At 66.8% G+C, this 57671-nt stretch carries 49 protein-coding genes and 1 pseudogene (1 of these 50 running past the window's edge); 17 read left to right on the top strand and 33 right to left on the bottom strand.

Going from position 1 to position 57671, the window contains the following annotated elements:
• Positions 1-799 carry the 3' portion of a DUF445 domain-containing protein gene (locus ACPCUW_RS28945; protein ID WP_423428322.1) on the top strand. It extends 434 nt beyond the left edge of the window, so the window shows 799 of its 1233 coding nt (coding positions 435-1233); its start codon lies beyond the left edge, outside the window; it ends in the stop codon at positions 797-799.
• Between the two features lie 51 nt (positions 800-850).
• Here the strand turns inward: ACPCUW_RS28945 and ACPCUW_RS28940 are convergent, their stop codons facing one another.
• The 8 genes from ACPCUW_RS28940 to ACPCUW_RS28905 form a co-directional block, all read right to left on the bottom strand.
• Positions 851-3337: a 2Fe-2S iron-sulfur cluster-binding protein gene (locus ACPCUW_RS28940; protein ID WP_423428320.1), complete on the bottom strand. Its 2487-nt coding sequence runs from the start codon at positions 3335-3337 to the stop codon at positions 851-853.
• A gap of 31 nt (positions 3338-3368) precedes the next feature.
• A complete protein-coding gene (locus ACPCUW_RS28935) occupies positions 3369-4511 on the bottom strand; it encodes an acyl-CoA dehydrogenase family protein (protein ID WP_423428318.1) in 1143 nt (380 codons plus the stop codon).
• 63 nt (positions 4512-4574) lie between these two features.
• Positions 4575-6416: an acyclic terpene utilization AtuA family protein gene (locus ACPCUW_RS28930; protein ID WP_423428317.1), complete on the bottom strand. Its 1842-nt coding sequence runs from the start codon at positions 6414-6416 to the stop codon at positions 4575-4577.
• Between the two features lie 73 nt (positions 6417-6489).
• The gene (locus tag ACPCUW_RS28925; RefSeq protein WP_423428315.1) at positions 6490-7503 is read right to left on the bottom strand and encodes an LLM class F420-dependent oxidoreductase; all 1014 of its coding nucleotides are present in this window, start codon (positions 7501-7503) and stop codon (positions 6490-6492) included.
• Between the two features lie 22 nt (positions 7504-7525).
• Positions 7526-8290 carry an enoyl-CoA hydratase family protein gene (locus ACPCUW_RS28920; protein WP_423428313.1) on the bottom strand — a complete coding sequence of 255 codons (765 nt, stop codon included), beginning with the start codon at positions 8288-8290 and terminating at the stop codon, positions 7526-7528.
• The gene (locus tag ACPCUW_RS28915) at positions 8287-10254 is read right to left on the bottom strand and encodes an acetyl/propionyl/methylcrotonyl-CoA carboxylase subunit alpha (protein ID WP_423428312.1); all 1968 of its coding nucleotides are present in this window, start codon (positions 10252-10254) and stop codon (positions 8287-8289) included. Before ACPCUW_RS28915 ends, ACPCUW_RS28920 begins: the two co-directional genes overlap by 4 nt.
• Positions 10255-10264: 10 nt before the next feature.
• Positions 10265-11866 carry an acyl-CoA carboxylase subunit beta gene (locus ACPCUW_RS28910; RefSeq protein ID WP_423428310.1) on the bottom strand — a complete coding sequence of 534 codons (1602 nt, stop codon included), beginning with the start codon at positions 11864-11866 and terminating at the stop codon, positions 10265-10267.
• Between the two features lie 85 nt (positions 11867-11951).
• On the bottom strand, positions 11952-12752 hold the full coding sequence (locus ACPCUW_RS28905; protein WP_423428308.1) for a TIGR03084 family metal-binding protein: 801 nt from the start codon (positions 12750-12752) through the stop codon (positions 11952-11954).
• Here ACPCUW_RS28905 and ACPCUW_RS28900 point away from each other — a divergent pair.
• Positions 12737-13477 (top strand): TetR/AcrR family transcriptional regulator, encoded by a 741-nt coding sequence (locus ACPCUW_RS28900; RefSeq protein ID WP_423428306.1) that lies wholly within the window; start codon positions 12737-12739, stop codon positions 13475-13477. The two genes, ACPCUW_RS28905 and ACPCUW_RS28900, sit on opposite strands and share 16 nt — an antisense overlap.
• A 64-nt stretch (positions 13478-13541) precedes the next feature.
• Here the strand turns inward: ACPCUW_RS28900 and ACPCUW_RS28895 are convergent, their stop codons facing one another.
• A complete protein-coding gene (locus tag ACPCUW_RS28895; RefSeq protein WP_195076916.1) occupies positions 13542-14192 on the bottom strand; it encodes a TetR/AcrR family transcriptional regulator in 651 nt (216 codons plus the stop codon).
• Positions 14193-14465: 273 nt separating this feature from the next.
• On the opposite strand from ACPCUW_RS28895, the gene ACPCUW_RS28890 reads away from it, so the two are divergent.
• From ACPCUW_RS28890 to ACPCUW_RS28875, 4 genes are all read left to right on the top strand, one after another.
• Positions 14466-15248: a nuclear transport factor 2 family protein gene (locus tag ACPCUW_RS28890; RefSeq protein WP_195076917.1), complete on the top strand. Its 783-nt coding sequence runs from the start codon at positions 14466-14468 to the stop codon at positions 15246-15248.
• A 131-nt stretch (positions 15249-15379) separates the two neighbouring features.
• Positions 15380-16147: a nuclear transport factor 2 family protein gene (locus ACPCUW_RS28885; protein WP_423428304.1), complete on the top strand. Its 768-nt coding sequence runs from the start codon at positions 15380-15382 to the stop codon at positions 16145-16147.
• Between the two features lie 143 nt (positions 16148-16290).
• On the top strand, positions 16291-18507 hold the full coding sequence (locus ACPCUW_RS28880) for a molybdopterin-dependent oxidoreductase (RefSeq protein ID WP_423428303.1): 2217 nt from the start codon (positions 16291-16293) through the stop codon (positions 18505-18507).
• Positions 18508-18679: 172 nt separating this feature from the next.
• Complete coding sequence (locus ACPCUW_RS28875; protein ID WP_423428301.1) at positions 18680-20077, top strand: flavin monoamine oxidase family protein; 1398 nt, start codon at positions 18680-18682, stop codon at positions 20075-20077.
• A gap of 25 nt (positions 20078-20102) precedes the next feature.
• Here ACPCUW_RS28875 and ACPCUW_RS28870 read toward each other — a convergent pair whose 3' ends face one another.
• Positions 20103-21455 carry a cytochrome P450 gene (locus ACPCUW_RS28870; RefSeq protein ID WP_423428299.1) on the bottom strand — a complete coding sequence of 451 codons (1353 nt, stop codon included), beginning with the start codon at positions 21453-21455 and terminating at the stop codon, positions 20103-20105.
• Between the two features lie 226 nt (positions 21456-21681).
• Here ACPCUW_RS28870 and ACPCUW_RS28865 point away from each other — a divergent pair, with 226 nt between their 5' ends.
• The gene (locus ACPCUW_RS28865) at positions 21682-22464 is read left to right on the top strand and encodes a nuclear transport factor 2 family protein (RefSeq protein WP_228799447.1); all 783 of its coding nucleotides are present in this window, start codon (positions 21682-21684) and stop codon (positions 22462-22464) included.
• Positions 22465-22648: 184 nt separating this feature from the next.
• Here ACPCUW_RS28865 and ACPCUW_RS28860 read toward each other — a convergent pair whose 3' ends face one another.
• Genes ACPCUW_RS28860 through ACPCUW_RS28840 form a run of 5 tightly spaced genes read right to left on the bottom strand, consistent with a single transcriptional unit; the run spans position 22649 to position 29517 of the window.
• A complete protein-coding gene (locus tag ACPCUW_RS28860) occupies positions 22649-23278 on the bottom strand; it encodes a TetR/AcrR family transcriptional regulator (RefSeq protein ID WP_423428297.1) in 630 nt (209 codons plus the stop codon).
• Positions 23271-25094 carry an acyclic terpene utilization AtuA family protein gene (locus ACPCUW_RS28855; RefSeq protein WP_423428295.1) on the bottom strand — a complete coding sequence of 608 codons (1824 nt, stop codon included), beginning with the start codon at positions 25092-25094 and terminating at the stop codon, positions 23271-23273. Before ACPCUW_RS28855 ends, ACPCUW_RS28860 begins: the two co-directional genes overlap by 8 nt.
• Positions 25095-25105: 11 nt before the next feature.
• Positions 25106-25909: a TIGR03084 family metal-binding protein gene (locus tag ACPCUW_RS28850; RefSeq protein WP_423428294.1), complete on the bottom strand. Its 804-nt coding sequence runs from the start codon at positions 25907-25909 to the stop codon at positions 25106-25108.
• A gap of 1 nt (position 25910) precedes the next feature.
• Complete coding sequence (locus ACPCUW_RS28845) at positions 25911-27890, bottom strand: biotin carboxylase N-terminal domain-containing protein (protein ID WP_423428293.1); 1980 nt, start codon at positions 27888-27890, stop codon at positions 25911-25913.
• Between the two features lie 4 nt (positions 27891-27894).
• Positions 27895-29517, bottom strand: a complete 1623-nt coding sequence (locus tag ACPCUW_RS28840; RefSeq protein WP_423428292.1) for an acyl-CoA carboxylase subunit beta — start codon at positions 29515-29517, stop codon at positions 27895-27897.
• 593 nt (positions 29518-30110) lie between these two features.
• Between ACPCUW_RS28840 and ACPCUW_RS28835 the strand changes: the two genes are divergently transcribed.
• The 3 genes from ACPCUW_RS28835 to ACPCUW_RS28825 all read left to right on the top strand — a co-directional run bounded on the left by ACPCUW_RS28835 (position 30111) and on the right by ACPCUW_RS28825 (position 34058).
• A complete protein-coding gene (locus ACPCUW_RS28835) occupies positions 30111-31265 on the top strand; it encodes an acyl-CoA dehydrogenase family protein (RefSeq protein ID WP_423428290.1) in 1155 nt (384 codons plus the stop codon).
• Positions 31266-31314: 49 nt separating this feature from the next.
• Complete coding sequence (locus tag ACPCUW_RS28830) at positions 31315-33360, top strand: FAD-dependent oxidoreductase (RefSeq protein WP_423428289.1); 2046 nt, start codon at positions 31315-31317, stop codon at positions 33358-33360.
• A 263-nt stretch (positions 33361-33623) separates the two neighbouring features.
• Positions 33624-34058 (top strand): pyridoxamine 5'-phosphate oxidase family protein, encoded by a 435-nt coding sequence (locus ACPCUW_RS28825; RefSeq protein ID WP_064909351.1) that lies wholly within the window; start codon positions 33624-33626, stop codon positions 34056-34058.
• 31 nt (positions 34059-34089) lie between these two features.
• On the opposite strand, the gene ACPCUW_RS28820 is transcribed toward ACPCUW_RS28825, so the two are convergent.
• The 13 genes from ACPCUW_RS28820 to ACPCUW_RS28760 form a co-directional block, all read right to left on the bottom strand.
• The gene (locus ACPCUW_RS28820) at positions 34090-34686 is read right to left on the bottom strand and encodes a hypothetical protein (RefSeq protein ID WP_423428287.1); all 597 of its coding nucleotides are present in this window, start codon (positions 34684-34686) and stop codon (positions 34090-34092) included.
• A 32-nt stretch (positions 34687-34718) separates the two neighbouring features.
• Positions 34719-35678 (bottom strand): MlaD family protein, encoded by a 960-nt coding sequence (locus ACPCUW_RS28815; RefSeq protein WP_423428285.1) that lies wholly within the window; start codon positions 35676-35678, stop codon positions 34719-34721.
• Positions 35675-36718 carry an MlaD family protein gene (locus ACPCUW_RS28810; protein WP_423428283.1) on the bottom strand — a complete coding sequence of 348 codons (1044 nt, stop codon included), beginning with the start codon at positions 36716-36718 and terminating at the stop codon, positions 35675-35677. Before ACPCUW_RS28810 ends, ACPCUW_RS28815 begins: the two co-directional genes overlap by 4 nt.
• Positions 36719-36735: 17 nt before the next feature.
• The gene (locus ACPCUW_RS28805; RefSeq protein ID WP_423428281.1) at positions 36736-37830 is read right to left on the bottom strand and encodes an MlaD family protein; all 1095 of its coding nucleotides are present in this window, start codon (positions 37828-37830) and stop codon (positions 36736-36738) included.
• A complete protein-coding gene (locus ACPCUW_RS28800) occupies positions 37830-38870 on the bottom strand; it encodes an MlaD family protein (RefSeq protein WP_423428279.1) in 1041 nt (346 codons plus the stop codon). The genes ACPCUW_RS28805 and ACPCUW_RS28800 overlap by 1 nt, the downstream gene beginning before the upstream one ends.
• Positions 38858-39868: an MlaD family protein gene (locus tag ACPCUW_RS28795; protein ID WP_423428278.1), complete on the bottom strand. Its 1011-nt coding sequence runs from the start codon at positions 39866-39868 to the stop codon at positions 38858-38860. Before ACPCUW_RS28795 ends, ACPCUW_RS28800 begins: the two co-directional genes overlap by 13 nt.
• Positions 39865-40884, bottom strand: coding sequence for an MlaD family protein (locus ACPCUW_RS28790; protein WP_423428276.1), 1020 nt, complete (start codon positions 40882-40884; stop codon positions 39865-39867). Before ACPCUW_RS28790 ends, ACPCUW_RS28795 begins: the two co-directional genes overlap by 4 nt.
• Before the next feature lie 29 nt (positions 40885-40913).
• Positions 40914-41777: an ABC transporter permease gene (locus ACPCUW_RS28785; RefSeq protein ID WP_423428274.1), complete on the bottom strand. Its 864-nt coding sequence runs from the start codon at positions 41775-41777 to the stop codon at positions 40914-40916.
• Positions 41777-42634 carry an MlaE family ABC transporter permease gene (locus ACPCUW_RS28780; protein WP_245922460.1) on the bottom strand — a complete coding sequence of 286 codons (858 nt, stop codon included), beginning with the start codon at positions 42632-42634 and terminating at the stop codon, positions 41777-41779. Before ACPCUW_RS28780 ends, ACPCUW_RS28785 begins: the two co-directional genes overlap by 1 nt.
• 164 nt (positions 42635-42798) lie before the next feature.
• A complete protein-coding gene (locus ACPCUW_RS28775; RefSeq protein ID WP_423428273.1) occupies positions 42799-43794 on the bottom strand; it encodes an NADPH:quinone reductase in 996 nt (331 codons plus the stop codon).
• A gap of 57 nt (positions 43795-43851) precedes the next feature.
• Positions 43852-44307 (bottom strand): pyridoxamine 5'-phosphate oxidase family protein, encoded by a 456-nt coding sequence (locus tag ACPCUW_RS28770; RefSeq protein ID WP_218402213.1) that lies wholly within the window; start codon positions 44305-44307, stop codon positions 43852-43854.
• 254 nt (positions 44308-44561) lie between these two features.
• Positions 44562-45002, bottom strand: a complete 441-nt coding sequence (locus ACPCUW_RS28765) for an IS3 family transposase (protein WP_423428378.1) — start codon at positions 45000-45002, stop codon at positions 44562-44564.
• Positions 45003-45175: 173 nt separating this feature from the next.
• Positions 45176-45595 carry a CBS domain-containing protein gene (locus ACPCUW_RS28760; RefSeq protein ID WP_064922986.1) on the bottom strand — a complete coding sequence of 140 codons (420 nt, stop codon included), beginning with the start codon at positions 45593-45595 and terminating at the stop codon, positions 45176-45178.
• Positions 45596-45804: 209 nt separating this feature from the next.
• On the opposite strand from ACPCUW_RS28760, the gene ACPCUW_RS28755 reads away from it, so the two are divergent.
• Entirely contained in the window at positions 45805-46080 is a 276-nt protein-coding gene (locus tag ACPCUW_RS28755) for a DUF1918 domain-containing protein (RefSeq protein WP_063910706.1), read from the top strand.
• 39 nt (positions 46081-46119) lie between these two features.
• A complete protein-coding gene (gene ftsH, locus ACPCUW_RS28750; RefSeq protein WP_423428272.1) occupies positions 46120-48138 on the top strand; it encodes an ATP-dependent zinc metalloprotease FtsH in 2019 nt (672 codons plus the stop codon).
• A 51-nt stretch (positions 48139-48189) separates the two neighbouring features.
• Here the strand turns inward: ftsH and polX are convergent, their stop codons facing one another.
• From polX to ACPCUW_RS28725, 5 genes are all read right to left on the bottom strand, one after another.
• A complete protein-coding gene (polX, locus tag ACPCUW_RS28745) occupies positions 48190-49944 on the bottom strand; it encodes a DNA polymerase/3'-5' exonuclease PolX (RefSeq protein ID WP_423428271.1) in 1755 nt (584 codons plus the stop codon).
• A 69-nt stretch (positions 49945-50013) separates the two neighbouring features.
• The gene (locus ACPCUW_RS28740) at positions 50014-50811 is read right to left on the bottom strand and encodes a ribosome hibernation promotion factor (RefSeq protein ID WP_423428270.1); all 798 of its coding nucleotides are present in this window, start codon (positions 50809-50811) and stop codon (positions 50014-50016) included.
• 255 nt (positions 50812-51066) lie between these two features.
• Positions 51067-51999, bottom strand: coding sequence for a ribose-phosphate diphosphokinase (locus tag ACPCUW_RS28735; RefSeq protein WP_423428268.1), 933 nt, complete (start codon positions 51997-51999; stop codon positions 51067-51069).
• A gap of 45 nt (positions 52000-52044) precedes the next feature.
• Positions 52045-53373: a phosphoribosyltransferase family protein gene (locus ACPCUW_RS28730; RefSeq protein ID WP_423428267.1), complete on the bottom strand. Its 1329-nt coding sequence runs from the start codon at positions 53371-53373 to the stop codon at positions 52045-52047.
• Between the two features lie 166 nt (positions 53374-53539).
• Positions 53540-54184, bottom strand: a complete 645-nt coding sequence (locus tag ACPCUW_RS28725; protein ID WP_423428265.1) for a DUF2267 domain-containing protein — start codon at positions 54182-54184, stop codon at positions 53540-53542.
• A gap of 223 nt (positions 54185-54407) precedes the next feature.
• Between ACPCUW_RS28725 and ACPCUW_RS28720 the strand changes: the two are divergent.
• The 5 genes and pseudogenes from ACPCUW_RS28720 to ACPCUW_RS28700 all read left to right on the top strand — a co-directional run.
• A pseudogene (locus tag ACPCUW_RS28720) lies at positions 54408-54614 on the top strand (AMP-binding enzyme); the annotation flags it as partial.
• An 871-nt stretch (positions 54615-55485) separates the two neighbouring features.
• On the top strand, positions 55486-55749 hold the full coding sequence (locus tag ACPCUW_RS28715) for a hypothetical protein (RefSeq protein WP_423428264.1): 264 nt from the start codon (positions 55486-55488) through the stop codon (positions 55747-55749).
• Positions 55750-55778: 29 nt separating this feature from the next.
• Positions 55779-56018, top strand: coding sequence for a hypothetical protein (locus tag ACPCUW_RS28710; RefSeq protein ID WP_423428262.1), 240 nt, complete (start codon positions 55779-55781; stop codon positions 56016-56018).
• Between the two features lie 685 nt (positions 56019-56703).
• A complete protein-coding gene (locus tag ACPCUW_RS28705) occupies positions 56704-56907 on the top strand; it encodes a cold-shock protein (protein WP_063019649.1) in 204 nt (67 codons plus the stop codon).
• A 297-nt stretch (positions 56908-57204) separates the two neighbouring features.
• Positions 57205-57492 (top strand): hypothetical protein, encoded by a 288-nt coding sequence (locus tag ACPCUW_RS28700; protein WP_063019648.1) that lies wholly within the window; start codon positions 57205-57207, stop codon positions 57490-57492.
• Positions 57493-57671: the final 179 nt, after the last annotated feature.

The raw sequence follows: 57671 nt of genomic DNA, 5'->3' as shown, positions 1-57671 counted from the left end.
GATGATGGACGACCTGAAGAACAATGTGGACGTCGTCTTCGATATGCGCACGATGTGTGTCGACGCGTTGTTGCGCGACAAGGCGCTCACGGTGCGATTGATCCGCGATATCGCGACTCCGGAGCTGCGGTTCATCGTCCGCTCCGGGCTGATCTTCGGATTCATCCTCGGCATCGTGCAAGCAGCCGTGTGGGCGCTCACGCACTCGACCGTCGTCATGCCGCTGTTCGGCGCGTTCGTGGGGTACTCCACCGATTGGCTTGCGCTGCAGATGATCTTCCGGCCTATCGATGAGAAGCGCTACTTCGGCGTCTTCCGTTGGCACGGGCTTTTTCACAAGCGCCGCAACGATGTGGCCGTCGACTACGGCACTCTCATGGCCACCGAAATTCTCACCCCCGCCAACATCATTCATGCCATGCTGACCGGAGCCCAGTCCGACCGTCTGTTCTCCCTCATCGAATACGACATCCAGCGTGTCATGGATCAGCGGATGGGCTTTGCCAAACCGGTCGTCGAACTCGCCCTCGGGCGCGGCACGCTCGCCGCAATGAAACACGATATCGTCGCCACGGTCCGCGAGCAGCTGCCCCGAAGCACCGCGGAGATCGAGCAGTACACGATGCGGGCCCTCGATGTCCCCGGGCTGATCATCGAGAAGATGGGGATGCTCACCAACGAGGAATACGAGAATTTGCTGCGCCCCGCCTTCAAACAGGACGAGTGGAAGATCGTGACGGTAGGCGCCGTCTTGGGCTTCCTGGTCGGTGAACTTCAGGTGCATCTGCTGCTGCATTGACCGGCGACGTCCGAGAAGGCGGGGACCACCCCTTGGAGGACTTCGAAAAGTTCAGCGCCCGAACCGCAATGCCACCTCATCCGAGACGGGCCGTGCCCTGCAGGTCAGGACATAGCCCGCGTCGATCTCGTCCGGGGTGATCGCCAAGAGGGGATCCGGGTCCATCTCCACCTTCCCGCGTTCGACCACGGCCAGGCAGGTTCTGCACGAGCCGCCCAGGCACGAGTACGGCAGATCCTCGCGCTGGTTGAGGGCGGCATCGAGAATCGGCGTGCCTTGCGGCATATCGAAGCTGAGCGCATCGCCGTGTCCGGTCAGCACGACACGGCAACGGGCCGCCGTCTCGGCGGGCAGGACGCTGATCTCGCGCGTTTCGAACAGTTCGATGAGGATGCCGGACCGCTCGACCCCGCGTTCGGTGAGCGACCGGCTCGCCTCGGCGACGAGCCCGCGTGGACCGCACAGCAACCAGAGATCGGCATCGACGCCGTGGAGGTCGTCCACCACGATCCGCCCGCGGCGATACTCGGTGCCCGCGCCACCTCGCGGCAGAGGACCGGGCGACTGCCGCGACAGATAGTGAACGATGCGCAGCCGGTCCGCGAATCGCTCTGTGAGCGAAGCGAGTTCGGTGGTGAGCATGATGTGGTCGGCGTCGCGGCTGCCGTAGTGCAGCACGAAGGTGCTTGCGGGTTCGGACTCGAGCGTGGTCGCGATGATCGATACGATCGGTGTGATGCCGCTGCCGGCGGCGACGGCGCAGTAGGCGCGTTCTGTTCGAGCGAACGGCGGGGTGAACACGCCCGCAGGTTCGGAGACGTAGAGGTACGTACCGGCGACGAGATGGTCGACGGCGTAGCCGGAGAACGCACCGCCGGGTCGGCGTCGGACACCGATCCGCACCCGTCCGGACCCGGCCGCGTCACACAGCGAGTAGCTGCGTCGAATCGGCCGGCCGTCGTGGGTCCCGTGGACCACGACATGCTGGCCCGCCGAGAAGCGGTATCGGGGCAGCAGTTCGGTCGGCACGTCGAACTCGATCAGCACACTGCCGGGGGTGTCCGGCTCGACCGACCGCACTCGCAGGCGGTGCACTTCTCGGTCTCGAGTGCACGGCAGCGGGTCGAAGGCCGCGATGGAACGTGCAGGGGCCGAGCGTAATTCGCCGAGTTCTGCCCGCGCTCGATCGAGCCCGAGGCCGCCCACAGCAGCGGCCGCCCGCGCGAGGAGCGTGGGCCGCAGCGCGGCGAACGGCCGGTCGAGCAGTCCGGCGATCCGTGACATCTGCTGTCCGACAGCCTGTTCCCGTTCGCCGACCGCCATCGCGATGTGCACGAGAACACCGAGTCCAGGGATACGCTGCCCGCTGTTGGTCCGCACATGCGGCATAGCGAGATCGAATACCTTGGTCATGACCCAGGCGTCGTCGATCGCCGACGCGGCCGCCCGGAAGTAGCGCCCAGCCAGATCCGGATCGCCGGCCGCCAGCACCCGCCGTAGTTCCACGGCTTGCAGTGCCGACATCGTCATCCCCTGCCCGAACGCCGGGCTGAAACTGCACACCGCATCTCCGAAAACCAGCAGGCCCTGGGGAAATACAGCCAGATTCTCGTACCGGCGACGTTGATTGGCCAGGTAGCGATAGGTGGCGATCTCGGTCAGCGGCTCCGCGTCCAGCAACGATGTCCAGACATCACGCGGCGCCACCGACGCCGCGAAGCGCCAGAAACCCTCCTCGTCGTGCGGCGGATGGTCGGCGCCGTAACCGATCAAGGTCAGGATGTGGCGGCCGTCTTCAACCGCGAACAACGCCAGACCGCGTGCGGGGCTCCGGTTCGCGATCACGATTTCCTTGTCACCACGGACCGCCCCCTCACCCAGCCGCACATAGCGGCTGGCGTACTTCATATCGATCCGCACACCCTCCGCTACAGGGGGCTCGTAACCCAGATCATCCAGCCACCTGTCGATCGGACCGTGCCGACCCAGACAGCTGACTGTCAGGTCGGCCGGAATATCTTGGGCCACAGTAGAATCGAACTCGACGCGGACGCCCGTCACACGGTTACCCGTCCGGTCGGTCAGCAGCGACCTCGCGTGACAGCGATCGAGCAACTCGACGTTCGGCAACGAGCGGACACGCTCGCGGACCCGCCACTCCAGCAACGGCCGGCTGGCCTGCAAGAGAGAGTAACCGGCATCGGATCGGTGCAAGGTGTGCCCGTAGACGGTCATCCGCAGTTCCGACATGGACCGGCACCGGATCGCACCGTCGGACAGCAATTCGGCGGTGATGCCGGGAAACAACTCCTCGAACACCTGTTGCCCGCGCGCCAGCAGAGCGTGGACGTGGCGCCCCTGCGGCACACCCGGTCTGTCCCCGGGCACCGACAGGTCGTCACGCTCGATGATCGTCACCGTGGTGAACGTGTCGCTGAGCACCCGTGCGGCGAGCAGCCCCGCCATACTCGCCCCCAGCACGACGGCGTGGTTGCGTGATGTGGGGCGAGCGAAAGGTGGTTGCCCGTACCGGCTCATCATGCTGTCGATATCGGTCAGCCGACGCGGATCATGCGGTGAACCCGTCGATCTGGGACAGCACCCGAAGCATCACCTCGTCGGCGCCGCCGCCGATGCTGGGCAGCCGCTGGTCGCGGACGAACCGCGAGGTCCAGGTCTCCTCCATGTAGCCGATGCCGCCGTGCACCTGCAGGCACCAGTCGCCGACCTGGCGGATCAGGCGACAGGCCTCGAGCTTGGCGATGGTGGCCATCCGGGTGATGTTCTGCCCGGCCATGTGCGCGTCGACCATCGCATAGCCGTACTCACGCAGCAGGTCGACCTTGGCGGCGAGCTCGGCATAGGTGTACTGCAGGTACTGATTGGCCGCCAGGGGTGCGCCGAACACCTTGCGCTGCAGCGCATAGGCTTTGGTGCGCTCCAGCGCCTCGGTGCAGGCCACGTGGACGTTGTACACACCCCAGGTGCGCTCGACGACGAACTGCACCATCTGCTGCTGGAACCCGCGGCCGATTTCGCCGATGGTGTTGCCGACCGGAACGCGCACATTGTCGAAGGTCAGCAAGGCGGTGTCGGAGGCGCGCATGCCCAGCTTGTCGAGCTTCTCGGCCTTGAACCCCGGGGTGTCGGCAGGCACGATGATCTGGCTCATGCCCCGGTAGCCGCCCTCGTCGGAGGTGCGGGCCAGCACGCAGATCCAGTCGGCCTGAATCCCGTTGGTGATGTACATCTTGGTGCCGTTGATGACCCAGTCGTCGCCGTCGCGGCGCGCGCGGGTGCGGATGCCGGCCACGTCGGAGCCGGCATCGGGCTCGGTGACCCCGATCGCGGCGACCATATCGCCACGCATGGCCGGCGCCAGATAGGCGGCCTTGAGCTCGTCGCTGCCGTGGGCGTGCAGCGACGGGGTGGCCATCGAGATCTGCACGCCCAGCGCCAGGCCGAAGGCGCCGATCGCGCATCGGCCCATCTCCTCGGCGAGCACGACGGTGTACGAATGGTCTGCGCCCTGACCACCGAAGGCCGGGTCGTATTCCAGGCCCAGCATGCCCAGCTCCGCCATCTCGGTGAAGAGGTTGTGCAACGGCATCATCTCGTCGCGCTCCCACTCATCGGCGTGCGGGTTGACCCGCTCGTCGATGAACCGGCGGACGGTGGCACGAAACGCTTCGTGCTCAGCGGTGAATTTCATCGGGATTCCTTGGTATAACAGCGAATACAAGCGTTCGGTACGAGCTGGTCGTGGCAGCACCGGTCATTGCCGGCTCCGTGCCGCGGTGACTTCGGGAACCGCCGCCAGCGCCGGGTGCGCCAGCAGCGCGGCCGGGATGCGGACCGGCAAGTCCAGTAGCTGCTGAGCGGCGGCCTTGCCCTGCGGGTCGATGCGCAGCGAGGCTGCGCCCCCGCCACCCAGCCCCTGATGCAGCAGGAAGTTGACCGAATGGCTGCCCGGGAGCACGAACCGATCCACCCGCGAGGCACCCAAGTGGGCCAAGTAGGTGGCGACGCGGTCGGCGGTTACCTGGGCATGGACGATCGGATCGAAGTCGGGATGCCGCGCCGCGATACCGATGTTGACGCTGTCGCCCTTGTCGCCGCTGCGGCCGAACGCGACCGCGATCAGCGGCAACTCCACACTCGGCTCGGCAATCTCGTCCGAGACGTCGACATCGGTGCCACGCGGGCCCTCCGGCGCGCGGCACAGCGATGCGGGAACCTCACTCCAGCTCGAAGACTCCAGCGGGTGACCATCGAGTTCGATCACGGCAGCGATCAGCTCGCGCGGGACGAGGAACGACTCCAGCCGCAACACCGGCGACGACTTGGGCAGCCCGCCGCCCACACCACCCATCCCGCACGGCCCACCGACCCCGATCGACGGGAACTCCCGCACGAACGCCGTCAGGGCAGCCGGGTCGTCGTGACGCAGCGCCAAACGCACCCACACCTCACGCGGAGCGACGTCGCGGGCATTCGTGCCATACGTGTCCTCGGCGCCTACGATCTCGATGAGGGCGTCGCGGAAATCGTCGAACCCCCTGTCGGCGAACATCTTCCGCCCACGAGTGAGCAAATCCTGCGCCGCACGACGCCCCCTCGGCACCGCGTCGCGCCCACCGACGAAGAACTGCACCTGGGTGCGGTACCCGTCCGACACCTGAGCGCATGCCTTCAATGTCGGAGTCGGTGCGACACCGCGAGCACCGCGCACCTCGACGCGGTTGGGCCCCACCTCGCTGACCACCACCTGCGTCCAGTCGCACGTCACGTCGGGCAGCAGATAGGCTGCGGGATCGCCGATCTCGTACAGCATCTGCTCGGTCACCGTGCGGCGATCGACCAGCGCGTCGGTCCCCTCGGGCGCGGTGATCTCGAAGCTGCCGTCGGCCCGCACCATGACGATCGGGAATCCGCTGGTGGCCCAGCTGGGAGTGTCCTCCCAGTCGGTGAGCAGCCCACCGGTGGATTGCGGCCCGCATTCGATCAAATGCCCGGCCAAGCTTCCAGCGGAGAGTTTGTCGAATTCCTCCGGCTCCCAACCGAACTCATGAATCAGGGGGCCGAGCGCCAATGCGCTGTCGGCACACCGGCCGGTGATCACCACATCCGCGCCGGCGTCCAACGCCGCCGCGATCGGCCTGGCCCCCAGATACGCGTTCATGCTGATCGGACGATCCGGGATCGGCGTGCCACCGGTCATCTCGCGAATATCGAGTTCCCGCAACCGATCGAGCTGAGGAATCAGATCATCACCATCGACAGCCGCGACACGCACATCGACACCGGCCTCGGCGGCAAGCCCGCGCAACCGCTCCGCCGCCGCCCGCGGATTGACTCCACCCGCGTTCGTGACGACCTTGACACCGGACTCCCGCATCCGGCGCAGATTGCTGCCGATAGTGGTGATCAGATCGTGCGCATACCCCTGCGCGGGGTCCTTCGTCCGCGCCTTGGTCAAGATCGCCATCGTGATCTCGGCCAGCGCGTCGTACATGAGGTAATCGCACCGGCCATCGGCCAGTAGCTGCGGCGTGGCCAGATACGAATCCCCCCAAAAACCGGCGGCGCCACCGATGTTCACTGTGCGCTCGTTCATATCGGCTCCTTGTCGGTCGGACCCATCGGGTCACACGATCGAAATGCGTGCACGGTCGCTGCGGTGTCGACACTCATGCCAGGCATTCGGCGACGGCGCGCAGGGCGCGCATGTCCCCTAGTACGACAAGCTCGGTGGTCAGGGTCTGCCGGTGGGCTTGCAGGTCGGCGCGGATTTTGGCGGGCGGGCCGACCACCGCGATCTCCTCGACCATCGCGGTCGGGATGACGGCGGCGGCCTCCTTCTTGCGGCCGTCCAAGTACAACGACCGAACCTGCACGGCGATGTCTTCATAGCCCATCCGCGCCATCACATCGAAGTGGAAATTCTTGTCCTTGGCTCCCATGCCGCCCACGTAGAGCGCCAGGTAATCGCGCACCGAATCGGCTGCGGCTTCGACGTCGTCATCGACGACGACCGGGAGGGTCGTGACGACCTCGAAGTCCTCGACGGGTCGCCGGGCGGTGCGCCGGGCGAAGCCCTCGGCGAGGGCCGCGCGATAGAAGGCGTCGTTGCTCGGGCCGAGCAGCATAGCGATCCACCCGTCCGCGATTTCGGCGGCCAGCGCGACGTTTTTGGGTCCCTCGGCCGCGAGCAGCACCGGCAGATCAGGGCGCAACGGGTGCACGATGCATTTGAGTGGTTTGCCCAGTCCGGTGCCGTCGGGCACGGGGTGGGTGTAGAACTGGCCCTGATACTGCAGCGGCTCCTCGCGTGCGATGACCGTGCGCACGATGCCGACGTATTCGCGAGTGCGCGCCAGCGGCCGCTCGTACGGTTGCCCGTACCATCCTTCGACCACCTGCGGCCCGGATGCGCCCAGGCCCAGGACGAACCGGCCGCCGGACAGGTGGTCCAGGGTGAGCGCCGCCATGGCGGCGGCGGGCGGTGTGCGCGCGGCCATCTGCATGATCGAGGTGCCCAGGCGGAGCCGACTCGAGCCGGCGCCCAGCCAAGCCAGCGGGGTCAGACAGTCGGACCCGTAGGCTTCCGGCACCCACACGGAATCGACACCCATGGCTTCGATATCCGCGATCATCGCCGGAGTCACGCCGAGCGGAAACTGAAGTGCGTAACCGATTTTCATTGCGCCGACACGCTCACTTCCCTCACGACGCCCACGGCGGTGCGACCTTGTTCAGGAAGGCGTGCATCCCCGCGCGTGCTTCGTCGCCGGCGAACAGCTCCGCCGACAGCGCCACCATCTGCGGACCGTATTCCGCGAGCTCGGCGCGCAGGGAGCGGGTCAGCACCCGTTTGGTGGCCGCCACCGCACCGGGAGCGGTGCGGCGGAAGGTCGCCAGCAGCTTCGCGAGCCGGCTGTCGATCTCGGCTTCCGGTACGGCTTCGGTGATCAGCCCGATACGAGCGGCCTCGGCGGCGTCGAAGCGTTCGGCGGACAGGAAATAGCGACTGACGGCGCGGGCATCGAGCTTGGCCAGCAACGGAATCGAGATGATCGCCGGTGCCACGCCGATCGCCACCTCGGCGAAGGCGAAGTCCACGTGGTCGGCGACCAACGCGATATCGGCCGCGGCGACCAGACCGGTTCCGCCCGCTCGCACGGGTCCGCGCAGCACGGCGATGACCGGTTGCGGCGCCTCGACGATCTGCCGGAACAGCTTCAGCGCCGCGGTGGTGCCGACCGAGGCGCCGTCACCGGAACCCGATTCCGAGAGGTCGGCGCCCGAGCAGAACACGGAGCCGGTGTGGGTGAGCACCACGAACCTGACCGTGTCATCGCCGGTGGCGGTCGCCAGATGAGCGGTCAACTCGCCGGTGAGTTGCCGGCTGAGCGCGTTGCGGTTGCGCGGCGAGTCCAAGGTTATTGTGGCTACGCCGTTTTCGATACTCAGATGGACGAGCTCGGTCATGATCGGTCTTCCGTACCGGTGACGATGGCGAGGATGGCGCCGGCGTCGACCTGTTGACTTACCACCACTTTGATCTCGACGATTCCGTCGTCGGGGGCGGCGATGGTGTGGTGCATCTTCATCGCTTCCAGCGTGATGAGCGGAGCACCGTTGTCGACGGCGTCACCGTCTGCGGCGTGGATGGCGGTGACCGTACCGGGCATCGGCGCGAGCAATGTGCCCGCGGCCAGCTGTTCTGCCGGATCGGGGAACCGGTTGACGGGCTCGAGCGTCACCGAACCGACCGCACTGTCGACGCAGACCCGATCGGGATAGGTGGCCACCGCGAAAGAGGTTCTCACCCCGTCGACTTCTAGTATCACCAGCGCCGGGCCGAAATCGACGACCCGTAGGTCATCGAAGCCCTCGGGCTGCAATCCGGCGCGCGTCCAGCGGTAGTCGATCGCGATGGTGCTCGCACCGACGACGTATTCCTTGCGTTGCGGTACCGCCGGCACGTTGCGCCACGCCGGAGGTAACCCGGTCAGATCGCGCACCTTGGTGCGATTGACCGCGGCGTCGGCGAGTGCGGCGGCCAGCGCGCAGTAGCGCTGCACCTCGGACGTAGCAAGCGGGCGCGCCAGCGTGTCCAAGCCGTGGCGGTCGAAGAACGAGGTGTCGAAATCGCCCGACGAGAACTCGTCGTGGCGCAGCACACGCACCAGCAAGTCGCGGTTGGTCGTGACACCGTGCAACTGAGCTTGTTCCAGGGTGCCGGCGAGCCGAGCGATGGCTTCGGCGCGACTGGGGGCCCAGGTGATCACCTTGGCCAGCATCGCGTCGTAGTGAGTGCTGACGGTGTCGCCGCTGCGGTAGCCCGCGTCCAGACGCAGCCCGTAGCGCTGCGGAAGGTCGAAATGAGCGTCGGTGCTCGGAAATTCGAAGCGGTACAGATGGCCTGCGGTGGGCTGCCAGTCATTGGCGGGATCTTCGGCGTACAGGCGAGCCTCGATCGAGTGGCCGTCGAACGGCGGCGGCCCATCCTCGGGAAGGGGGGCGTCGTCGGCGATCCGCAGCTGCCAGGCCACCAGGTCCAGTCCGGTGACGCATTCGGTGACCGGGTGCTCGACCTGCAGGCGGGTGTTCATCTCGAGGAAGTAGAACCGGCCGTCTTCGGTGGCCAGGAATTCCACCGTGCCGGCGCCGACATAGCCGACCGCTTCCGCCGCGGCTACCGCAGCGCCGCACAGCCTTTCGCGCATAGCGGCGTCGACCATCGGCGACGGTGTCTCCTCGAAGATCTTCTGGTGGCGGCGTTGGATCGAGCATTCCCGCTCACCCAGCGCCCAGGTGGTGCCGTGCTGGTCGGCGAGGACCTGCACCTCGATGTGGCGGCCGCGCTCAAGGTACGGCTCGCAGAACACGGTGGGGTCACCGAACGCGGAGGCGGCCTCGGAACTGGCCGCGGTGACCGTATCGGGCAGTTCGGCCAGCGAACGTGCGATGCGCATACCGCGTCCGCCGCCGCCCGCCGAAGCCTTGACCAGCACCGGCAGTTGGTCGTCGGTGACCGCGGCGGGATCGAGTTCGGTGAGCACGGGAACACCCGCGTCGGCCATCAGCTTCTTGGAGCGGATCTTCGAGCCCATGGTCTCGATCGCCGCCGGTGGCGGACCCACCCAAGTCAGTCCGGCATCGATCACGGCACGAGCGAATTCGGCGTTCTCGGAAAGGAATCCGTATCCGGGATGGACGGCGTCGGCACCGGTACGCCGGGCGGCTTCGATGAGAAGGTCGGCGCGGAGGTAGGTCTCGGCGGGGGTGTTGCCGGGCAGCCGCACGGCAGCATCGGCCGCAGCGACATGCGCCGCCTCGGCGTCGGCGTCGGAGAACACCGCGACGGTCGAGATGCCGAGATCGCGGCAGGTCCGGAAGATCCGGCAGGCGATCTCGCCCCGGTTGGCGACCAGAAGTCGGCGAATCATAGTGAATACCTCACATTCGGAAGACGCCGAAGCCGTCTTTGACGCCGGCGACGGGGGCGTTGTGGGCTACCGACAGGCACAGTCCGAGGACGGTGCGGGTGTCGCGGGGGTCGATGATGCCGTCGTCGTACAGGCGCGAGGACAGGAACGGGGCGAGCGATTCGCGCTCGATTTGTTCCTCGATCTTCTTGCGCATCTCGGCATCCGCGGCTTCGTCGAATTCACGGCCCTGAGCGGCGGCGGCCTGACGCGCCACGATGGACAGCACACCGGCGAGCTGTTCACCGCCCATCACCGCGGACTTGGCGTTGGGCCAGTTGAACAGGAAGCGTGGATCGTAGGAACGTCCGCACATGCCGTAATTACCGGCGCCATACGAAGATCCCATATTGATGGTGATGTGCGGGACCCGGCTGTTGGAGACGGCGGTGATCATCATCGCCCCGTGCTTGATGATGCCGCGGCGCTCGTATTCCGCGCCGACCATGAATCCGGTGGTGTTCTGCAAGAACAGCAGCGGGGTGTCGGTTTGGTTGCACAGCTGGATGAACTGGGTGCCCTTGTGCGATTCCTCGCTGAACAGAATGCCGCGGGCGTTGGCCAGGATCCCGACCGGATAGCCGTGGACGTACGCCCAGCCGGTGACCAGGCTGCTGCCGTACATCGGTTTGAACTCGTCGAACCGGGATCCGTCGACGATGCGGGCGATCACCTCTTTCGGGTCGAACGGCCGCTTGAGATCGGTCGGGATCAGCCCGAGCAACTCTTCGGAATCGTAGAGCGGCTCCGCACTGGGGCGTGACGGTCCCGGACCGGCCTTGCGCCAGTTGATATTCGCCATGATCTGCCGACCGAGCCGGATGGCATCGATTTCGTCGTTGGCCAGGTAATCGGCCAGACCGGAACAGCGAGCGTGCATTTCGGCACCGCCCAGGGTTTCGTCGTCGGACTCCTCCCCGGTCGCCATCTTCACCAGCGGAGGACCGGCCAGGAACACCTTCGCGCGTTCCTTGACCATCACCACGTAGTCACTCATTCCCGGCACGTACGCACCGCCGGCGGTGGCATTACCGAACACCAGTGAGATCACCGGCCGACGCTCGACCGAGGCCCGGGCCATGTTGCGGAACGTGGCGCCGGCCGGGGTGAAAGCGTCGGCCTGAGTGGGCAGGTCGGCGCCGCCGGACTCGACGAGATTGATCGTCGGCAGCCCGTTCTCGGCGGCGATCTGTTGCAGCCGAAGCCCCTTCTTCAGGGTGTAAGGATTCTGGGTGCCGCCCTTGATACTCGGCTCGTGTGACATGATCGCGCATTCGACGCCCTCGACGATGCCGATGCCGGTGACCATGCTGGCGCCGACGTGGAATCGGGTGTCCCACGCGGCCAGGGGAGAGAGTTCCAGGAACGGGGTGTCCGGATCCAGCAGCAACTGGATCCGCTCTCGGGGCAGCAACTTGCCCCGATCGCGGTGGCGCTGAACGTATGCCGGGCCGCCGCCGTCGATGGTTTCGGCGTGTTCGGCATCGATCTCGGCGACCTTCTCCAGCATCGCCGCACGCAGGGACGCGTAGTCGTCGGAATTGGTATCGAGGATGCTGCGCAGTACCGTCATCGGATTCCCCATCGTTCGGCCACCAGGCCGGTCGTGATTTCGTGGTTTCGCCGGCAAGGTCGAGAACCCGGGTGCTGTATCGGCGTCATGCGAACTGCCCCGGCGCGCGACCTGCTCCGGGCGGGCCGGCGAAGGCCTGGGCAATGTCGAGCCACTCGTCGGCGATCGGCCCCTCGGCGACCAACGCGAGATCGTGACGGTGGCGGCGCTGGGTTGCCAACAGGCAGAAATCGAGCGCCGGACCGGTCACCCGGTCGGCCGCCTCCGGCTCGCCCCAGCTCCAGATGTCACCGTCCGGGCCCTGCAATTCGACCCGCACGTCACCCTGGGGCGGCTGCTTGTCGTTGGCGAAATAAGCGAAAGCTCGTGCGCGCACACCGATGTGGGCGACATGGCGCAGGCGCGCGGTCGGTGTACGCACGACGCCCAGCGCATCGGCGACGTCCTGACCGTGCGCCCAGGTCTCCATCAACCGGGCCGTCGCCATCGACGCCGGGCTCATCGACGGGCCCAACCACGGCAGCTTCGTTTCCGGTGCCACTTCGGCCAACCCCGCGGCCAATTGCTCACGGCCGGCCCGCCAGCGTTCCAGCAGCGCCGCCGGGGCCTGCTCCGCTCCGAGTTCGGCAGCCGCGCAGACGAAGTCGTCGACACTCGTCGCACCGGCCAACACGCTGCTCAGCTCTGCCCGGAACCCATCGGGATCGGTCGCGGACAGCGCCGCGAAGTCGTCCGCCCACGCCAGGTGCGCGATCTGGTGCGCGATCGTCCAGTCCTCGGCGGGGGTCGGTGTCCGCCACCCGGACGCGTCCAGCTCGGCGACCAGGCGATCGAGGTCGGCGCTCTCCGCCGCCAAGTCGCGCAACACAGATGTCAGATTGGCCATTCCGCCTCCGATCAAAATTAATGATCGCTAATATACATATGGGTGATATGCTCGGCAAGACCCGCACGATCAGGAGAACCATGGCAGCCACGCACGCACGACTTCGGCCGGATTCGTCGCTCCGCGGCCCAGGGCGCCCCAAGGCGACAGAGGGTCTCGACACTCGTGAGGTCCTGTTGCGAGTCGGACTACACCTGTTCGCGACGAAGGGCTTCGCCGGTGTCTCGGTCAGCGAAATCGCGGAAGCCGCAGGAGTTTCCGCACCGGTTATCTATCAGCGGTTCGGCAGTAAGGCCGGGCTGTTCGTGGCGGTCGCCGAGGATTGCTATGCGCGCGGACTCGCACATCTCGGTTCGGTGATGACCGATGTCGAGCGCTTCGACGAAGCGCTCGACCTTGTGCTGCAAGGATTTTCCGACCTGTATCGGATGGACCGCGAACTCACCGCGATGGTGTTGACCGTGCTCGTCGAAGTCAGTCGCGACGAGGCGATCGCGAATGAACTCCAACCGACACTGCGCGCGTTCCGCGCGTTCTTCGACGACATCGCCGCACTCGCCCCGCCCGAGGTCGCACCCGACGCACGCGCGCGCCGCGACCTGTCCCACGCCCTGGTCACCATGTGCAGCGGCCTCACCAGCGCAGCGGTCATGACCCCGAATGCCGCCGATTACGAGCGCATGGTCGACACCATGCGCGGTTTCATCAGAGCGCGGACCGGCTGATCCCCCGAACCGGGCGACCGCGTTCGGCGGCCCGGCGGGTGGGTCGCCGCGGGCACGCAACTGGTCAATCAGCCGATGCGGTGTCCACGGCGGCACCCGCGACCGCGCCGTAGGTCAGGCGCGCCAGACGTTCGACGAGCTCGGGTCGATCGATCTCGATGTCGCCCAAGATGTAGGCGACGGCGAGTTGCACGACGCCACCGGCGATATAGAGCGCACTGGCACGGTCCACACCGATTTCCGCCGCGCTCACATCGCTGGCGATGGCGGTGGCGACGATGAAGACGAACTGCTGCAGTTCTTGGCGAACGCGCGGACCGCTCGCGGTGACCGCGGCGATGAGGGCCGCCTTTCTAGGGTCGTCGACCAGGCCACCGAGCACGGCGTCGAGTCCGTGACGGAAGGTATCGAGTATCTCGTCCGCGGACGCCACTTTCGGATCTGTCAGTTGCCGTGCGTGCAGGGCCGTCATACCGGTTTCGAGGAGACCCGCCGCCACCTCGCGAAACGCCTCGATCAGCAGATCATCGATGCTGGTGAAGCTCTCATAGAAGTAGCGGCTGGACAATTTCGCCTGGGCAGTGACGCTACGGACGCCGACAGCAGGCAAGCCGCCGGAATAGACAAGGGTCAACGCGGCGTCGATCAGCGTCTTCTTCCGGCGCTCGCGCCGCTCGTCAGGCGTTTCGCCGAGAAAGTTCCGTGATTCGACCATGGTCCCAGCTTTCCACGAAAGAGCGTGCGCCCGAGCAGGTGCTCCCACGATGTCGTCGACCGAGGCCGGGCGGCGAGGATGACGCACCGCTGAGCGCCCGGCACGACCACCGCCCGAACCCTACGCGAGCCGTGATCGGCCGTCGCCGGCTTCGCGCCCATCGAACATCACATCTTGACTACATTCGTTATCTACATCAGGATCTCTTGTGGACACAAGCGTTGTCAACAATGCCGGAGACACACTTCCCGCCGATCGATGGAGACGGAAACGATGGCCGACACGAACCCCACCCCGCAGACCGCCTCGAACTACACCCCGGAAAAGTTCGAGCAGGCGCTGGACCGCAGGATGCTGAAGAAGGCCCCTCCGAAACTCTTCCGCGGCAACCGATCCCAGGCCGAGCGGGTCTTCACCGAGGACGAACTCAACGCGAACGCGCGCCTCTGGTTCGAACAATTCGAGGAGCAGATCCGGTTCTACGGCAAGCTCGGCCACGACCTGCAATGGGTGGTCGACTGGACGAAGAAGTGGTGGTGGTCGTGGCTGGTCCGCGATTTCGACGTCGTGGCCGAGCTCTGCACCGAGGACGTGACCTACAAGGACCCGGTGTCCTTCGGTAAGACCCTGGTGGGCCTGCCGGAGTTCATCGACTACAACGTCGCATTCTTCGACGCCATCCCCGACTGGCGCTACGACCCGCTGCCGGGTGAGTCCTTTCTTCAGGTCAACCCCGACGGCACCGTACAGATGATGGTCCGCTACCTCGGCACCGGACATTGGGACGGCCCGCTGAAGGTGTACCCGTTCGACGAGAGCGCCGAATCATTGCCCGGCAACGGTGCTTTCATGCAGTGTTCGGCGGTCGACCGCTACTACTGGAACGCCGACCACATGCTGTACAAGGGCGAAACCCTCTGGGACGCCTTCGAGGGCCTGCAGGGGGCCGGAGTCTTCCCGGAGGCCGGATCGCTGCCGTTCAAGCTACTCATGAACGCTCTCGAGGTTCCCAACGCCGTCGCCCGGCTGCGTCGCAGCCTCCCGGGCATTCGCTGATAGCCCCACCTCGGCAACCCCGGAGACCACCCAATATTGACTACAACCGTTTCCTGCATCACTATCATTCCAGGACACGTACGTAGTCCACACGGTGTGAACGCGCCACCCGATCCAAGGAAAACGAAGCGATGACAAACGAGAGCACCACCGCGGCTACGCAATTCGAGGCCAAGTTTCAGCGCGCACTCGACCGCAGATGTCTGAAGAAGCCGGCACCACAGTTCGTGCAGGGCAACAGGTCCCACGCTCAGCGCGCGCTCGGCGAGGACGAGTTGAACCGCCTCACGCGCCGGTGGTTCGTCGAGTTGGAGGAGCAAACCACCTTCTACTCCGAGCAGCTCGGCCAGGACGTGACGTGGCTCAATGCCTGGTTCAAGAAGTACTGGATGGCGTGGGACCAGGGCGTCGACGAGAAGGCGCTTCCTGAGCTGTTGGCGCCGGACGTGGAGTACAAGGACCCCGTGTCCTTCGGCCGGCCGATGATCGGGATCCAGTCGTTCATCGACTACAACCAGGCCTTCTTCGACGCGATCCCGGACTGGCGCTATGACCTGCTGCCCGGCCAATTCTTCATCAATGTCACACGCGAGGGCGAGGTGCGGCTGATGGGCCGCTACATCGGGACCGGCTTCTGGGAGAAGCCGCTGCGGATGTATCCGTTCGACAAGTCCGCACCGGCGATGCCCGCGACCGGCGCGTTCATGCAGGCCCCGGCCGTGGATCGATACCACTTCAACGCCGACCGTCAACTGTATCGGGGCGAGACGATGTGGGACGCGTTCGAAGCGATGCAGATGTCGAATCTACTGCCGAGCGACAGCAGTCCCGTCTTCCGGGCCCTCATCGGGGCGGGCAGTGTCGGGGCGGTGGCGCAGCGGCTGATCCGCCGACGGTGACCCTGCGCAACGCCGGACCGGTTCAACGCCGTCGCACAACCTGATCAACGACCAGTTTCCAGTGGTTCATGCCGAGATCTGCACCGACGTCCGCACAGAGCCGGCTCCGGCGTCGATCTCCGTTGCGAAAGCGAGATCGAACGTTGTCGATCGACAAGCACATCACCTACTGCCGGATCTGTGAGCCGCTCTGCGGTCTCGTAGCCACCGTCGAGAACGGCCGGCTGCGGTCGCTGCGGCCCGACCCCGACCATCCGCTCTCCCGGGGTCAGGCGTGTCCCAAGGGCATCGCCTTCACCGACATCCAGAACGACCCCGACCGCGTGCTGCACCCGCTGCGGCGCAACGCCGCGGGCGGATTCGACCGGGTCGGTTGGGACGAAGCGCTCGACGACATCGCCGCCCGGTTGCGCGGGATCGCGCACGACGAGATCGGGATCTACTTCGGGAATCCGGCGGCCTTCTCCTACTCCCACGCCCTGTGGGCAATCGGCTTCGCCAAGGGGCTCGGCACCAAACACCTGTACGGCCCGGGGTCCCAGGACACCAACAGCCGCTTCGTGGCCAGCAGCCTGCTCTACGGCAGCGTGGTTCAGCTACCGTTCCCGGACCTGCCCCGCACCGACTTCCTGCTGATGGTGGGGGCCAACCCGCTGGTCTCCCACGGCAGCGCCGTCAGCGCCCCGCGCATCAAGGACCACCTCTCCGCGATCGTGCGGCGTGGCGGGCGGGTCGTCGTGGTCGACCCGCGACGCACCGAGACCGCGCGCGCCTACGAGCACCTGGCCGTGCGCCCCGACTGCGACGCCTGGCTGCTGCTGTCGCTACTGCACGTCGTGTTCGCCGAGAGCCTGGCCGACGAGGCGGCGATCGCCCGCCAGTCGACCGGGATCGACCTGATCCGCACGGCAGCCGCTGCGTACCCCCCGGAGGACACCGAGACGATCACAGGCGTCCCCGCCGACGATGTCCGCCGCCTCGCCCGCGACTTCGCAGCCGCGCCCAGCGCGGTGGCCTACGGGCGCACCGGCTCCTGCCTCGGGCGCAACGCCACCCTGGTGAGTTTCCTGATCGACGTGCTCACGCTGGTCACCGGCAACCTCGACCGGGCCGGAGGCGCGCTGTTCTCACGCGGCGTCATCCCCGCCGAGGACATCGCCGAGCGCGCCGGTATGGCGACCTACGGCGGCGCGAAGTCGAGGCTGGGCGGGTTCCCCGATGTGCTCGGTGCCTTCCCCGCCGCGCTCATGGCCGACGAGATCACCACGCCGGGCGAGGGACGGATGCGCGCGCTCGTCGTGACCGCCGGAAACCCCGTCCTGTCGGTGCCCAACGGCAAAGCCCTCTCGGAGGCGCTCGGCCGGCTCGACCTGATGGTGTCGATCGACATCTATGTCAACGACACCAACCGGCACGCCGACTACGTCCTACCCGCCACCACGTGGCTCGAGCGCGAGGACTACCCGGTCGGCGTCTCCTCCGCCGCGCCCACGACGTTCATCCAGGCCACCGAGGCCGTCGTGCCGGCGTACGGCCAGGCGCGGCCCGACTGGCAGATCATCGACGACATCGCCCGTCGCGCCGGCATCGGCATGTTCCACATCGGTCCGCTACGCCGCCTCGCCGGCCTGACCACCAAGGTTCCGATCCGGCTCACGCCGCGGCCGATGATCGAGACGCTCCTCCGGCTGGGGGCCTACGGCGACTGGTTCGGGCTGCGCCGCGGTGGCCTCAACCCGCGGAAGCTGCGGGAGAACCCCCACGGCATCGTGCTCAGCGAGCACGCCGCGACCGGCCGGATCGGCGATGCCGTACGCCACCGCAACCGAAAGGTCCGGCTCGACCCACCAGAGATCGCCGCCGAGCTCGCCCGGCTCACGCCATATGTCGACGCCGACTTCCCGCTCAAGCTGATCGGCATGCGCGAGTTGCGCTCCCACAACTCCTGGCAGCACAACGCGCCCACCCTGATGAAGGGCAAGCGCCGCCACGCCGCCCGCATCAATCCGGCCGACGCATCGGCGGCCGGCATCGCCGACGGCGCGCCCGTGCGCATCCGTTCCCGCCACGGAGAGATCGAGACGGTGGCGCTGCTCACCGACGAGGTCGGGCCGGGCACCGTCGCCGTGCCCCATGGGTGGGGACATGAGGGCGGCTCCTGGACGTTGGCCAACGCATCCGGCGGCGCGAACGTGAACCAGCTGATGTCGACGGCCATCGAGGACATCGAGCGCCTCGCAGGTATGTCCCACCTCAACGGCGTCCCGGTGGTCCTGGAGGCCTGCGGAACATCCGATGCGAACATCGCCGGGCGTGGTCGAGCTCGGCGCGGCGGCGAGGCCGGCACTGGCCAACGCTGAGCTGTTCGCCGCGGCGGCCACCCACCCACGGTCCGCGCGGCATGAGACCCGGCGGGTGGGGACATGCGGGTCAGCGTGGCCGGCCGTCTCACCATATTCTTTGGCGTACCAGTATTTCACTACAAGGTCGTGACGCCCCTGGGCAACGTCAGCGACCGATTGGCGCGCTGATATGACGATGGACCGTCGCCGGTTCCTGCAGACGACCGGTGTGTCGACTCTGGCATTGCTGGGCTTGTCCGCCTGCGCCGACGACGAGTCCGGCTCCGGGCCCGCGGGGCAGCGGCAACGGGTGATCGTCATCGGCGCCGGCATCGCGGGACTGGCCGCGGCCCGGACGCTGGCCGACCGAAGTCAGGACGTGGTGGTACTCGAAGCCCGGGACCGGATCGGTGGCCGCATCCGGACCAGCCGTCAGTGGCCGGATGCGCCGGTCGATCTCGGCGCGTCGTGGATCCATGGCGTCGACGGCAATCCGATCACCGAGCTGGCGCACAAGGCCGGAGCACGCACCGTCGCGACCGACGCCGACAGCGGCACCGACTACGACAGCGACGGCCGACGCCTCGACGAGAGCCGCTCCGAGCGGCTCGCGCATTGGCGCACCGTGATCGCCGGCGCGCTCGACGACGCTCAGGACGAAGCCGCCGGCAACGACGACGCGACGGACGCGTCGCTGCGGTCGGTGGCCGAACGCGCCGTGAACTGGCCCGCCCTCACGCGGACGGACCAGGACCTGGTGGCGGCGGTGCTCAACGACTACGAACACGAATACTCAGGCAGCGTCGATGAACTGTCGAGCCTGTACTTCGACGCCGACAACAAGATCACAGGCAAAGACGTACTTTTCCCCGGCGGGTACGGCGCGATCACCGACTACCTCGCCACCGGCCTCGCTGTGCGTCTCGGTGAAGTCGTCACCCGCATCGACTGGAACGACCGCGGTGTCACCGTCACCACCACTACCGGAACCTTCACCGGCGACCATGTGGTGATCACCGTGCCATTGGGTGTATTACACAGTGGCGCTGTCGAATTCGGGGCCGGCCTGCCTTCTGAGAAGACGACCGCGATCGCGAAACTCGGCATGGGCGTACTGGACAAGTGCTATCTGCGTTTTCCCGCCACTTTCTGGCCCGACACCGATTGGCTCATCTCCATACCGGACCTGGACAAGGCCGGGCAGTGGGGGCAATGGATCAACTACTCCCACGCCGCGGACCGGCCCATCCTGCTGGGCTTCAACGCCGCCGACTTCGGCCGAACCAGCGAAGGCTGGTCCGACGCCGAGATTGTCGGCAGCGCCATGGAAACCCTGCGTACCATCTACGGCCCCGGGATCCCCGCACCCGTCGACCACCAGATCACCCGCTGGTCGACCGACCCCTTCGCTCACGGCTCCTATTCGTTCAACAAAACCGGATCCTCCCCCGAGATGCGCGACCACCTCGCCGCATCCGTCGACGACCGGGTGCACTTCGCCGGCGAAGCCACCGACCGAGGATCCTTCGGCACAGTCCACGGCGCCTACAAGTCGGGATTGCGCGCCGCCGAACAGATCATCGGCTGACGCAAGGCGGAGTAACCGGTGGCGTTCATCGGTCACGGCGCCGCGCCACCATCCGAATCCCGTCCTTGGGACGCAGTGTGAACGTCGTCTCCGCCTCCACCTCGTGCCCCGGAACGAGATCGAACACATAGCTCTGACCGAGAGTCGCAGTAAGCATCACGGCCTCGAGCAACGCGAAATTGCGGCCGATGCAGATGCGTTTGCCGCCACCGAACGGAAGATACGACGATCGCGGGCGGTCCCGATCGGCGCCGGGCAGGAACCGCGACGGGTCGAAGCGCTCGGGATCGGGCCAGAAACGGGGATCGCGGTGCACATGCTCGATCACGATGGCGACCGTCTCGCCGGCCTCGACCCGCTGACCACCGATAACGTCGTCCTCGACTGCCTGGCGAGTGATCATCCACACCGGCGGGAAGATCCTCATGGCCTCTTCCAGACATGCCGTGGTCCACTGCAACTTGGGCACGTCCGCCAACGTGACCACACGTTTCTGCAGGACGGAGTCGACCTCGTCGAACATCCGCTGACGTGCGTCGGGATTCGACGCCAACAGGTACCACAGCCAGCACATCGCGTTCGCGGTGGTTTCGTAGCCGGTCAACATGAACGAAATGGCCTCGGCCCGAGTGCGTTCGGGCGTCAGCGGACCCTCGTCGTCGGCCACGTCCAGGAGCAGGTTCAGCAGATCCGGTGAGTCGGAAGGGTTTTCCATGCGCTCGCGCAGCACCTTGTCGGCCGCACCGTCGATCACTCGGGCGACTCGCTGGAAACGGCTGAACGGCGGCGGCGTCGGAATCCGGCGGCTGTGCATCACCTTCCACGCGGCCCTGGACATCCACTGTGGCGGGTCGACCAGGAAGAAGATCCGCGACAGCCAGGTCCCCTTGCGCAATCCGTCGGTGATCAGCTCCGCGGTGTCGTCGCCGAAATAGCCGCGGAAGCTCTGACTGAACAGCGAGTGGCCGGCGACTTCCAGCGTCAGGTCGGTCATCAGCCCGACCATCTCGATCTCGCTGCCGTCGGGCCGCTCGTCCAGGGCAGTACAGAAGTCGAGCGCCGTTCCCACCATCAGCGGCAACAGGGCGTCGACGTGGCGCTTGGTGAACTTGGGGTTGATCATCTTGCGATGCCGCGACCAGGACGGGTCGTCGTCGGTGAACAGGCTCAGCCCGAGCACGCCCCGCAGAGGCTCGTAATCCGGTGACTTGGGGTAGTTCTCGCGGTGCCGGTGCAGGACGTGATCGATGTCGTCGGGGTGCTGTATCGACACCCAGCGCCGCTGCCCGATGCGCCACCGGGCGAAATCGTGCCCCTCGAGCCGGGCGACCATACCGTCTTCCCGCCCGAATCCCTTGCGCAGGACGTCACGTGTCATCGAGAGCGTGCCGAACCGCGTCACGGGCGGCACTGGTCGTTCGGCCTGCTGCGGCGCTCCCGCACCGTGATCCACTGGACACACCGGCGACTTCGTTGTCGGCTCCGCGCTCATCGAATCTCCTCTATCTTGACTACAACCGTGTCCTGTATCAATATCGCTTGTGGACACGAACGTTGTCAACATGACCGGCGATATGCCGGGCCGATCAACGGAGACGGAAACGATGGCACACAAGAGCACGGCCCAGCGCCCCACCTCGAATTACTCCGAGGAGAAGTTCCAACGAGCCCTGTTGAAACGCCGCTGGCGGCAGCCCGCGCCGGAATTCGTGACGGGCAATCGCGGCGAGCCGGTGCGCTCGAAGTCCGAGGATGAGCTGACCGCCGATGCGGTGCAGTGGTTCGCCGATTTCGAAGCCAAACTCGCCTTCTACGAGAAGCTGGGAGTCGAGCTGGGCTGGTTGCTCGAGTGGACCAAGAAGTACTGGTGGAGCTGGCTCGAACGCGATATGAGCATCAACGACGAGCTCTACGCACCGGACGTGCGGTGGAAAGATGTGTCCTCGTTCGGCCGGACCATGGTCGGGATCGACGAGTTCGTGAAGTACAACTTCTGCTTCTTCGACGCCATTCCGGACTGGCGTTACGACCCGATTCCGGGGCAGGTGTACCTCGACGTCACCCCGGAAAAGCAGGTGCGCTTCGCGGTCCGTTATGTCGGCAGCGGGCATTGGGACGGGCCACTGCGGCTGTACCCGTACGACGATTCGGCCCCGGCGATCCCCGGCACCGGCCGATTCGTCCAGGTCTCGGCCGTGGATCGCTACCACTTCGACAGCTCGGGTCGCATGTTCGAGGGCGAAACACTGTTCGACATCCTGGACGGGCTGCAGTCCTCGATGCTGCTCCCCCGCGACGACAGCTGGCAATTCCACGCGCTGATGCGTACTGCGGCAGCGGGCGCCGCGGTACGAAAGACGCTGGGCCGGTTGGGCACTGATCGCTAGCGACTGCTGCGAACAGACGAGGGTGGGTGACCGGAATGCTGCGGCACCGTATCGGTCACCCGCCCTGCCCGGGCGAACGACCGGACCGCACCCGGTACGCCCACTACCTACGTGGCGCCGTCAGGAACGCGGGCGGCGATGTCGTCGCTTCCGCTCGATGGCTTGGGGGCTGCGGTCGGCTGCGCTACCAAACCGTGTGCAGAACGGTCTCCGCCACCGCGGACAGAATGTCGATCTGATCGTCTCTGCTCAATCCGCTGTCGTAGGTCACAGATGATTGGATCGCCGCGATCGCGGCATAGACCAGGGCACGGGCCGCCGACTCGCTCAGCTCCGGCCGCAATTCCAGCAGCGTCGTCGTCCAGTCCTCGTTGTAGCGCCGCTGCATGCGGCGCAGACGCCGCGCATCCTCGGGCTGTAAGGCATTCGACTCGTGCCGGTAGAGCTGGACATGGCGACGGCGATCCAGGCAGAACTCGATCTGGCTGCGGATCAGCCGTCGCATCGTCACCGCGCTGTCGGCGCCCTCGGCCAGGATGTCGTCGGCATTGGCCAGCAGTTGCGTCATCGCATCCTCGAGCAGCGAGATGAGTACGGCGTATTTGCTCGAGAAGTGGCGGTAGATGCCGGAGCCGACGATACCGGCGGCCCGACCGACTTCGGCCAGGCTGACGGCGTGAAAGCCGTTGGCGGCGAAGAGATCCGCTGCCGCGTCGAGAATTTTCGAGGCCCGTTCGGGGTCGCGGACCCGGGTCGGGGGTTCATTGTCGACGCGCGCGAGCTTGGCACCCCGCGCCCGGCCGGCCTCAGCCACGATGCCCATCCAGAAGCGACTCGGGGATCTCGACGTAACGAGAACGAACGTATTCGCCCAGGCCCTTCGCCTGCGGGTCGGGACGCGTGGACGCGGCGACGCCGTCGCCGAGCAGGCCGACGATCACGAAGTTGAGCGCGCGCAGGTTCGCGAGCTCGTAACGGCGTAGCTCGAGGCCCGCCGCCTCCGGGACCAGCTCGCGGAAGCGCTCGACATCGAGCCATGACCTGAGCCAGGCATACACGTCGTCGTCTCGTGTCCACAGCCCCACATTCGCGTTGCCGCCCTTGTCACCCGAACGCGCCCCGACGACCGTGCCCAGCGGCACGCGGCGGGTGGGCCCCGCCGATACGCCAGGCTGTCTCGGACGGTCGGTGAAAGTTGCTGTGCCACACTGAGAGTCGAGCAACGGCGGATTCGGCACCACGTGCCTGCTGCCATCCGGAAGGGTGACGCGATGCTCGACGAGATCGCGGCGGACCAGTGTGGGCCAGTAGACCCCGAACGCACTCGCGGGTGTGGGCGGTGTGGTGGTGTGCAAACCCGGGTAGCCGCCGACCGCCATGGCGGTCGCGACTCCGGAGAACGCGCGGCCGGCCACCCGCTCGTCGCTGCTTTTCACACTGACCCGCAGGTGCGCTGTGGCCTCGGCGTTCTTGTCGGCATCGATGTGGTCGAACCGCAGCAACTCGACGTCGACAGCGTCGAACCGGTCTTCGCCGCCGATCAGTGCGAACATCTGCCGACGCGCCCAGCGCGCCTTCGCCTCGATGTCGAGCCCGGTGATCACGAAGGTCATCGTATTCCGGTAACCGCCGAGGAAGTTCATCGCCACCTTGAGCCGGTCGGGTGGCGCCGACCCGCGGACTCCACTGATCGACACCCGGTCCGGCCCCTGCTGTGTCAATTCGACGGTGTCGAAGTGGGATACGGCATCCGGCCCGGGATAGGCGGGCCCGCCGATCTCGTACAGCAATTGGGCGATGACCGTGCCCGTCGACACCACGCCGCCGGTGTCGGGGTGCTTGGTGATCACCGACGAGCCGTCGGCAGCGACTTCGGCGAGCGGAAATCCGGGATAGCGCCGATCGGTTATCTCCTCGATAAACGGATAGTTGCCGCCACACGCCTGCGGACCGCACTCGATCACGTGGCCCGCCGCCATCGCACCCGCGATCCGGTCGAAGTCGTCCGGCGCCCAGTCGTGCCACCACGCCGCCGGACCCGAAACCAGGGCCGCGTCGGTGACCCTTCCGGTCACCACCACATCCGCTCCCGCGCGCAACGCCGCGGTGATGCCCCAGCCGCCGAGATAGGCGTTGGCGGTGACCGGCGCATCGGTGCGATCGGCCAGTGGTCTGCCGGTATCCACATGCGTGAAAGCCTCACCGGCCGAACGCATATCGGCCAACCTGCCGACGATGTCGTCGCCGTCGACATAGGCGATCTTCGGAGCGAGCCCCGTCCTCGCGGCAAGCTTACCGATCTCGTCGGCCAGTACTCCCGGAGCCAGCCCGCCCGCGTTCGCGACGATCCGGATGCCACGGTCCAGACAGGTTCCCAGCACCTCCTCCAGCTGGGTGAGGAAAGTCTTCGCGTAGCCTGCGGCCGGATCCTTGTGACGTGCCCGGTAGAGGATGAACATGGTGAGCTCGGCGAGATAATCGCCGGTGAGCACGTCGATCGGGCCGCCCTCGACCATGTCGCGAGCCGCCGAGAGGGTGTCACCGTAGAAGCCCGAGCAGTTGGCGATGCGGACCGGACGCCGTGCCTCCTGGGCGGCGGTCTCCGGTCGCGTTGCCGACATGTGGTCCATATCCACTCCCATCAACCGTGTGCCGCGTCCGCCGCCGGCGCTCGACCGCCTCCCGGCGGGCCGGCGAATATCTGTGCCAGACCGACATACTCGGCCGCCATCGAACCTTCGACGTCCAATCCGAGATCGCCGCGGTGCCGGCGCTGGGTGACCAGCAGGCAGAAGTCCAGTGCCGACCCGCGGATGCGGTCGGCGGCGTCCTCCGGTCCCCACTGCCAGGGCGCCCCGCCGGGGCCGTAGAGCTCCAGCCGCAGCGATCGCTCGGGCTTCGGACGACCGTGCACGACGAAACTCCAACCGACAGTGGCGTACCCGAGATGCGCGATATGGCGCAGCCGCGCACTGGCGACCGGCGGTAGTCCCAGGGTGTCGCGAATGTCGAGACCGTGGGCCCACGTCTCCATCAGGCGCGCGGTCAGCGAGCTGGCGGCGCTCATCGGGGGCCCGAACCACGGGAGTTTCTGCGACGGATCGGCCTGGGCCATCGTCTCGAGGAGTTTGTCCCGCGCGCCGGCGAACCAGGTCAACAGCTCGGCCCCGGTCCGGTCGCGGTATCGGGCCGCTACGTACTCGGTGAAATCGTCACCGCGCGCGGCCAGTTCGTCCGCCTCCACCCGAAAACGCTCCGGGTCGGTGACCGCGAGAGTTGCGGCGTCGTCGAAGTAGGCGAGATGGCTGACCTGGTCCGCGATCGTCCAGCCGGTCGCCGGGGTACCGAGACGCCACTGCTCCGGGCCGAGAGCTTCCAGTACGTCGAGCACCAGCGCACCCTCGGCACGCAGGTCGGCACAAAGGCCCGTCAAGTCCACACCCATGTCAGTGGTCCTTCTCCTCGATGACGGCGAGCACCGCGCCGCCCTCGACCGTGGATCCGACCTGGATCGGAAGGCTGGTCACCAAACCGTCATAGGGCGCGGTGACCGTGTGCTCCATCTTCATGGCTTCCAGCACCACCACGACATCGCCCGCCGCGACCGCGTCGCCCGCGTCGACAGCTGTCCGGATCACGGTGGCGTGCATCGGGGCGAGCAGCGATCCCGTCTCCTGCGTATCGGCGGGATCGGTGAACCGTGGTGATTCGATCAGCGTCGCCGAGCCCAGTGCGCTGTCGACATATTCGATATCGGCCACGCGCGACGAACGCACCACGGTGCGGACGCCGTCGACGCTGAGATCGATTCGCCCGCAGTCACAGTCGTGTACCGCGACCGCGTGTTCGGTGCCATCGACGGTGACCACACCGCGCCGCAGGTCGTAGGCGATGCGGTGTTCGGTGTCGTCATCGGTTCGAAACGCGGTCCAGGCGGCGCTGCTCGGGACGTTGCGCCATCCGGCCGGCAGCTGCGGCAGAATGGCGGCGCCGTCTCTGCGGCGCGCGGCTCCGATGAGGGCGGCGGCGATCAGGTGCACCACCTCGGCGCGCCGGTCGTTGCTGCGACTCATCGCCACATGATCGTGACGCTCCAGATAGCCGGTGTCGATCGCGCCGGCCCGGAATTCCGGTTCACGCAGAATCGACACCAGCAGTTGACGATTCGTCGTGACGCCGTGCACGACCGTCTCCGCCAGCGCCCGGCCCAGGCGGCGCACCGCCTGCTCCCGGTCGGCGCCGTACGCGATGACCTTCGCCAGCATCGGGTCGTAGTGCACGCCGACCCGCGAGCCGGAGCGGATACCGGAATCGACCCGGATTCCCGGCAGATCCGGCACCTCGAAGCGGCGCACCGTGCCGGTCGAGGGCAGATAGCCCGCCGCGACATCCTCCGCGTAGAGCCGCACTTCCACCGCGTGCCCGCGCAGCGTCGGCGAAAGTACCTCGGGCGGTAGCGGTTTGCCTTCGGCGACGAGCAACTGCGCACGAACCAGGTCGGTGCCGGTCACCGCCTCGGTGACCGGATGCTCGACCTGCAGGCGGGTGTTGACTTCCAGGAAATAGAAGTCGCCGGCCGGATCCATGACGAATTCGACCGTCCCCGCTCCCCGGTATCCGATGGCGCGCGCCGCGTCGACCGCGGCGCTACCCAGCTTGTCGCGCAGGCTCTCGTCGACCGCCGAGGAGGGGGCCTCTTCGATGATTTTCTGATAGCGACGCTGGATGGAGCATTCGCGCTCGAACAGATGGACCGTGTTGCCGTGATCGTCGGCGAAAACCTGGACTTCGATATGGCGTGGCCGCTCGACGTAATGCTCGAGGAAGACCGCGCCGTTACCGAACGCGGAGGCCGCTTCGCTCTGTGCGCGTTCGACGGCTTCCGGCAGCGACCCGAGCTCGCGAACGATGCGCATGCCGCGGCCACCACCGCCGTACGAGGCTTTCACCAGCAGCGGCAATTCCAGCTCGGCCGCGGCCGCCATGAGTGGGCGACCCCCGACCGTCCCGTCGGAGTCGACCACGAGGCCGTTGAGCACCGGTACACCAGCAGCGGCCATCAGTTCCTTGGCCGCCGTTTTCGATCCCATCGCCTCGATGGCCTCGGGCGGCGGGCCGACGAACACGATTCCCGCCTCGGCGCAGGAGCGCGCGAATTCCGCGTTCTCCGAGAGGAATCCGTATCCGGGGTGGATGGCATCGGCGCCGGTCCGCTGCGCCGCGCGGATGATGAGATCGCCGCGAAGGTAGGTGTCGGCCGGCGCCGAGCCGGGGAGAGCCACGGCCTCGTCGGCGAGCGTCACGAACGGTGCCGCCGCATCGGCGTCGGAGTAGACCGCGACCGTCGCGATATCCATATCGCGGGCGGTGCGGATCACGCGCTCGGCGATTTCCGCGCGATTGGCGATGAGAAGTTTGTGAATCATGTGCTCACATCCTGAAGACGCCGTAGCCACGGCGGCCCTCGACCGGTCCGGAATGCGCAGCCGACAAGGCGATACCGAGTACGGTTCGCGTGTCGCGTGGGTCCAGGACGCCGTCGTCGTAGACCTTGCCGCTGATGAAGAAGGAATGTGATTCCGCGGCGATCTGCTGTTCGATCTCCTGGCGGCGGCGGATATCGGCGTCCTCGTCGAATTCTCGTCCCGAATTCGCCGCCGCGGCCTTGCCGACGATCGACAGCACTCCCGCCAATTGGGCCGCGCCCATGACCGCGAGTTTGGCGCCGACCCAGGCGAACATGAACCGTGGACTATAGGCCCGGCCGGACATGCCGTAGTTGCCCGCTCCGAACGAGGCGGCCATGTTGATGGTGAAATGCGGGACCGTGCTGTTGGTGACGGCGTTGATCATCTTGGCGCCGTCTTTGATGATGCCGCGTTGCTCGTAGGTGGTTCCCACCATGTATCCGGTGGTGTTCTGCAGGAAGACCAGCGGGGTGTCGGTCTGGTTGGCCAGCAGGATGAACTCGGTGGCCTTCTCCGCTTCTTCGCTGAACAGAACGCCGTTGGCGTTGGCCAGGATTCCGACGGGAAATCCGTGGATGGATGCCCACCCGGTGACCAGGCTCGTGCCGTACTCGGGCTTGTACTCACCGAAGCGTGAGCCGTCCACGACGCGAGCGATGACTTCGCGCGGGTCGAACGGCACCCGGAAGTCCGCGGGCGCGATGCCGAGAAGTTCCTCGCAATCGTAGAGCGGTGGGTCGGCGGGCAACGTCGGTCCGGGACCCCGCTTGCGCCAATTGAGTTCGGAGACGATCCGGCGGCCGATGCGGATGGCATCGTGCTCGTCCACCGCGAAATGATCGGCGAGGCCGGAGACGCGGGCATGCATCGCCGCGCCGCCGAGATCCTCGTCGTCGGCGTCCTCACCGGTCGCCATCTTCACCAGCGGCGGGCCGCCCAGGAAAACCTTCGCCTGCTGGTCGACGAGAACGGCGTGGTCACACATTCCCGGCACATACGCGCCACCCGCGGTGGAGTTTCCGAAAACCAATGCGATCGTGGGTATTCCGCGAGCCGACAGGTCACTGAGGTCGTGGAAGATCTGACCGGCCTGAACGAACAGATTGGCCTGGTTCGGCAGATCTGCACCCCCCGATTCCACCAAATTGATCACCGGAAGCCGGTTGGCGCGGGCGATTTCGAGCGCACGCAGTGTCTTCTTCAACGACCATGGGTTCATCGCACCACTGCGCACGGTGGGGTCGTGCGCGATGATCGCCACCTCGACGCCGGCGACGACGCCGATACCGGTGACGACACTCGCCCCGGTGGTGAACTCCGTGCCCCAGGCGGCCAGGCTCGACAGCTCGAGGAAATGCGCATCGCGATCCAGGAGCAACTCGATACGTTCGCGAGCGAGCAGCCGGCCGCGTTCGTGGTGCCGGCGGATGTATCGTTCGCCGCCACCCGCTCGTGCCAGATCGAGCTGGTTGTCCAGTTCCGCGAGGTTGCGAAGCTGGGCCTCTCGGTTGGTGCCGAAGGTCTGGGACGTCGTGTCGAGCCGAGAGCGAATAGGACTGGTCTCGGACCGCGTGGTCGTGCTCATGTAGCTCCTTCTCCGACGCGGACGTGTGCACCGCACCGGTACGAACGTGGCAGGGCGAAGGCGGCTGTCCGGCGAACTCGTTGCCGCGCATCCCTTCCGATCCCGTCGGCCCCCCGAACCGCCGCGACTGTCCGCTAAGTTAGTAAATTCGAATTCACTTCTGTAGAAGTTAACACGGTCCCCCACCCCGCACAACAGGCCATTTCCCCGCCGAGAGGCCGACGACCGGCGGTCCATCCGTGCTTGAAACCTAGGTTCACCACCGGTTCCGACGGTGAATCCAGTCACATCTACGCGCCATTGTCCCAGTTCGATGCACATCACCGTGGCACCATCGCGCGAGGTCTATCGCTTTTAGTGAATTCAAAGTAACTTACTACCGCGGGTGACCGGAGAACAGCGATGGCGCCCGATGCGGGATCGGCCCCTCGATACGAAGACCCGGCACGCACCGCCTGCGCCGTCGATTGTGGCGCCGCCGGAATCCCGGCACGTCGGCGCATCCTCCACCGACCCCACCGGAAGGGTTGGCGTGCAATGACTTTCACACGTCCCGACACGTCCGCCACACTGCCGACTGCGAAGGAGTACTGATGGAATTCATCGAGACCGAACACGAGGGCGCACTGCGCGAAGCGGTGGCCGCCGTGGTCCGGAAATTCGGCGGCGACTACTACGCCGAACGGGCCCGGAGCGGCGAGCCCACCACCGAGCTGTGGCAGGCACTGGGTGATGCGGGTTTCATCGGCGTCAACCTGCCCGAGGAGTACGGCGGCGGCGCCGCCGGGCTCGCCGAACTCACGATCGTGTGCGAGGAATCTGCCGCAACGGGCTGCCCGATGTTGTTGCTGCTGGTGTCCGCCGCGATCTGTGGCGAGGTGATCACCCGCTACGGAACCGATGAGCAGCGTGCACGCTGGTTGCCACCGCTCGCCGCGGGTCGGACCAAGATGGCCTTCGCGATCACCGAACCCGACGCAGGATCCAATTCGCACCGTATCGCCACGACCGCCGAACGCGACGGCGATGAGTGGGTACTGCGTGGAACCAAGTACTACATCTCCGGCGTGGACGAGGCCGACGCGATTCTCGTGGTCACCCGCACCGGAATCGATCCGGAGACCGGACGTGGACGCCTGTCGCTGTTCATCGTCGACACCGACGCGCCCAACCTGGTGTGCCAGCAGTTGCCGGTGGCCGCTCAGTTGCCCGAGAAGCAGTTCACCCTCTTCTTCGACGGTGTCCGGGTCGCCGCCGATCGGCTCGTCGGCAGCGAGGGCGACGGTTTCGTCCAGGTCTTCCACGGACTCAATCCGGAACGCATCGTCGGCGCGGCGCTGTGCGTCGGCATCGGGCGTTACGCGCTGCAGCGAGCAGCCGACTACGCCCGCAACCGTTCGGTCTGGGGCACTCCCATCGCCACACACCAGGGTGTCTCACACGCCTTGGCGAAGGCCAAGATCGAGGTCGAGACCGCCGCATTGATCACCGCGCGCGCCGCGTGGCTGCACGACCAGGGGCAACCCGCGGGCGAAGCGGCGAACATGGCCAAATACGCCGCCGCGGAAGCCGCTCTGGCCGCCGTGGATGCCGCGATCCAGACCCACGGCGGCAACGGGATGTCGGTCGAATACGGCTTGATCCCCCTGTGGGGCCTCGCGCGTCTGCTGCGCATCGCGCCGGTGAACCGGGAGATGGTCCTCAACTACATCGCCCAGCACAGCCTGGGACTACCGAAGTCGTACTGACCGGCCGTCGAGTCGACACACCACTCGCCAACCGACCTCTGGAGTCTCCGTGAACCAATCGCCCTCCACCGATGCACATCCACACCTGCTGGCCCCGCTGCGGCTCGGCCCGGTCACGCTTCCCAACCGCATGGTGATGGGCGCGATACATACCCGCCTGGAAACCGTCGATCGACCGGCGGAGCGCCTGGCCGCCTTCTACGCCGAGCGAGCCCGCGGTGGGATCGGGCTCATCATCACCGGCGCTTACTCGCCGCATCCGTGCGGCCGCTTCGACGCCCACGACTCCGGCGTCATAGACGACGATCACGAGCTCGACTCGCACCGTGCGGTATGCACCGCGGTGCACGATGCGGGCTCTTCGATCGTGCTGCAGCTGCTGCATGGCGGTCGCTACGCCAAGGTGCCCGAGTGTGTGGGCCCGTCCGCGGAGCGTGCCGCCATCAACCGATACGCGCCGCGGGTCCTCGAGACGGCGGAGATCTGGGAGATCATCGCCCAGTACGTTCGCGCCGCGGAGCTGGCGCGTGAGGCCGGCTACGACGGAGTCGAGATCATGGGCTCCGAGGGCTACCTCATCAACGAGTTCATCTCGCCGCGAACCAACGATCGCACCGACGAGTTCGGCGCCGACCTCGACGGCCGGCTCCGGTTGCCCGTCGAGATCGTGCGCCGCATCCGCGAGCGCCTCGGCCCCGATTTCCTGCTGATGTACCGCATCTCGGCGATCGATCTCGTCGAGGGCGGCCTCACCGGTGACGAGATCACCGAACTCGCCCGCCGCATCGAGGCGGCCGGCGCCGATGCCATCAACACCGGCATCGGCTGGCACGAATCCACGGTGCCCACCATCGCCGCCAGCGTTCCACGCGCGGCCTGGGCCTTCGCCGTCCGGCGCGTCAAAGCCGCGGTGACGGTGCCGGTGATCGCCTCCAACCGGATCAACGATCCGGATGTGGCGGAGGCACTGCTCGCGGACGGGACCGCGGATCTGGTGTCCATGGCTCGCCCGCTGCTGGCCGACCCCGCCTTCGCGGCCAAGGTTCGCACCGGCCGGACCGACGAGATCAACACGTGCATCGCGTGCAACCAGGCCTGCCTGGACCGCATCTTCACCGACCGGACCGCCTCCTGCATGGTCAATCCGCGCGCCGGACGGGAAATCGAGTTCATCGCCGAAACAGCCGCTGTCCGTAAGCGCATCGGGGTCGTCGGCGGTGGTCCGGCCGGGATGGCGTACGCGCTCACCGCCGCCGAACGCGGCCACGCGGTCACCCTCTACGACTCCGCCGACGAGCTCGGCGGGCAGTGGAACATGGCCAGGAAGGTTCCCGGCAAGTCCGAGTTCGACCAGGCAATCCGCTACTACCGGGTCCGGCTGCAGCGCGTCGGCGTCGACGTGCGCTTGGGCAAACCCGTGGGCGCCGACGACCTGGCCGGTGCGGACTACGACCACATCGTGCTGGCCACGGGCGTGACCCCGCGGCAACCGGATATCCCCGGCATGGACCATCCCACGGTCGTGTCCTACGTCGAAATCCTCACCGGCCGAGTGATTCCCGGACGACGGGTAGCCATCATCGGGGCAGGTGGTATCGGCTTCGACACTGCCGAGTTTCTCGTGGGCAATCCCCGCGTCGCCCTCGACCCCGATATGTTCTTGCGCGAATGGGGCGTGGCCGAGCCTGATTCGGGCCTCCGCGGCGACGTCACGAGCCCGCCTGCGGACTCCCGGCCCGCCCACGACATCACCATGTTCCAACGTAGATTCGAACCGATGGGTCGCGGCCTGGGCAAGACCACCGGCTGGATTCTGCGCAGCCGGCTACGCAAGGCCGGTGTCGCCGAGATCACCGGAGCGCGATACGACGGCATCGACGACCGGGGCCTGCACTACACCATCGCCGGGCAGCGCCATGTCCACTCCTGCGACACCGTCGTCATCTGCGCGGGCCAGGAGAGCAACCGCTCGCTCCATCGCCTGCTCGCCGAACGAGGTATCGACGCTCAGTTGATCGGCGGCGCCCACGTCGCCACCGAACTGGACGCCGTCGGGGCCATCGACGAAGCCACCCGCTCGGCACTCACGGTCTGACGCCTCGGGCGGGCGTCACCGAGCCCGACGCCTGCCCGCGCATCCGTACGATTCGCGGCTGCGAGGCTGTGCCGACCGCGGCAGCGCGGGCAGGGCCGCAGCGGAGAAGGGCATTTCGGCCCTGTCGTCACTCGACGGCGGACGGCACTCTCGAACGAAGGAAGGTTGGTCGGAGCGGAAGTGCCGACGCCGGTGAACGGCATCCGCCGGGCGATACCCACTCGCCGCTTTGTCCGTCGACCCAGAAAGTCGAGGTGCCGGTGATGCTGGGCGAACTGAAGGATTCACAGATCGAGTCGGTGCTGCGCAGCGAGGTGGTCGGGCGTATCGGCTGCCTCAGCGACGGCCACGTGTACGTCGTCCCCGTCACCTACGTCTACGACGGCGAGTGTGTGTACGGGCATTCGGCCGACGGAGACAAGCTGCGCGCGATGCGTGCCCACCCGGATGTCTGCTTCGAGGTCGAGCACGTGGACAATCTGGCGAACTGGCAGAGCGTGATCGCCTGGGGGACGTTCGAAGAACTCAGCGGGCCGGACGCCGAGGCGGGCATGCGATTGCTCGTCGACCGGCTGCTGCCGCTGCTGTCCAGCAGTACGAGTCCACCGGAACACGACGCGGGGTCGGCCGGCGGCGGCCACGCGTCCGTCTACCGAATCCGGCTCGGGCGGCGAACCGGCCGTTTCGAAAAACGCTGACCGGCAACGGCATCGGCGAGGACACCGGGCGTCACTTCAGTGGCAGCGCACCGTCCATACCGCCGACATCGGTGATCTTCCAGCCGGAATTCCGGTCCAGAGCGACGTTGTAGGTGACCGTGGTCTGGCCGCCCTGCGGTGTCTGCACACTGGTGGAGGAGACGTTGAGGAACACGTCGACCTTGTACACGCCGTTCGACTCCGACATCACCTTCGCGGTGATCGGCTGCGCGGTCGAATTCCATTGCAGCGGGGTGAGAATCGCCTCCAGTTGCGGCGCGGTGGCCTTGAATTTGTCCGCGAGCTGCGCCGAGGTGCCGGCCTGGAGTTTGCCCAGCCAGGCGTTGGCATTCTTGTAGTCGATCGTCGAGGCGCCCACCGCGTAGTCGGAGGCGACCTGCTCGGCCTTGGCACGGTCACTGTCGGCCGCCTCGCGCTCGGAGATATCTCCGCGCGCCGACCACAGAAACATGGCGAGGACCGCGATCACGGCGACCGCGATCAGGGCCACAGCCGCGGTTGCCACGGTGGACAGTCGTAATGAGACGGTCCGTCGCCTGGCGCGAGGGGACGCAGCGGGGGCGTCGTCGGGTGTGCCGGTCTTCGGGTCGAGGGTTTCGGTTGCCATTGTCGCTCTGCCTCACTGGATGTATCGATGGATCATTTGACGTCGATGGACAACTTCAGCGACCGGCCGTCGCCGGTGGCGTGCACCGCCTGGCTGATCAGGCTGCCGAGATCGATGCGCGCGGCCACATCGGTGGCATCCGCGACGGCGGGCCGGAGTGCCGGCGCCAGCGCGAGCAGGTCGGGTCCGATCTTCTGGAGCCGGCAGTCGAGCTGGGGCAACAGCGGCGCCAGTCCGGTGCCGGTGACGTAATCGTCAGGGAACTTCCCGACACGGAAAACCGATTCGACGGTGTCCACCACCTGCTTCACGCCCACGCCGAACTGCCCCCAGTACGGCCCGCCGGCCTTCATGTCCGCGCCCATCCAATCGATGTCGGCGCCGAGTGCCTGCAGATTGCTCATCAACGCCCGGAGTTGCGGTGTCCGGCTCAGCAGCGTGGCGGCGAGGAGATCGGTCGATCGCGACAGCTCCGGCACGATCGCCTCGGTGCCGGCCAAACCCTGATGGAAGGTATCGACAAGGGCGGCAAGGGATTTCGGATCCACCTGAGCGAGCAGATCGGTGACCGCGCGCGCCATCTCCGGGATGGACGGCGGCGCGGTCAGCTTCGCGGTGTCGATGCGCTGCCCGTCGCGCAGATATGCCCCGCCCGCACCGCTCGGAACGAACTCGACGTAGGGCTCACCCAGCGCGGACAGCTGCTCGATGGACACCGAACTCGATGCCGGAATGCGGTAGTCGTCGCGCACCCGCAGGCGGACCTGCGCGCCCGTGTTCGCGACCGAGACGGCCGCGACCTCGCCGACTTTCACCCCCGACAACAGCACCGCGGAACGCGGAACCAGGCCGGCCGAGTCCGGTAGCGCCATCGTGAAGGTGTCGTACCTGGTGAGCCAGTCGACGCGCACCACACCGAAGCTCATGTACGTCGCACCGGTGACGAAAACGGCGGCGATCGCACCGAGGGACAGCAGCGAACTGGCTTTCACCGGACGGCTCCGATCATGCGCAGGGTGGCCAGGATTCGATCCACCTGGTCGTCGGCGGGGCTGGGCTCCGCGTCCGTGACGTGCACGCCCGTGATGTTCACCTTCGGGCCCTGCTCGACGAAGGGAATCAGGTCGTCACGCAACACCGAGACCAACCGGTTGAGGTTGGAGGGCGCGTTCAGGTCCAGAGGTCGCGCGGTGAACAACAGGGGGACAAGTGCTTCGGCCGCGGCGTCGCCCGACGCGGCGATGGGCGCGAGCCAGCCGATGCCCTGGGTGATCGAACCGATCGCCCCCAGCACGCCCAGCATCTTCGCGATCGACGTGGTCGCCACCGTCACCTGCGTCGCGCCTTCCTTCGACAGCAGTTCGGCCAGATCGTCACGCACCTGCGTGACCGAATCGACGTCGGCCGCCACCGTGCGGCCCAGCGCCGAGACCTGGTCCAGATTGGTCGCGAGATCGGTGAAATCGGTTCCCATCAGCCTCGACAAGCCGGCGGTCTCGCGCGGGTCGGCGGGCAGGGTGGCGTTCATCCGGTCGACGATGTCCTGGAACTTTGTGACGGCTCCCCCGCCGACGAAGGTCGCCAATCCGCTGAGCAGATCCTCGATCTGCAGCGGCGGGCGGGTGCGCTCGAGGGGGATGAGTCCGTTACCGGGGATCGTCGTGCCGAACCCGTCCGCAGGGGTGGTCAACGCGATGTAGATATCGCCCAGGACGGTGCTCTGCCGCAACTGCGCGGTGGTCGACGCCGGTAACCGGACCCCCTCGGAGATGTCCACATCCGCAACGACATACCCCTTGTGGTTCGCGGCCGGGTCGATCACTCGCACACTGTCGAGGCTGCCGACCGTGCGCCCGTTCGCCGCCACCTTGGCATGGGCCGGCAGATTGAGCGCGGTGGCGAACTCGATGTGCACTCGATAGGTGGGGCCCGAGACGGTACTGCCCGGAACCGGGATCGATGTGGGATCGAAGCCACAGCCGGCCACCGTGGATCCCGCGATCACCACCACCGCGGACACCGAAAGTCGCATTGCCGAGATCGAGAGTTTCATCGGGCGCCCGCCAGTCCCAGGACGACTCCCGCCAGATTCAGGTCCGCCATCCCGTCACCGGCGGAGGCGCATTTCCCGGGCATGGCCGCGTTCACCGCGGCACAGAGTCGATCCGCATCGCCTTGTGGCACCGCGACGCGGGGAGCCGCGTACACCACTGTCGGGGCGCCCGTCACCGGATCCGTCGATCGGGTGAACGCCGACACCACGGCCGGAACCATCCCGATCAGTTCGCGGACACTGCCGATATGGGCGGCCAGCAGATGCAGATACGGTGCTACAGCATCGATTCCGCCGAGCAGCGGTCCGCCGTATTGCCGCGCGAGACCGTTGATCCACGGCACCAGAACACGGAGTTGCTTGCCGATGACGTCCCCCTCCGACAGGATCTCGTTGTCGGTCTGATCGAACAGCGGGCCGAATCCTTCTAGCGTGGCCTTGATTTCGGGCCAGTTGGCCAGTGCGCTGGACGACAGCGATGCCAGCGCGTCGATGAGTTCGCCGATGTGGCCGATCGCGGCATCCGGGGAATTCAATGCCGCGCCGAGTTTGCCGATCAGCTCGTTCATTCGCGGCCCGGTGCCCACCGTGGCGTTGTTCAGGGCGTTCACACTCCCGGAGACCGCATGCCCGCCGTCGGCGTTGAGCTGGGTGGCCAGATCGGTGATGGCGGCGAGCGTCCGAGTCATGCTTTTGGGTGTCAGGGTCTTGGTGATGCAGGTACCGGGATTCCACCGGTTCACGGCTTTTCCGTCCGACAGCACGGCGAGGTTGCGGTCGGCCGCGAGTGTGTCGGAAAAGGTTGTCGCGCTCACCGTGCCTTTGAGCGGATGGTCCCGTTCCACCGTGAAATCCACTCGTACCGTGCCGTTTTCGGGACGAACGGCGGTGACGGTGCCGACCGTGATACCGAGCATCGTCACGTGATTGCCCGGATAGAGACCGATGGCGTCGGGCATGATCGCGCAATAGCTCTGCATTGCCCGAGGTGGTGCGACCACCGTCAGGTAGGCGGCAACCGCGGCCGCGGCCAACGCCGACACTCCGAAGATCGAGATGAACCCACGCGAGGCGAGAAAGCGGTACAGCATCAGCACCCCTGTCCCGGCAGCGGAATACAGACGGCCGGCAGTGACATCGGCGCCGCCGACCGGTCCACGGTCACGACTCCGGCAGGACCGATCAACGATTGCAGGCGCTGGCCCATCCCGTGCAGCGAAGCGAGCACACCGTCCAGACGTTTTCCCAGCTCCTGCAGTTGCGGCAAGGCGGTGACGAGAGCGTCCGACATGGGCTGCAGCGTGTTTTTCCAGCCCGGTTCCAGGGCCGCCAGCCGCGAGGTCAGGTCGGCGGTGAGAGACAGCGCCTCGCGTATCTCCGCGCGCTTGCCGGCCGCGATGGTCTCGATACTGCCGATACTGCCGATCAATTGCCCGATCTGTGCTTTCACGGAGTCCAGCGCGGCGCCGAATTCGGATGCGACACCGAGCGTTCGCGAGATGTCGGAATTCTGTTGCTGCAGGATCGTGACGATCGAGTCCAGTGCCGCGCCCATCCTCCGGATGCCCTCGGGCGTGGTGGTCGTTGCCTGCTGCAGCGCGGTGAGATTCTCCCGCAGGGTGCCCGCGTCGATATGCGCGATCGGCGCGGCCGCATCCCGGAAGGTCTGCTCGAGGCTGTAGGGCAGCGAAACATGATCGACGGGAATGGGTTTCGACCCCAGTGCCGTGGCGCCTGCCGGCGCGACAGCGACATAGTGGCCGCCGGCCACGGTGAGCATGCGGATGTCGAGGGTGGTCCGGTCTCCGATGAAGACGTGCGAATCCACCGTGAACGTCATGCGCACCCGATCGTCGAGCAGGTCGAGTGCGGTCACCTCCCCCACCGGGACACCGGCCACCCGCACACTGTCACCGGCCTTCACCGACCCGGCCTCGGCGAGTTCGGCCCGATAGGTGGACTTGCCCAGCGGAAGCACGTAAACGATGCCGACGGCGGCCAGAATCGCCACGACCGCAACCAGACCCGCGATACCGAACCGCAGCTCGCGGCGCGCTCGCGCCCGCACGTGGTCCGCGGGCGGCCGGTTGCGTGGCGCCCTCCCCGTGCGGAGTCTGCTCAGCCTTTGCATACCGAAATCCTTTGTCCTGCGATGAGTACCTGCAGCGCCGCCGGCACCGGCGCGTTCCCTTTCGAGCAGGGTGATGGCGCGGCCGGATTCGCCGCGGGCAGTTGATCGTTCAAACTCTGGAGCAGGCCGGGCAGCCTGCCCAGCAGGTTCACCGCCGCTTGCGGGTCCGGGAACGCCGCCCGCAGCGCAGTGTCGAAGTCGGGGTCGGCGCCCGGAGTCAGGCCGAGTGTCGCCGCCAGCTCGTCGAGCGGTTTCAGCACCGGAGGCCCGGTCACCGCCAGCTCGACCACTCCGTCCATCTTCTGCCGCAGCACGACGAAGACATGCACCAGTCCGTCGAGCAGTGTGACCGCCTCCGGGGACCGGCCACCGAGCTGGTCGGCCGCGATACGCATGTTGTGAATCAGCACCGAGATCACCGCCTGCCGGTCGGTGACGTAGCCGCTGAGCTTGTCGATCGCGTCGAGTGCGGGACCGATCCCCTCCCCGTCACCCTGGACGACAGCCAGCATGCTGCTGGTGAACTGGTTCAGCGCCTCGGGCGAGAACTCGGCCAGGACCGGTTTGAGCCCGTTGAACAGTGTGGTGATGTCGAACGACGGCGTGGTGTGGTCGACGCCGACGGTCGTGCCCGCGGCCAGCTGGGTTCCGGGCCGATCCGGTTGCCGCACATCGACATACCGTTGCCCGGTCAGACTCTGGTAGCGGATGGCCAGCGTGCTGGTGTCGTACACCGGCCGGTCGTGGCGGACGGTGAATCGGACCCGGGCCTTGTTGCCGGCGTCGAGGGTGACGGAATCGACCTTGCCGACCTGCACGCCGAACATGCGGACGTCGGCACCGGATGCGAGCCCGTTGGCGTCGGTGAACAACGCCGTGTAGTGGTCGACCGTACCGCCCACGGGCCGTTGGATGGCCTGCACGATCACCGTCACCAGCACCAGCATCACCGCCGTGAACAGCGCCAGCCGCCAGGTGACAGCCGTGAGTGACTTCATCGCGCACCTCCGCCCGCGCCGGGCACGGTGCCGAGCAACGGCTGCGCGAGCCCGGGCACACCACGCAGGGTCACATCCAGATTCAGTACGGGCCCGTTCGGAGACGGCTGGAAGGCCCCGCCGATCGCATCGAGCAGCTGCCGCAGCTCCGCGCCGGAACGCTGTGGATCCGGCACGGTGTGCGCGAGGGCCGCGAACAACGGTGCGAGCATGTCGGTGTAGGGCCCCAGATATCGCTCGGCGGTATCGGCGGTCGAGCCGATGGCAGGGAAGACCTGATCGGACATCAGGCTCACACCGTCGTCGAACCATTGCCGGTCGGTGCGCAATACCTGGATCCGTCCGAAGCTGGTCAGCTGCACCACACTTCCGGACAACAGTGACGGAAGGCCGGACAGGCCCTGGGCATAGTTTCCGAACAGTTCCGAGGGCAGCAGCCGCTGGGTTTCGGCGGCGAGACGCGTGGTGGTGATCAGCGCTTCCAGGATCGGGGCGAAGGCCTTCACATCGGTGGCGACCTGGGTCAGCAGTTGGGTGAGCTGCGGGGTCATCACACTGGGCAGCACGTCGGACAGCGACCGCAGCAGCGCCCCCATGGTGGCGTCGTGTACTCGATTCGCTTGCGCGCGAGTCAGATCCACGATCGAGCCGGCATGCACCGGGGTGCCGCCCTGGCCACGCGACAACCGGAGCTCGCTGATCCCGAACAGGTTGCTCGGCACATAATCGACAGCCAGGTGATCGGTGAGGCCGGGAACTCCGGAGTCGTCGAGCGCCAGTGTGATTCGCTGCCGACCGGGTCCCGCCTCGGCGATATTGCCGACGGCTCCCACCGCTACCCCGTCGATCTGGACGCGCGAGCCGACGACGATGCCGTCACCGATCTGCTCGGTCAGCACATCGACGCGCATCTGTCCGTCGCCGCCGCGCCAGCCTGCCCAGGTCAAGGTCACACCCATTGCCACCGCCGCCACGGCGGAGCCGATCGCGAGCACCCGGCGCCGCGAGGTCGCCATTCCGGGAATTGTGTAATTCGGCATCCGCCCTACCCCGTGAACTCGATCGACGAGTGCACGCCCCACAGCACGATGCTGAGCACCATGTCCAGCGCGATCACCGCGACGAAGCTCGCCCGCACCGCGCGGCCGGAGGCGATACCCACGCCTTCGGGCCCGCCGCCGGCGAAAAAGCCTTGATAACAATGGATCAGGATGACCGCGGTGGCGAACACCAGTACCTTGACGGTCGCGGCGACGACGTCCCAGCCGCTGACGAATTGGAAGAAGTAGTGCTCGTACACCCCGGAGGCTTGGCCGTGCAGGGTGACGATCACCGTCTGGCACGAGAGGTAGCCGAGGATGAGAGCGACCAGGAATGTCGGCACCACCGCCACCGCGCCCGCGATCACTCGCGTGCTGACCACGAACGGAATCGAGCGCAGGCCCAGCGATTCCAATGCGTCGATCTCTTCGGAGATGCGCATGGCGCCGATCTCCGCGGTCATCCGGCAGCCGGCTTGTGCGGCGAATCCGATGCCGGCGGCGATCGGGGCCAGTTCCCGGGTGTTGGCGAACGAGGAGATGATGCCGGTCAGCGGACCCATACCCAGCATGTCGAGCGTGGCGAACGATTCGATGCCCGTCCCGGCTCCCATCGCCAGGCCGAGCACGATCAGCATCGGAACAGTGCCGCCGCCCACGATGATCGAACCGTTCCCCCAGGTCATATCGGTGATAGCACGCATCGTCTGGGCCCGGTAATGACGGGCCGCCAAGGGAATCGACGTCAGGACCTGCCAGACGAACTCGGCCGCGAAACCGAGATTCTCGACCGGGGACGACAGATGCCGCGATCGCGCGAAACGCACGATATGGCCCAGCCCGAGCGGCGTGTAGGAAGTCACGACCATCAGGCGAACCTCACCGGCAGGAACATCGCGGTGAGCTGGGTGATCACCAGGTTCACCAGCACCAGCGCCACTACCGACAGCACGACCGCGGCGTTCACGCCGTCGGCGACGCCGCGCGGGCCGCCTCTGGCCTCCAGACCACGCTGGCACGCGATGACGGCGACCAGCAGGCCGAACAGCGCCGATTTCGCCAGTGACACAAAGACATCCGCGACGACGGTGAACGACCCGAAGGTCAGCCAGTAACTACCGGAGGTCACCCCCTGCGCGGTCACCGCCACGAAGTATCCGGCGGCGACACCCACGAAGATGATCAGGATATTGAGCAGCGGCGCGATCAGCACCATCGCGACGACCCGCGGAATCACCAGCCGGTGTACCGGATCGACGCCCATCACCCGCAGAGCGTCGATCTCTTCCCTGATGGTCCGCGCCCCGAGGTCGGCCGCGATCGCCGCCGCCCCGGCGCCGCCGAGCAGCAGACCGGTAGCGACCGGCGCACCCTGTTTGATCACTCCCAGTCCACCGGCCGCGCCGATGAGCGAATCCGCACCCAGCTGATGGATCAGATTGCCGACCTGGACCGAGACGATGACGCCGAACGGGATCGCCATCAAGATGGCGGGCAAGGCCGTCACCGAGATGAAATACCAACCCTGATAAAGGCTTTCACGCCACTGAAAGCGCAAGCGTGGGACATCACCCACCGCACCGGACGTGGCCTGCCATCCCAGCTCGACCGTCCGGCCGAAGGTCCGCAGCGCCGAGACGGCGGTCTCGGAAAAGTTCTCCCCGACGATGCGACGGAGCGAAGGGCGCTCAGCGACGGGCGGCATCGCTTCTGTAACCGTGGACATTTCTTTCCTGTACTCAGCGAACGAACCGCGCTGACTCGATCCCGGCGAAACAAATTAGTGCTTCATTATTTTTTCTGTGACGGCGGTCATAGTAGCGAACCGGCATGGTCCTGGCTACCCCCGCCCGTGAGCCCCGGTCAGCTTGCCCGCTCCTCGGTTCCTCGTCATGGCATCAGGATGAGCCGGCCGCCGACGCCACCCTTTTCGAGACGGTGGTGTGCTTCGGCTGCTCGCGCCAGGGGCATCATGTCGGCGATCCGTGCGGTCAGGGTTCGGTCGGCGAGCTTCCGGTTGAGCACGGTCGCGGCGGCGGCCAGGTCGGTGACGGCGGCGTTGCTGATCACGAACCCAGCCAGGGTGATGTCGTGGGTGTAGACGCGGTCGACGGGTAGCGGCACCCGCGCCTGCGGTCCGGCCGCTGTCAGCAGGAGCCGGCCCCCGCGGGCCAGCAACACGACCGCGACGTCGATATCGTGATGACCCGAGGTGTCCCAATACACGTCCAACCCCTCGGGCGCCGCCGCCCGGATCTGCTCGGCCATGTCGGGGTCCCGGTAGTCGACCACCACAGCGGCCCCCGCATCGCGGACACGCTCGAGCCCGTTCCCGGAGGCGGACGCGATCACCCGGGCGCCGGCCGCGCGCGCCAGGCGGACCGCGGCATCGCCCACGTTTCCGGCACCGCCGCCGATATATACGGTGTCTCCCAGCCCGAGCCGAGCGTGCCGGAACAGCCCCAACCATGCCGTGGCAGCCGGATGTGCGACACCGACCGCCTGGACCGGATCCACCCCGCCGGGCAGGTGGTACAGCCGGTCGACCGGGACAACCGCATACTGCGCGAACGACCCCTGCCGGCCACCGTGGCCCAGACTGTTGCACCACACCGCGTCCCCGACCGCATAACCGGCTACCCCGTCGCCGACCGCCGCGACGTTTCCGACCAGGTCGCGGCCGATGATGAACGGGAAGGGAGTCGGCGTCGCATACGCCCCCGACCGCACGAACGTGTCCACCGGGTCGACCGTGACCGCGTGGACGGCCACCAGCACATCGGTGGGTCCGATGCGCGGGACGGGCAACCGTCCGTAGCAGATCGCATCGGCCGGGCCGAGCGCCTCCACGTAGGCCGCGTCCATCACGTCCGGAATCCCGGCCATCGTGCCTGCCTCCTTTCGGCCGATGAGGCGCCGACACGGCGGTCACGGCCCCGAGACTTACTCGATCCCGTACGTTGCGGCCCAGGCCGCCCGCAGCTCGGACTCCGTGGCATGCCCGAACTGGTAGGCCGGCGAGTCCACCGGCAGGGCGCGGTCCACGGTCACCAGTACCGCTTCGATCGCGGGATATCCCGGTCCCTGTGTGGCGAGCAACCAGTCGTGAATCCACTCGAACACCGGGCTGCCGGGGCCGTGGAATTCGGCGGTTCCCTTGAACCGGTAGCCGCGTCGTTTGAGGAAGTCGACCACGTTGATCTCCAGTCGGGGATCACGCCGCAAGTTGGCGACCGTGCCCGGCGATGCCTGATTCAGGAACACCAGATGGTCGTCGTCGTACACCCGCACGGTTCCCTTCGGGGAAAGGTTCGGTGATCCGTCCGCGCACACCGTGGCGACGAACCCGAGTTTGGCGCTGTCCACGATCGAGCGCATGTCCTCGTCGATGACACCCATGTCCCGTGCCTACCCCCGGACCTGCCGGCGAATCCGAGCCCGCTCTCGTCACAACCTCCGCGACGGGTGCACCGCGACGTGGGCCGGATTCCCGCAGCAATGTGTTCGAGCGCGCGAACACCGCAACACAATGACGGATTTCGTCCTGCCAGTTCGGTTTCGAAGCCCTCCGTTGCGGTTCGCCACCCGAGGACCCGGCATGGACGGGTCTTGATGCGATGTTCGACCACGAGCAAGTCCTCGGGGCTATGGACCTACAGGTCGGAGGCCTTCGGGAGGTACTGACGCAGAAGTGGAATGGGCCCCGAAAGTCGGACCTTGGAAATCTTCACGCTCGGTGACGGCCCGGCCGCGGCAGAGATGACCTGGTTGTCATAGAGGTCGAGGACTGGCGAGACATACACCTCGGAGGCCCCGACCGCGAACTCGGTCACGTCCGTGACCCACTTGGTGTGCTCGGCCGCTGCGGTGAACTGGCGGTTCAGCACGTTGTCGGCCGCCTGGCCGACCTCGCCCCGGAAGGAGTTGTATCTCCGTCGGCGGCGCACAGGGCATTGCAGGCCGAGCGTGCGCATCAGTGTCAGAACGGTCTTCTTCGACACCCGCCATCCGCGACGGAGCAGGCTCGCCAGGATGCGCCGGTGCCCGAATGCGCGTCTTGCGTCTTCAAAGGTTTGACGGATGGCTTCTTTCAGTTCGGCATGCCGATCCGCGCGGAGAGTCTGTTCCGGTGGTCGTAGAACGTTGACCGGGGGCCCGATCGCGGCATGCTACTGGCGACGATCCAGCGACCGTCGCCAGGCATCGGTGTCGGCAGACAACAGTACGGTGACGCGGGTAACGGCGGTGTTTTGCCGTCGCGGCGTGATCAGCCGTGCGCGTACACCCGCTCCACGTACTCCGCGATTTCTTCGTCCTGGAGGTGTCGTGCGATGTCAGCTTCGCTGATCATGCCGACCAGCCGTTTGTTCTCGATGACCGGCAGCCGTTTGATCTGGTGCTCTTCCAGCTCTTTGAGAACGTCGCGCGCGTCGGCGTCGGCGTCGATCCAGCGGGGAGTTCCTTCGCAGAGATCGGCGCATGTCGTCGTCGCCGGGTCATGGCCCAGGGCAAGGCATTTCACGACGATGTCGCGGTCGGTGACGATTCCGCACAGCCGCTCGTGCTCATCGCTGATCGGCAACACTCCCACGTCGAGTTCCCGCATCGTGCGGGCCGCGTCCTCGACCGTGTTCGCACGTGACATCCAGGTGGCACCCGAGTGCATGATCTGTCTCGCAGTTGTCATCTCGTCCTCCTGTTCGGCCATTTCGATCCTTCTCACCATCGCCCCGCCGGTACGTGACCGTAAGGGGCAAAGGTCCCCGGCCTCCCCCACGCGGCAGGTGCCCGGCGGCCGGACGGGTCGGTCTCGGGTGTGGTGGGCGGTGTGGGCCCAACGACCCTGTTGGCAGACCCTCCGAATGACCATGATCGTCGGTGAGGAGGTGCGAGCAGATGTATGCGAAGCCCGGAGATTGGCTGGTCGTGGAGGGGCATGAGGTAGGTGGCGCGGTACGCCACGGGTTGATCGAGGAGGTGCACGGGAGTGAGGGAGCGCCTCCGTACCTCGTGCACTGGACCGATACCGGCCACCGAGCGCTGTTCTTCCCCAGTACAGATGCCTACGTTCTGACCGTTGAGCAACTGCGCAAGCAGGAAACTGTTGCGGCGGAACGCTATTCGTCCATGCAGCACGTGCCGGGCGCACACGGCGCCGGACCGCGACATTGATGGCAGCGCGCACAGAGGCACGCATGGCCAGGAGGCCTCATGAGTAGACGCGCGAGCGGTCCGCCGGCGGGGACCCCGCCGGCGGAGGTGCCGCCGCGGTCGGGCAAAGCGTGGCTGTGGTGGCTCGTCCCGGTCGGTGCGCTCGTCGCCGTGCTGGTGGCGTCGATATGGCTGCCCGGACTGGAGAAATCGAAGCCGTCTCCGCATCAGCTCGGCTACAGCGAGTTCGTCTCGGATATCGATGCACATCAGATCAAGACTGTCACGCTCCAGTCGTCCGGACGGGCCTCGGGCACGCTGGGCGACGGCCACGACTACACCACCGTCATTCCCGCTCAGGCCGGGCCGCAACTGCTGGACCGCCTGGAGAAGGCGGGGGTTTCGGTGAGCGCATCACCTCCGGCCGCCAGCCGCTCCGGGGCATCGCAAGTGTTGACGTGGGTGCTGATGATCGCACCCTTCCTGCTGCTGTTCTGGTGGCTCCGGCGGGCCGGAAGCCAGGCCTCGAGTCAACTCGGCACCACGATGGGCGTCGGGAAGTCGAAAGCCAAGGTGTTCGATACCGAGCGGCCGGGAACCACATTTGCCGATGTCGCGGGCTATACGGGCGCCAAAACAGAGATCGCCGAGGTAGTCGATTTCCTGAAGGCGCCACAGCGATATCGGCGCGCCGGAGCGGTAGCGCCGCGGGGAGTCCTGATGATCGGCCCGCCCGGTACCGGCAAGACCCTCTTGGCGCGCGCGGTGGCCGGTGAAGCCGATGTCCCTTTTCTCTCGGTGGTCGGTTCGAGTTTCGTCGAGATGTTCGTGGGCGTCGGCGCGGCCCGGGTTCGAGATCTGTTCGCCGAAGCCCGCAAACGAGCCCCAGCGATCGTGTTCGTCGACGAGATCGACGCGATCGGGTCCCGGCGGGGATCCGCGACGGCGGTAGCAAACGACGAACGCGAACAAACCCTCAATCAGCTGTTGGCGGAGATGGACGGGTTCGATCCTGCTGTCGGCATCGTCGTGCTGGCGGCGACCAACAGACCCGAAATTCTCGATCCGGCGCTGCTGCGACCGGGCCGCTTCGATCGGCAGGTGACGATCCCGTTGCCGACGTTGCAAGAACGGGCAGCGATTCTGGGAGTTCACTGCCGCGGTAAACACCTCGAATCCGACGTCGATTTGCAGCGCGTGGCGCGCAGCACCCCGGGGTTCTCCGGCGCCGATCTGGCCAACCTGGCCAACGAGGCCGCGATCTGCGCAGTCCGCGACGATCGATATACGATCCGAGCCCTCGACTTCGACACCGCCCGCGACCGGATTCTGCTCGGCCGCCGCGAGGGATCGAATGTGTTGCTGCCCAGCGAGAAGCACGCCGTGGCAGTCCATGAGGCAGGCCATGCCCTGATTGCCGCGCTGTGCCCACACGCGGACCCCATCGCGAAGGTGACGATCCTTCCGGCCGGGCAGACACTCGGCACGACCGAACAGCTACCGCTGGTCGAACGCCATCTCTACAGCGAGGACTACCTTGTCGACACCCTCGCCGTACGGCTGGGCGGCCGAGCCGCCGAATTGACCGTTTTCGGTCAAGGATCCACCGGAGCCGCGAACGATCTGGCCCAGGCAACGGAACTCGCTACAAAGATGGTGCGCGAGTTCGGGCTGTCCCCGGTCCTGGGCCCGGTCGGATACCCCCGGGGCGGATCGGTCTTTCTCGGCGGCAGCGGAACACAGATGTCGAGCCGGCCGTTTGCCGAAGCCACGCAGGCGATGGTGGACACCGACGTCGCACGCTTGCTGCGTGAGGCGGAGCATCGCGCCATCGACCTGCTCGAGTCCCAGCGCGACGTGCTTCAACGTCTGGTCGACCTGCTGTTGGAATACGAAACCGTCGACGGCGCAAAGGTTTACGACCTGTTGGGAATCGCTGTCCCGACCGACCGCTGCGAACCCGTTCCCGCCGCCACGGTTGCGCCACATCCTGGCGTCCGTCCGGCCGTCGCAGAGCCGGAGCTCCCGAGAGATGGCCGCACCATCCCCGGCCTCGGCGGCTCGCGGACGACCCGGTGAGCAGTCCATGGCGCCGACGGTCGGCTCGGGTCAGGTGACCGAGGTCGGATTTCAGATGCCATTCGCCCCTGCCGTCGAGCGCTGCCCGCGCGCGATCCTGAGGAAGCGACGCAGCCGATCCAGGGGCCAGGTGTTGATCACTTGGTCGCGCTCCACCCAGCCGCGCTGGGCGGTGGCCACTCCGAAGCGGATGTGGTCGAAATGGCGGACGGCGTGGGCGTCGGTGTCGATGGCGAACACCACCCCGTACCGGCGAGCCCGGCGGGCCAGTTCGTCGTCGAGGTCGAGCCGGTCGGGAAACGCGTTGATCTCCAATGCCGTTCCGGTACGGGCGGCTGCGGCGAATACCGCATCGGCATCGAACTCGACCGGCGGCCGGCGGCCGAGGATGCGAGTAGTGGGATGACCGATGATCTTGACGTACGGATTTTCCATCGCGGTGATCAGCCGGCGGGTGAGCACGTCGGGCGGCTGGTCGAAATGAGAGTGCAGCGAGGCGACGAGCACGTCGAATCCGGACAGGAACTCGTCGTCCCAGTCGAGACTGCCGTCGGCGGCGATGTTCAACTCCGAACCGTGGAGCACGGCGATGCCGGAATGTTGTGCGAGCGGGCGTAATTCGGCGCGTTGAGCCAGGGCCTTGGCGCGGGTCATGCGCTGCATCGCCAGCGCCGGGGCGTGATCGGTGATGGCACAGTATTGATAGCCGCGCGCCGCGGCCGCGGCGACCATGTCGGCGGCCGAGGCCAGGCCGTCGGTGAGGTCGGTGTGGACGTGCAGATCGCCGACGATATCGCAGACCCGCACCAGTTCGGGCAGCCCGCCCGCGGCCGCGGCCTCCACCTCTCCGCGGTCCTCGCGCAGGGTGGGTGGAATCCACGGCAGTCCGAGGGCGGCATAGATCTCCTCCTCGGTACCGGCGGCCACCAGCCGATCGTCGTCGACCCGGAACAGCCCGTACTCGCTGAGTTTGTATCCGGCGTGCACGGCGCGTTCGCGAATGCGGATGTTATGGGCCTTGGACCCGGTGAAATACAGCAGCGCGGCCCCCCACGTGTCGTCGGGAACCACCCGTAGATCCACCTGAATACCCGCGGTGGTAACCACCGACGACTTCGTCGGACCGTGCGCTAGCACCCGATCGGTCAACGACAGGCCGCAGAACCGGTTCATGACCTCAGGCGCGTCGGCCGCGTCGGCCGCCGCCAGCAGATCGACGTCACCCACGGTGTCGCGCATGCGACGCAGTGACCCTGCGTAGGCGGCGCGACACACCCCCGGCATGGCCGACAGCCGGGCGAGGAGGTCCTCGGCAAGGTCGAGCGCGACCGCTATCGGGGTGCGCTGCCCGGTTTCGCGCATGCTCCGGATAGCACGCGCGAGATTGCGCTCACTGATCTCACCCCATCCCTTCAGCCGGGCCAAATCGCCGGCATGCAGGGCGGTCACCAGCTCGGGCATCGACGATATGCCCAGTTCCTGGTACACCTGGTGTGCCCGTTTGGGTCCGAGCCCGGGAACACCGAGCAGAGCGCGCAGGCCCGCGGGCAGCTGAGCGTGCAATTCGTCGAGATCGGCGATGTGGCCGGTACGGCGCAACTCCAGCAACCGGTCGGCGGTGTGGGCACCGACATCGGCGATGGCCAGCAGGCCCTTGCGGTCCAGCGTATCGAGTTCGACGGGACAACCGGCCACCGCGCGGGCTGCTTTCTCGTAGGACCGCACCCGGTACCGATCGCCGCCGGAGATCGCGATCAGATCCGCAATCTCCCGCAATTGTTGTGCGGCAACATCGTTCGACCGCATGACAGCCTCCTGCCGCGAACCCGGGTCATCGACGTGCCTGTTCCGCCGGCCGGGCTGCGCCATCTGTGTTCATTCGGCGGTGAGTAGTCCATAGTGACCGTCGTAGCGGTGGTAGAGGATGCAGCCGCGGTGACGGTCCTGGTCGGTGAAGAACACGAACGGCCACCCGGTGAGCTCGAGGCGTTCGATGGCGCCGGTGGTCGTCGTCACCGGCGGGGGTGCCGGGCTGAGCGTGATCGGTACGCTGCCGCGTGTGACGCTGTCGGGCCGCGGGTCCACCTGAGCGAGTCGGTAGCCGTCGCCGCTGCGGTAGAGCACGCTGTCGACGCCGCTGCCGGACTCGGTGAACAGGTGGAAGTCGTAGTCCGTCATCTCCATATCGAAGGCGGCTTCGTCACACGTCTCGTCGGCCAGCGCATACGACTTGTGCCGCACCACCTCGCGTTCTTCGGCCGGGCGCGGGAAGTAGGGAAGAGGGGTGCGGGGTGGGGCGTCGTGCCGCCATTCGTGCGGGTCCGGCTTCGGTTGCCGGCCGCGAATGCCTTCCCAATGCCGGGCCAGGCGTTCGAATCGCTCCTTCAACCGGGCCTCGAGCAGGTCGATCGCTTCCCGGACGGTGTCGGCGGTGACCTGAACTCGTATTCCGTGTCCGTTCACATTCACGTTGGCCTGGGCGATGCTCGGTCTCGTGGCCGCGGGATCCGCGCGCTCGCTCAGGCGAACGCGTGCGGACAAGATCGGCTCGGGAGCGAAAGTGAGTGCGTGGCCGATCTTTTCGCGCGCGTAGTCGGCCGCGCCGGCCGAAACGTGGTGGCCGCTCGAAACCTGCAGCAGGGAATCGGTGCTCGTTGCTCGTGGACCCCTCATGTCTGCAACCTGCCTTTGTCTCATGAAGTCCGTATCGGATGGCGGTGGCGATCAGTGCTCGACGAGACCGACCGAGGACTTGTCGGAACTCCTTCGGCTCGGCTCGCACTTCCAGCACATCGTGCGGAGCTGGTGTCCGGCCAGGGGCGAAGTTCCTCGGTCCTGCCCACCGAAGTCCTGACCGGTGAGGTATGCGGGGAAGACCTGCGGCAGCCCGCCCCTGGTGCGGGACCGAAGTCTCCCGTGGCGGGTGGACTACCTTGCGGTTGCGCGTGCCGATGTGGGAAGAGGTTCGTCGTTGTGCAGGGCTGCGACGGCGTCGGCGAGTAGCGGCGCGATCGAGCACACCTCGAATTCGGGTGGGAGGTCGCGGTGGGCGACGGTGTCGGTGAGGAGTATGCGTTTCAGGCCGAATCGACGCAGGTGGCCCACCGCGCCGTGGGTGAACACGCCGTGCGTGGCCGCGACGGTGACGTCGGGTGCGGCGTGGCGACTGCGTAGCAGCCCGAGCGCGGTGCTGATCGTGGCGCCGGTGGAGATCATGTCGTCGACGATCACCGGCAACCGGCCCCGCACGTCGCCGATCAGCTCGAGTGCGGTGACCTCGGTGCCGCTCAGGCGGCGTTTGCGCACCACAGCAAGAGGGTTCGGCGACACTTGGGCATAGCGCTCGGCCAGTTTCACCGCGCCCTCGTCGGGCGCGACGACCACACGGTCCGACAGGGCGATCTCGCGGCCCAGGACGGGCACGGCGGTGAGTATCTCGACCGGAACAGGGCAGATCGCCTCCAGGGCCGATGTATGCGGATCCACGACCACCAGGCGGTCCGCACCCGCGGCGGCGATGGCCCGGGTGAACACCGCGACTCCAACGGCTTGCCCGGCACGGATGCGTCGGTCCTGGCGGGCGTAGCCGAGGTAGGGCATGACCGCCGTCACCCGCGCCGCGTGGGCACGGCGGCAGGCGTCGAGCAGCAGCAGCAATTCCGCGAGGTGGTCGTTGACCGGCGGCGGGGTCGGTTGCACCAGGTACACGTCGCTGCCGCCGACGTTCTCGACGGTCGGGAGCAGTTCGCCGTCGGGAAACCGTTCCAGCACGGTGTCGGGCGGGCCCACGCCCAGCAGGTTCGCGAGTGCACCGGCCAACTCCGGATTCGCACTGCCCGTGATGATGCGCAGCGTGGTCATGATCGCGTCGTGTCCTTCCCGGTCGCGGTCTGTCCTGCATCGTTCTCAGATATGTTCGGATGGCCGGCTCATCCGCAGGTGGGCCACGGACCAGCCCCGGGCGAGGTCGGCGACGCTCTCCAGTGCATCCGGTTGCGTGAACAGATGGTCGGCGCCGGGCACCACCGTGACTGTGCTCGCGCACGACATCGTCGCTTGCGCCCGCTGGTTCGACTTCAAGGTGAGCGGATCATCGCCACCGGCGATGAGCAGGGTAGGTGTCCGCACCCGCGTCATGGCGTCGCGAGCCAGGTCGGGCCGGCCGCTTCGGGATACCACCGTGGCGATGTCGACCCGGGGGTCGGTAGTCGCCCGCAGCGCTGCCGCAGTCCCGGTGTCGGTTCCGAAGTACGCGATCCTCAGGCCCTCGGTGTGTGGTTGGTGGGTGAGCCAGTCGGTGACGTCCACCAGTCGGTCCGCGAGCAGGTCGATATCGAAAACCCGGGCTCGGTGAATCTCCTCGTCCGGGGTGAGCAGGTCGAACAGCAGGGTGCCGAGTCCCTCCTGCTGGAGTACTGCGGCGAGGTAGCGGTTGCGGGGGCTGTGGCGGCTACTTCCGCTGGGGTGCGCGAATACGACCAAGCCGATCGGGTCGGCGGGGATGGTGAGATGCCCGCGCAGTTCGATGTTTCCGGTGATCACGTGCACGTCGTCGTCGCGCAGCGGGGGCGGTCCGGGCTCGGCGTGCGGCGGTTCGGGGGCACCTGTGGCCGCGCGGTCCAGCAGTTCGGCAATGTCGTCGTCGGAGGGCCGCGGGAAGCTGCGGTACCACTGGCCCACGGTGTGCGACCATGCCGGGGTTTCGAGGCAGATCACCTCGTCGGCCTCGCGTTTCAGGGTGTTCACCGCCTCGCGGGCGGCGACCGGTACGGCGAGCACCACCCTCGTTGCGCCGTGGGCGCGGGCGATCCGGCAGGCGGCGCGGGCGCTGGCTCCGGTGACCATCCCGTCATCGACGATCACGGCGGTGCGCCCGGCCACGGGGGTCGGTGGATGCCCGTGCCGGAATCGGGCGGCCCGGCGGGTGATTTCCGCCCGCTCGCGATGCTCGACCTCGGTCATCTCGTCCACGGTGAGTTGCGCTTGCTCGACGATGAACTCGTTGATGACGCGGACATCCTCGCCGATGGCCCCGAAAGCGAGTTCGGGTTGGTGTGGCACGCCGAGCCTGCGTACCGGAATCACATCGAGCGGTGCCCCGAGCGCTGTGGCGACCTCGAATGCCACCGGAACGCCGCCGCGGGGGATCCCGAGCACCACCATGTCCTCACCGTCCAACGACTGCAATGGCACCGCCAGCCGTCGACCGGCGTCGCCACGATCGATGAACAACATGAGATCACCTCCTCGAGATCCGGAACGGTGTACACGTCGTCAGCGACCTGCCCTGTGCCCACCCGTTCAGCAGTGGACCGACGCGGCCTGTTTCGCGGCCTCGGCCGCAGCGGGCGGCAGCTGCTTCGGTTCCCTTCCCGTGGTGGCCGTGGTTCGCCGGAGCCGATCAGTGTCCGGTGGATGGGGTGGTCAAATGCTCGCGCATGAGGAGGCGGTGAGCCTGCTGGGCCGCGGCCGATCGATGCTCCTGGCCGGTGGTCGGTAGCTCCTCGAGGCCGCGGGCGAGTACCGCTACCGCATCACCGAGCAGTTGCAGGCGGTGTTCGAGGGCGTCCATCCGGCTGCCGTCGCCGGACCCCGCCGGCCTCGCGGTGTGCCGCGCACCTTCGGGGTAGCCGCGCAACAGCTCTCTCATCGGTGCCGGGAGCACCGCGAACAAGCCGTCGAACTGGCCGGAGGAGCAGCGTTGCAGCATCACCTCGGTCACCGCGCCCACCAGGCCGGGCACCTGGTCGCGGGGGACCCTGGCTTCATGAGCGAACTGGGCCAGGAATTCGTCGGTGCCATGCCGGACCGGTACATGGCCGGGCACCCAGTCCTCGTAGTAGACGCCGCGCAAAATTTCGGGCAATTGTGCGGTCAGACGGGCCGATGCCGCGACATCGAGGCGATCGCGCACAGTGTGCAGCCAGGCGCACACCACACGGTAGGTGAAGGCGCGGTCCTCGGTGCCGATCCGGTCGGCGACCGCACGGAGCCATTCGTGGGCGGTATGAACTGCCGGTGCCAGGGGATCGTGCTGCAATGACATGCATCCAGCGTCGGACCGCAGGCGGCGCGCAACAAGGGTCCGATGTCACTTCACAGCAGGCGACGATGCGGTATATCCGCCACCGGTTCATGCCGGCCGGGTAGCGATGGCCCGCGCGCTGGGCCCCGCCACGTGTGAGCCCGGCGCCGGCTGCTGTGATCAGCATCGTTGCCGCATCCCGGCATGTGGGCAATATCGACAATGATTCGCACGAGCGGCTGGGGGCCGCATCGACGACGTCATGAACGTTTCCGGACACCGAATCTCCACGGCCGAAGTGGAATCCGCGTTGGTCAGCCACCCGGCAGTCGCTCAATCCGCAGTCGTCGGCACCGCAGACGACACCACCGGACAGGCGATCGCCGCCTTCGTCGTACTCCGCAACGGCAACGAGCACACCGTCGACGAACAGCTTGCCTCCGAACTCCGTTTGTTATTCTCCCGCTTGCACCGAACTGGAAGCTCCGCCGCACCAGCAGTTCTGGGCTCGTGCTGCTGACCGGGCCAGGGCCGGTCGTATCTGTCCTGGATCCTTGGATTCGAGACGGCCGAGGCTGGCGGTCGAGGATCACAGGTAGAAGGCCGGATGCGGTCGGTTGTCGGGGCTCGTGCCCAACCGCCGTTGATCGTTTCCCAGACCCGGCCGCACCGGAACTGGTGCGCTTGGTGCGTTTCGGTGCATTTTGGTGCGCTCTGGTGCACTGTCGTCCGTCTTGAAACCTTGGTTTCGAGACATCTGGAGGGCACGCATTGCAGACGGCCGGATTGTCGTGGTCGGCAGTCTCGGGATCTGTCTGACAAAAGCGGGTCACAACGCAAACCGCCGACGGCGAGGACGGCGCCGGCCGACAGGTGGAGGCTCGTGGACTTTCGGCACTTCCCGGGTGGTGCTCTCGGTGTGATCCTGGATTGCACCGGGCACCCTCCCGGTGTCTGCTCGAGACGGTGGCTCAGTCTGCAGATTCGGCCCGAGCCACTGCAAGAGGTGAAACGTCGGATCTCGGTGGTGCCTGACCGACGCAGGCTCGTCCTCGAACGGGCATAACCAAATAGGCGCAATGCTCGTCGTGTCGTGACAGCGGCGGGCATTGCCGCTTATCCAGGCAGCGCGCTCAGCCCGCGGTTGCCCGGCGGCGCAAGCCGTCCCGCGGGCAGCAGGGCATATCGCCTGTGATCTTCGACGTAGTGACCTGGGTTGGGTCATCCTGGCGGTGGTGGATTCCGCGAATATCCTTGCGTTGCTTGCGGTTTCTGTTGTGTGGATATCGAGCGCTTCGCGGTGGGCGTATGCGAGAGCAGCCGTGTCGTTCATGATCGGTGGGATCTGCGGGCTGGTGCTGACCCTGGTGTTCTCGTTCACGGTGATCCTGGAGCTTGTGCACCGGGCCCTCGGCTCACTGTCTCCGGCGGCTGTTGCCGTGATCGTGGTGGGAGTCGCGCTACTGGTCATCGGTATGTCGGTGCGCGGGTTCCTCCGCCCACCGATGTCGCTGCCGGTGCATCACGATCTGCACCCGGTCGCGGCCAGCGCGCTCGGTCTGATCATCTGGACGACCAGTCGCTGACCTCGGCACCGTTCTACGGCGCCATCGCCATGATGGCCGACGAGACCATTGCCTCGCGCCTGGGACTGTCCACGGTCTTCGTCGTGATCGCGGTCGCGCCCGTCGCCTCGCTCACGGTCGCGCTGTTGCTCTGTCCCACCGAGGCCGGACATCGCATGCTCGCTCACCTGCAGGCAGCACTGCCCATGACATCGCGGGTGGTCGCGGCCATCCTCATCGTCGCCGCCGTTGTCGCCGCCACCATCGGACTGACGATCATCCTCGGATAGCTGCGCGGGCTCGGACAGCCATCAACGGGCCGGAAGGCTCGATCTGTGATGTCGGAGATTCATGGGCGGACCGGCCGCGGATCTCGCCGGCCGACCTCGACGAGGATTGGCCAGTCGGCTTCCGGGTCGCCCCACCAGGTGCGGTCGTTGTCGACGATGCCGATGATTGTCGGCTCCGTTCACGGTGGGCGATTCAGAAATCGTGCGGCCTCCATACGCCGAAACGCCCCGGTGCCATGGGACACCGGGGCGCTGAAAGGGGGGAATGTACTTACGTCTTCCGACATGTAACGAAGCGTCGGCGATCACACGGACCACATGTTCTTCCGAGTGACCCGACGGGCAGCTCCTCCCTTCTCCTCACGGGTTAATTCAACTTTCCGTTGCACTTCATTTCTTGCCCGGCGGGCGGCGAGCCCGTCGTCCTTGCTGGTCCCGCAGCCGCGCCCGCCGTCTTTCCTCTCACGGGCAGTTCATCATCTCCCGTGCCATCTGGACACTTTCTTCGCTTCCGACAAGACAGAAGCTATCGCACCATTCGATGGATGTCTACTGTCGCCACTATAGGTTTTCTGGTCCGCCTCGGCGGGGCATCCCGCCGAGTCATGGGGTGTGGCATGGTGGAGCGCGGGTACGGGTTGTTGCAGTGATCGCCCGGCTCGCAACAGGAAGTTACGAAAAGTACATGTCACAAGGCACCGTGAAGTGGTTCAACGGCGAAAAGGGCTTCGGATTCATCGCCCAAGACGAGGGCGGCCCCGACGTTTTCGTCCACTACTCCGAGATTTCCGGCTCCGGCTACAAGTCCCTGGATGAGGGCCAGCGAGTCGAGTTCGAGGTCGGCCAAGGCCAGAAGGGCCCGCAGGCCCAAAGCGTCCGCGCGATCTAGAGCCGACAGAGAAGTGAAGCCCGCACCGATGGTGCGGGCTTCCTCGCTTTCCGGACCCGGCACCGGCGGCTCACGCCGGGCGGATCCGACCGGCGCGGACCGTCCCGACTCGGGTAGGTGGCTGTTGAACGGCAGGAGTGAGCAGCTGCAGCGGCCACCGATACGGGTACGACCCCGGCGCGGCCGGTTCTGTGGGCGCCTCGCTGGGATACTTCCAGTCATGGGGATCGAGGCTGTGCAGGGGACCGGCCGCAGGGGACACACACCACGCGGGAACCACGCCGACAGGCTGGCGCGGTGAGCGCCCGGCGCGGCCGTGCCCGACCGGGCCGTTACCGCAACCCGCACGTCCACGGCTATCACAGCACCTCGCCCACGCCGATCCTGGCTGTCCTCGGGGCGCTGGTGGGTGGTGTGGTCCTGCTCCTGGTGGTGCTGGCTCTCACCCATGCCCACACCACCCGCACCGGCGACGACACCACCCCCGGGCAGGTGAGCACCGCGCCCGCGGTGGCGCCACAACGAGTCCAGCCGACGACGGAGGCCGCGCCGGCGCGGCCGTGCTACCCGTTTCAGCCCTGCTGATCCGCACGACCTCGCAATTCCACCCAGGTCGCTGAACGCTGAGTTCAGGCCTGGATGCGCGGCCTATCGGCGGTATAGGTGACCGGCCAGCGGGTGACTCCTGGCGAATGTGGTTGGCCGGTGCCGTATTCGATGGTGGCGGCCGATTCGCCGGTGCGGGCCAGGGCCGAGGTGACGTT

Origin of the sequence: Nocardia sp. AB354, from assembly GCF_049538315.1 — a bacterium.
In the GTDB taxonomy this organism is placed as follows: Bacteria; Actinomycetota; Actinomycetes; order Mycobacteriales; family Mycobacteriaceae; genus Nocardia; species Nocardia nova.
Note: the sequence above shows the minus strand (reverse complement) of the source record. Positions and strands in the feature narration are given on the sequence as shown.

Coding starts and splice junctions, on each gene's coding strand:
- ACPCUW_RS28870 (WP_423428299.1), bottom strand. CDS start 21,455: ATGACACGTGACGTCCTGCGCAAGGGATTCGGGCGGGAAGACGGTATG.
- ACPCUW_RS28885 (WP_423428304.1), top strand. CDS start 15,380: ATGACAAACGAGAGCACCACCGCGGCTACGCAATTCGAGGCCAAGTTT.
- ACPCUW_RS28710 (WP_423428262.1), top strand. CDS start 55,779: ATGATGGCCGACGAGACCATTGCCTCGCGCCTGGGACTGTCCACGGTC.
- ACPCUW_RS28755 (WP_063910706.1), top strand. CDS start 45,805: ATGTATGCGAAGCCCGGAGATTGGCTGGTCGTGGAGGGGCATGAGGTA.
- ACPCUW_RS28840 (WP_423428292.1), bottom strand. CDS start 29,517: ATGAGCACGACCACGCGGTCCGAGACCAGTCCTATTCGCTCTCGGCTC.
- ACPCUW_RS28905 (WP_423428308.1), bottom strand. CDS start 12,752: ATGGCCAATCTGACATCTGTGTTGCGCGACTTGGCGGCGGAGAGCGCC.
- ACPCUW_RS28820 (WP_423428287.1), bottom strand. CDS start 34,686: ATGGCAACCGAAACCCTCGACCCGAAGACCGGCACACCCGACGACGCC.
- ACPCUW_RS28775 (WP_423428273.1), bottom strand. CDS start 43,794: ATGGCCGGGATTCCGGACGTGATGGACGCGGCCTACGTGGAGGCGCTC.
- ACPCUW_RS28725 (WP_423428265.1), bottom strand. CDS start 54,184: ATGTCATTGCAGCACGATCCCCTGGCACCGGCAGTTCATACCGCCCAC.
- ACPCUW_RS28790 (WP_423428276.1), bottom strand. CDS start 40,884: ATGGCGACCTCGCGGCGCCGGGTGCTCGCGATCGGCTCCGCCGTGGCG.
- ACPCUW_RS28835 (WP_423428290.1), top strand. CDS start 30,111: ATGGAATTCATCGAGACCGAACACGAGGGCGCACTGCGCGAAGCGGTG.
- ACPCUW_RS28735 (WP_423428268.1), bottom strand. CDS start 51,999: ATGACCACGCTGCGCATCATCACGGGCAGTGCGAATCCGGAGTTGGCC.
- polX (WP_423428271.1), bottom strand. CDS start 49,944: ATGCGGTCGAACGATGTTGCCGCACAACAATTGCGGGAGATTGCGGAT.
- ACPCUW_RS28855 (WP_423428295.1), bottom strand. CDS start 25,094: ATGGACCACATGTCGGCAACGCGACCGGAGACCGCCGCCCAGGAGGCA.
- ACPCUW_RS28890 (WP_195076917.1), top strand. CDS start 14,466: ATGGCCGACACGAACCCCACCCCGCAGACCGCCTCGAACTACACCCCG.
- ftsH (WP_423428272.1), top strand. CDS start 46,120: ATGAGTAGACGCGCGAGCGGTCCGCCGGCGGGGACCCCGCCGGCGGAG.
- ACPCUW_RS28780 (WP_245922460.1), bottom strand. CDS start 42,634: ATGTCCACGGTTACAGAAGCGATGCCGCCCGTCGCTGAGCGCCCTTCG.
- ACPCUW_RS28705 (WP_063019649.1), top strand. CDS start 56,704: ATGTCACAAGGCACCGTGAAGTGGTTCAACGGCGAAAAGGGCTTCGGA.
- ACPCUW_RS28940 (WP_423428320.1), bottom strand. CDS start 3,337: ATGAGCCGGTACGGGCAACCACCTTTCGCTCGCCCCACATCACGCAAC.
- ACPCUW_RS28785 (WP_423428274.1), bottom strand. CDS start 41,777: ATGGTCGTGACTTCCTACACGCCGCTCGGGCTGGGCCATATCGTGCGT.
- ACPCUW_RS28760 (WP_064922986.1), bottom strand. CDS start 45,595: ATGACAACTGCGAGACAGATCATGCACTCGGGTGCCACCTGGATGTCA.
- ACPCUW_RS28875 (WP_423428301.1), top strand. CDS start 18,680: ATGACGATGGACCGTCGCCGGTTCCTGCAGACGACCGGTGTGTCGACT.
- ACPCUW_RS28810 (WP_423428283.1), bottom strand. CDS start 36,718: ATGCGACTTTCGGTGTCCGCGGTGGTGGTGATCGCGGGATCCACGGTG.
- ACPCUW_RS28850 (WP_423428294.1), bottom strand. CDS start 25,909: ATGGGTGTGGACTTGACGGGCCTTTGTGCCGACCTGCGTGCCGAGGGT.
- ACPCUW_RS28805 (WP_423428281.1), bottom strand. CDS start 37,830: ATGCTGTACCGCTTTCTCGCCTCGCGTGGGTTCATCTCGATCTTCGGA.
- ACPCUW_RS28895 (WP_195076916.1), bottom strand. CDS start 14,192: ATGGTCGAATCACGGAACTTTCTCGGCGAAACGCCTGACGAGCGGCGC.
- ACPCUW_RS28935 (WP_423428318.1), bottom strand. CDS start 4,511: ATGAAATTCACCGCTGAGCACGAAGCGTTTCGTGCCACCGTCCGCCGG.
- ACPCUW_RS28730 (WP_423428267.1), bottom strand. CDS start 53,373: ATGTTGTTCATCGATCGTGGCGACGCCGGTCGACGGCTGGCGGTGCCA.
- ACPCUW_RS28845 (WP_423428293.1), bottom strand. CDS start 27,890: ATGATTCACAAACTTCTCATCGCCAATCGCGCGGAAATCGCCGAGCGC.
- ACPCUW_RS28740 (WP_423428270.1), bottom strand. CDS start 50,811: ATGAGGGGTCCACGAGCAACGAGCACCGATTCCCTGCTGCAGGTTTCG.
- ACPCUW_RS28925 (WP_423428315.1), bottom strand. CDS start 7,503: ATGAAAATCGGTTACGCACTTCAGTTTCCGCTCGGCGTGACTCCGGCG.
- ACPCUW_RS28865 (WP_228799447.1), top strand. CDS start 21,682: ATGGCACACAAGAGCACGGCCCAGCGCCCCACCTCGAATTACTCCGAG.
- ACPCUW_RS28920 (WP_423428313.1), bottom strand. CDS start 8,290: ATGACCGAGCTCGTCCATCTGAGTATCGAAAACGGCGTAGCCACAATA.
- ACPCUW_RS28825 (WP_064909351.1), top strand. CDS start 33,624: ATGCTGGGCGAACTGAAGGATTCACAGATCGAGTCGGTGCTGCGCAGC.
- ACPCUW_RS28795 (WP_423428278.1), bottom strand. CDS start 39,868: ATGAAGTCACTCACGGCTGTCACCTGGCGGCTGGCGCTGTTCACGGCG.
- ACPCUW_RS28900 (WP_423428306.1), top strand. CDS start 12,737: ATGTCAGATTGGCCATTCCGCCTCCGATCAAAATTAATGATCGCTAAT.
- ACPCUW_RS28930 (WP_423428317.1), bottom strand. CDS start 6,416: ATGAACGAGCGCACAGTGAACATCGGTGGCGCCGCCGGTTTTTGGGGG.
- ACPCUW_RS28910 (WP_423428310.1), bottom strand. CDS start 11,866: ATGACGGTACTGCGCAGCATCCTCGATACCAATTCCGACGACTACGCG.
- ACPCUW_RS28915 (WP_423428312.1), bottom strand. CDS start 10,254: ATGATTCGCCGACTTCTGGTCGCCAACCGGGGCGAGATCGCCTGCCGG.
- ACPCUW_RS28770 (WP_218402213.1), bottom strand. CDS start 44,307: ATGGGTGTCATCGACGAGGACATGCGCTCGATCGTGGACAGCGCCAAA.
- ACPCUW_RS28800 (WP_423428279.1), bottom strand. CDS start 38,870: ATGCAAAGGCTGAGCAGACTCCGCACGGGGAGGGCGCCACGCAACCGG.